This is a genomic window from Streptomyces sp. NPDC046349 (assembly GCF_055587885.1).
Genome location: NZ_JBVJFK010000013.1, coordinates 1 through 57,671 on the forward strand (window position 1 = coordinate 1; position 57,671 = coordinate 57,671).

Genomic DNA, 57,671 nt, shown 5'->3' on the forward strand with positions numbered 1-57,671 from the left:
AACATCGGCCACTCCCAAGCCGCCGCCGGCGTCGGCGGCGTCATCAAAATGGTCATGGCCATGCGCCACGGCCTCCTCCCCCGGACCCTGCACGTCGATGCCCCGACCCCGCACGTGGACTGGTCGAGCGGCGCGGTCTCGCTGCTGACCGAGCGCACCCCGTGGCCGGAGACGGAGCGGCCCCGCCGGTCGGCGGTCTCCTCCTTCGGCATCAGCGGCACCAACGCCCACGTCGTCCTCGAACAGGCCCCCGCAACCGAGCCCGAGCCCGCCCGTGCGACGGCGGTTCCCTCCCCGCTGCCGTGGGTGCTCTCCGCTCGCGGTGCGGACGGCCTGCGCGCCCAGGCCGCGCTGCTGCGGCGGTCGGCCGCCGACTCCGGCACGGACGGCGGCTTCGGCCTCGCGCACCTGGACATCGGACACGCGCTGGCCACCACCCGGGCCGTGCTCCCGGACCGTGCCGTCGTCCTCGCCGACGACCTGGCGGCGCTGCTGGCCGGCCTGGACGCGCTGGCCCGCGGCGAATCCGCGCCGCAGCTGGTGACCGGGGACCCGGACCGGGCGGCCGAGGCCGGCGGACTGGCCTTCCTCTTCACCGGGCAGGGCAGTCAGCGGCCCGGCATGGGCCGGGAGCTGTACGAGACGCACCCCGTCTACGCCCGCGCCCTCGACGAGGTCTGCGCACGGATGGACGACCACCTGGGCCGGTCGCTGAAGGAGCTGATCCTCGCCGAGGAGGGGAGCGAGCAGGCCGCGCTCCTCGACCGGACGCAGTACACCCAGCCCGCGTTGTTCGCCGTCCAGGTCGCCCTGTTCCGGCTCGTGGAGGAGTACGGGCTGATCCCCGACCACCTCCTCGGCCATTCGGTGGGTGAACTGGCCGCGGCGCACGTCGCGGGGGTGCTCTCCCTCGACGACGCCTGCAAACTCGTCGCCACCCGCGGCCGCCTGATGCAGTCCGCACCCGCCGGCGGCGCCATGATCGCCATCGAAGCCACCGAAACCGAAATACGCGACACCCTCCCCACCCACCACGGACACCTCGACATCGCCGCCGTCAACACCCCCCACTCCACCGTCATCACCGGCGACCACGACGCAGCCCACCAACTCGCCACCACCTGGCGCAACAACGGCCGACGAACCAAACAACTCAACGTCAGCCACGCCTTCCACTCACCCCACATGGACGGCATCCTCGACGAATTCCGCACCACCGCAGCCGCCCTCACCTACCACGCCCCCACCATCCCGATCATCTCCAACCTCACCGGCAAACCCGCCACCACCGAACAACTCACCAACCCCGACTACTGGGTCCAACACCTCCGCCACACCGTCCGCTTCAACGACGCCGTCCAACACCTCCACCACCACAACGTCACCACATACCTCGAACTCGGACCCGACGCCGTACTCACCGCGATGGCGCGTACGAGCCTGTCCTCCGGGGAGTCGGAGTCGGAAACCGGGCGGGCGGTCACCGCGGTGCCGCTGCTGCGCAAGGGTCGTCCCGAAAGCGCCACCGTGGCGGCGGCGCTCGCGCAGGCCCACGTACGGGGCCGGGACGTGCGGTGGGAGGGGTTCCTGCCCGGCGGCCGGGCCGTCGCCCTGCCCACGTACCCGTACCAGCGCGACAGCTACTGGCTGAGCGCTCCGGCGGCCGCCGTGGCGCCGGGGCCGGCCGGCGGGCATCCGCTGCTGGACGGGGTGGTGGAACTCGCCGCGGGTCAGGGCTGGCTGTTCACCGGCACCCTCGATGCCGAGGTCCACCCGTGGCTCTCGGAGCACACCATCATGGGCCGGCCGCTGCTGCCCGGTGCGGCCGTCGCCGAGCTCGCCCTGTACGCGGCCGGGCGGACGGGGGCGGCGGAGGTCGCCGAGCTCACCCTCGAACAGCCGCTGCCGCTCGAGGGACGTGTCGCCCTCCAGCTCATGGTGGGTGCGGCCGGTGACGACGGAACCCGGCCCCTCGCCCTGCACTCCCGGCCGGAAGGAACCCCGGACGGCGCCTGGCTGCGGCACGCCTCCGGCCTGCTGGCCGAGGACGTTCCCGCGCCGACCGGCGAGGACCCCGACCTCACCACCTGGCCGCCCCCGGGCGCCGGCGAAATCCCCGTCGACGGCCTCTACGCCCGGCTCGCCGAACGCGGATACACCTACGGCCCCGCCTTCCAGGGGCTGCGCAGGGCCTGGCAGCACGGCACCGACGTCTACGCAGAGATCGTCCTCCCCGACACCGCCGACACCGGCGGCTTCGCCCTCCATCCCGCCGCACTGGACGCCGCCCTGCACACGGCCCTGGTCGGGACCGGCGCCGGGGACCGGCTGGTGGTGCCCTTCGCATGGAGCGCGCTGGCCCTGCGGGCATCCGGATCGACACGGCTGCGGGTCCGCCTGCGGCGGGGTCCGGGCGACGTCCACTCGCTGCTGGTCGCGGACGGGAACGGCGTACCGGTGTTCACGGCCGGCGGCCTCGCGGTGCGCGAGCTCCAGGCCGACCCGGCGGCCGCAGCCGGGCCCGTCCACGGGGCCGGGCTGTTCGACCTGCACTGGTCCCCGCTGCGGGCGGAGACGCCCGTTCCGGCCGGTCCGTGGGCCGTCCTCGGCGACGGGGGCGCCCTCGGTGACGGCGGGGACGCCGCAGACGCCGTACGCGCCGCCGGCGTGGCCGTGCGGGCCTACCCGGGGCTGGAGGCGCTGCGGGCTGCTGTGGACGGCGGGGCCCCGGTGCCGACCGTGGTCCTGGCCGCCGCGCCGACCGGTTCCCCCGTGCCGGACGCCGACGGCCGGGCCGTGCTCGCCGCCCTCGAACTGGCCCAGGCCTGGCTGGCGGACGAGCGGTTCGCGGACTCCCGGCTCGCCGTCCTCACCCGGGAGGCGGTCGCCGTCGCGGACGCCGAACATCCCGACCCGGCCCTCGCGGCGGTCTGGGGCCTGGTCCGCTCCGCGCAGTCCGAACAGCCCGGCCGGTTCACCCTGATCGACACCGACGGGCGGCCCGAGTCCGTACGCGCCCTCCCGCGGGCCCTGGCCTCGGCGCAGCCGCAGCTCGCGCTGCGGGCCGGCCGCGCCTCCGCGCCCGCCCTGCGCGGGCACCGGCCGGCCGGACCCGCCGCGGACACCCGGGCGGTCTTCGGGGCGGACAGCCACGTCCTGGTCACCGGCGGCCTGGGCACCCTGGGCCGGCTGCTGGCCCGGCACCTGGTCAAGCAGCACGGCGTGGGCCGGCTGCTGCTGACCGGGCGGCGAGGCGCCGCGACGCCGGGCGCCGAGGAGTTCGCGGCCGAACTGGCCTCCCTGGGCGCCGAGGTGACCGTCGCCGCCTGCGACACCGGTGACCGGGCGGCGCTGGCCGCCCTGCTGGCCGCCGTACCCGCGGACCGGCCGCTGACCGCGGTCGTGCACGCGGCGGGCGTGACCGACGACGCGGTCCTGGCGGGGCTCACTCCGGAGCGGCTGGCGGGAGTACTGCGGCCCAAGGCCGACGCCGCCCTCCACCTGCACGAGCTGACCCGGGACCTGGGCCTGGACCTGTCGGCGTTCGTCCTCTTCTCCTCCCTCGCCGGCACCCTGGGCTCGGCGGGCCAGGGCAACTACGCGGCGGCCAACGCGTTCCTGGACGCCCTGGCCCGCCGGCGCCGTGCCGAGGGGCTGCCGGCCGTGTCACTGGCCTGGGGTCTGTGGGCGCAGGAGAGCACGCTGACGGGGGACCTCGGTGCGGCGGACCTGAAGCGTCTGGCCCGCACCGGGATCGGGGCGTTGTCCGCGGAGGACGGCCTGGCGCTGTTCGACGCGGCCGTCGCCTCCGGCGCCCCGGTCCTGACGGCGGCCCACCTCGATCTGCGGACGGCGGACCCGGACGCGGTCTCGTACCTGCTGCGGGGGCTGGCCCCGGCCCGCCCCGCGGGCGCGGCGCGGGCCGCGGCCCAAGGCACCGCGGCCGGTCTGCGCGACCGGCTGGCCCGGGCGCCCCGGCGGGAGCACCACCACATCCTGCTCGAGGCGGTACGCACCGAAGTGGCCGCCGTGCTGGGCCACTCGGACGGCGAGCGGGTGCCGGCCGACCGCCGGTTCCAGGACCTCGGCTTCGACTCCCTCACCGCCGTCGAGCTGCGCAACCGCCTGGCGGCCGCGACCGGCGTCAAGCTGCCGCCGACGCTCGTCTTCGACCACCCGACGCCGGGCGCCCTGGCGGACCGGCTGCGCACGGCACTCGTGCCCGATGTCCCGGCACAGGAGACCGGAGCCGCGGACGCCGCCGGCCGGACGGACGGCACGAGCGGCGACGGCGACGGGGGTGGCAGTGTGCTGGATTCGATGAGCGCCGACGACCTGGTCCGCCTGGCCCTGGGCCAGAGCTAGAGGAAGACACCCACCGCCCGGGGCCGGACGCCTTCCGGCCCCGGGCAGACCGACCAGACCCAGACCCAGACCCCGACAGGGAAGTACGGAGAGAACAGGATGGCTTCCACAACCCAGCAGCAGGTCGTCGAGGCGTTGCGGGCCGCGCTGAAGGAGAACGAGCGGCTCAAGGCCGACCACGCCCACCTCAGGGAGCGCGAGCACGAGCCGATCGCGATCGTGGGAATGGCCTGCCGCTACCCGGGTGGCGTCCGTTCCCCCCAGGACCTGTGGCGGCTGACCACCGACGAGGTGGACGCCGTCGGCCCGTTCCCCGCCGACCGGGGCTGGGACCTGGCGGAGCTGTACGACCCCGACCCGGACCGGCCGCACACCTCGTACGCGAGGGAGGGCGGATTCCTCTACGAGGCCGCGCAGTTCGACGCGGAGTTCTTCGGTGTCTCGCCGCGCGAGGCACACAGCATCGACCCGCAGCAGCGCCTGCTGCTGGAGACCGCGTGGGAGGCGTTCGAGCACGCCGGCATCGACCCGGCCGCCCTGCGCGGCAGCCGGACGGGCGTGTTCGTCGGCACCATGTACGCCGACTACATGAACCGCCTCTCCCCCGCCCCCGAGGAGTACGAGGGCTTCCTGAGCGTCGGCGGGGCCGGAAGCGTCGCCTCCGGGCGGCTGTCCTACACCTTCGGGCTGGAGGGCCCGGCCATCACCGTCGACACGGCCTGCTCCTCCTCGCTCGTGGCCCTTCACCTGGCCTGCGCCTCACTGCGCAGCGGCGAGTCCTCGATGGCCCTGGTCGGCGGGGCCACCGTGATGGCCACGCCGATGCCGTTCGTGGAGTTCAGCCGGCAGCGCGGGCTCGCGCCGGACGGCCGCTGCAAGGCGTTCTCCGCCTCGGCGGACGGCACCGGATGGGCCGAGGGCGCCGGTCTGCTGCTGGTCGAACGGCTCTCCGACGCCCGCCGCAACGGGCACCCCGTACTGGCGGTGGTGCGCGGCTCGGCCGTCAACCAGGACGGCGCGAGCAACGGGCTCACCGCGCCCAGCGGCCCCGCGCAGGAGCAGCTGATCCGCCGGGCCCTGGCCGCGGCCGGGCTCACCCCCGCCGACGTCGACGCGGTGGAGGCGCACGGGACGGGCACCTCGCTGGGCGACCCGATCGAGGCCCAGGCACTGCTGGCCACGTACGGCAGCGGCCGCCCGGCCGACCGGCCGCTGCACCTGGGCTCCCTGAAGTCGAACATCGGGCACACCCAGGCCGCGGCCGGGGTCGGCGGCGTCATCAAGATGGCGATGGCGCTGCGGGAGGGGCTGCTGCCCCGGACCCTGCACGTGGACGAGGCGACCGGGCACGTGGACTGGTCGGGCGGCGCCGTGTCCCTGCTGACCGAGACGATCCCGTGGCCCGGGCAGGGCGAGCGGCCGCGCCGGGCCGCGGTGTCCTCCTTCGGCATCAGCGGCACCAACGCGCACGTCATCCTGGAGCAGGCCCCGGAGCCGCAGGCGGCACCACAGTCGGCCGCGGCCGGGCGTCCGGCCGCGCCGGCGCCCGTACCGGTCGTGCTGTCCGCGGCCGGGGAGCCCGCGCTGCGGGCGCAGGCCGACCGGCTGTACCGGCACCTGACCGATGCCGACGGCGACGGGCTCGCGGACATCGGGTTCTCCCTCGCCACCACCCGCGGGCACCTGCCGCACCGGGCGGTGCTGCTCCCCGAGGACCGCGACGAACTGCTCGACGGGCTGCGGGCGCTGGCCGACGGCGTGCCCGGCGCGGACGTGGTCCGGGCGACCGCGGCCGAGGGCCGCACCGCGTTCCTCTTCGCCGGCCAGGGCTCCCAGCAGGCCCGGATGGGCCAGGAGCTGTACGAGGCGTTCCCGGTGTACGCGGCCGCGTTCGACGAGGTGTGCGCCGCCCTGGACCCGCATCTGGAGCGGCCGCTGCGGGATGTGGTCCTCGCGGCAGAGGACAGCCCCGAGGGCGCACTGCTGCACCGGACCGGCTACACGCAGCCGGCGGTCTTCGCCTTCGAGGTGGCGCTGTTCCGGCTGCTGGAGTCCTGGGGGGTCCGGCCCGACGCCGTCCTCGGGCACTCCGTCGGTGCGCTCGCGGCCGTGCACGCGGCCGGGGCGCTGTCGCTGGCGGACGCGGCCGAACTGGCCGCCGTACGGGGCCGGATCATGCAGCGGCTGCCGTCGGGCGGGGCGATGGTGGCCCTGCGCGCCTCCGAGGCGGAGGCGGCGGCGCTGCTCGCCGGCCACGAGGAGCTGATCTCGCTGGCCGCGGTGAACGGCCCGGCCGCCACGGTGCTCTCGGGCGACCACGACGCCCTGGCCGGCGTGGTCGCGGCGTTCGAAGGGGCCGGCGGGAAGGCCACCTGGCTGCGCGTCAGCCACGCGTTCCACTCCCCGCTGATGGCGCCGGCCCTGGAGGAGCTGCGGTCCGTCGTCGCGCGGCTGGTCTTCAAGGAGCCGCAGCTGGCGTTCGTCTCCGACCTGACCGGCCGGGCCGTGGGCGCGGACGAGCTGGCGGACCCGGAGTACTGGGTGCGGCACGCGCGGCACGCCGTCCGCTTCCAGGACGGTGTCACCGCCCTGGCCGGACTGGGCTGTGCCCGCTTCGTGGAGGTGGGGCCGGGCACCGACCTCACCTCGATGGCCGCGGAGTGCCTGGAGGACACGGGCCGGGGGCGCCCGGCGGGGCACACGCTGATCCCTTCGCTGCGGCGGCGCCTGCCGGAGGTGACCGCGCTGCTCACGGCGGTCTCGCGGCTGCACGCCTGCGGTGGTGGCGTGGACTGGGCCGCCGTGTTCGCGGACCGCGGGGCCCGCCGGGTGGAGCTGCCCACGTACGCCTTCCAGCACCGCCGGTACTGGATCGACCGGCCGGCGGCGGCCGGGGACGTGCGGTCGGCCGGGCTGGTCCCGGTCGACCACCCGATGCTGAGCGCCTCCGCCGAACTGCCGGACACGGGCGGACTGGTGCTGACCGGACGGCTCTCCCTGGCCCGCCACCCGTGGCTGGCCGACCACCGTGTCGGCGGCCGGGTGCTGCTGCCCGGCACCGGCCTGCTCGACCTGGTGGCGCGCGCCGCCCGGGAGGCGGGCTGCGACCTGGTGGAGGAGCTGGTCCTGGAGGCTCCGCTGGTGGTGCCGGAGGAGGGCGAGGTCCGGCTGCGGGTGTCCGTGGCCGCCCCGGACGGCACGGACGGCTCCGGCCGCCGGGCCGTCGCCGTGCACTCCCGTCCCGAGGACGATTCCGACGGGCAGGGCTGGTCCCGCAACGCCCACGGCGCGGTCCTGCCGGACGGTCCCGTGCCGGTGCCGGCCGCCGAGAACGGCGGGGACTGGGCCGGGGTGTGGCCGCCGCACGGCGCGGAGCCGGTCTCCGGCCCGGTCGCGGACCTCTACACCGTCCTCGGCGCCAAGGGCCTCGGCTACGGCCCGGTCTTCCGCGGGGTGCGCGCCGTCTGGCGGCGCGGCCAGGAGGTCTTCGCCGAGGTGGCGCTCCCCGCCGCGGCCGGGCCCGCGGCCGACGGCTACGGCCTGCACCCGGCGCTGCTCGACGCGGCGCTGCACCCGATCGCGCTCGGCGGCCTGATCGACGGGGCCGACGGCGGCGACGGGCGGACGTTCCTGCCGTACGCCTGGTCCGGCTTCCGCACGCACGGCGGGAGCGGCCCGCGCCTTCGGGTCCGGCTCGCGCCGGCCGGGGCGAACGCGGTGGGCATCGACGTCGCGGACGCCTCGGGCCGGGCGGTGGCCTCGATCGGATCGCTGGTGCTGCGTCCGCTCCCCGAGGGCGCCCCGGACGCTGCGGCCGGGCCCGGCGACGGCCTGCTCTGGCCGGTGTGGGAGGAGCTGGCCGAGCTGCCCGCCGCCCCCGCCACGCACCGCTGGACACTGCTCGGCGCGCATGAACACGAGCACGAGCTGGGTCTCGGCGGGGCCCTGTCCGGTACCGCCGAACTGCTGGCTGCGCTGTCCGCCGGGGCGGAGGCTCCCGCGCTGCTCCTGCTGCCCTGCCCGCTCCCCGCGGGCGGCGGGGAGCCGAGCGGCGGCGCCGGGGCCGTGCGCACGGCCCTGAACCGGGTCCTCGACACGGTCAGGCTCCTGGTGGCGGACGAGCGTCTGGCCGGGACCCGGTTGGCGGTCCTCACCCGGGGCGCCGTCACCCTGGGCGGCGAGCAGCAGCCCGGCGAGCTGTCCCACCGCGCCGTGTGGGGCCTGCTGCGCTCCGCGCAGGCCGAGCACCCGGACCGGTTCGCGGTGCTCGACGAGGACGGCACCCCCGCCTCCCGGCGCGCCGTCGCGACGGCGCTGGCCACGGGCGAGCCGCAGCTCGCCCTGCGCGGCGGCGCCGCCTACCGTCCCTTGCTCGGCGCGCACCACACCGAGCAGTTGCTGGCGCCGCCCGCCGACACGCCGCACTGGCACCTCGACTACGTGGCCAAGGGCACCTTCGCGAACCTGGCCCTGAAGCCGTGGCCGGAGGCGGCCGCCCCGCTGGAGGAGGGCCAGGTGCGGGTCCGGATGCGGGTCGCGGGCCTGAACTTCCGCGACGTCCTGCTCTCCCTCGGGGTGATCCCGGCGTCCGTCGACGGGCACGCGGGCGGTTCCGGACAGGGCGGTGAGGGCGCCGGCACGGTCCTCGAAGTGGGTCCCGGTGTCACCGACCTGAAGCCCGGCGACCGGGTGATGGGCCTGTTCTACGGCATCGGCCCGACATCGGTCACCGACCGCCGGTTCGTCTCCCGGATCCCGGAGGGCTGGTCCTTCCGGCAGGCGGCCGCGGTCCCCGTCACCTATCTGACGGCCTACTACGGCCTGGTGGACCTGGCGGGCCTGCGCGCGGGCGAGTCGGTCCTCGTGCACGCGGGCGCGGGCGGCGTCGGTACGGCGGCGATCCAGATCGCCCGCCACCTCGGTGCCGATGTGTACGCCACCGCGAGCCCCGCCAAGTGGGGCGCACTGCGCGGCGCCGGGGTCGCGGACGGGCACATCGCCTCCTCGCGGACCCTGGACTTCGAGCGGGCCTTCCTCGCCGCGACGGGGGGCCGGGGCGTCGACGTGGTGCTCAACTCCCTCGCCGGGGAGTTCGCGGACGCCTCTCTGCGCCTGCTGCCGCGCGGCGGCCGGTTCCTGGAGATGGGCAAGACCGACCGGCGCGAGCCCGCTGAGGTCGCGGCCGCGCACCCGGGGGTCGTGTACCGGACGTACGACGTCCGCGATCCCGGGCCGGACCGCATCCAGGAGATCTTCACGGAGCTCCTCGCCCTGTTCGAGCGGGGCGCGCTGCAGGCCCCGCCGGTGGCGGCCTGGGACCTGCGCCGGGCGCCGGACGCCTTCCGGCACCTGAGCGAGGCCCGGCACATCGGCAAGGTCGTCCTCGACCTGGCGGACGAGGACGAGCGCTGGGACACTTCCCGGGCCGTCCTGGTCACCGGCGGTCTCGGCTGGCTGGGCCGGCTCGCCGCCCGCCACCTGGTGGCGCGGCACGGCATACGGCAGCTGGTCCTCATGGGCCGCGGGCTGCCCGGCGAGGACGCAGCCCGGGACGTCGCAGCGCTGCGCGCCCTGGGCGCGGACGTCCGTACGGTCGCCTGCGACGCCGCCGACCGGGACGCGCTGGCCGCCGCCCTGGCCGACCTGGCCGGCGAGGGGGTCCGGATCGGCGGGGTCGTGCACGCGGCGGGGGTCCTGGACGACGGCCTGCTGACCGCGCTGACCGCGGAGAGCCTGGAGCGGACCCTGCGTCCGAAGGTGGACGCGGCGCTCAACCTGCACGAGCTCACCGAGCCGCTCGGCCTCGACGCGTTCGTCGCCTTCTCCTCCCTGGCGGGCACGCTCAGCGCCCCCGGGCAGGCCGGGTACGCGGCCGGCAACGCGTTCCTCGACGGGCTGATGGAGCAGCGGCGTTCGGCCGGAAAGCCGGGGCTCTCCGTCGTGTGGGGCCTGTGGGAGGGCGCCGGCGGCATGGGCGCCGGCCTGACCGGCGCGGACGTCGCCCGCATGGCGCGGGTGGGCGTGGCCCCGATCACCTCCGGGCAGGGGCTCGACCTGCTGGATGCCGCGGTGCGCCGCGACCGTCCGGTGGCGGTGGCCGCACGCTGGGACCTCGACGGGCTGCGGGCCGCGGTCGCGCAGGGCGCTGCGGTGCCGCCGCTGCTGCGGGGGCTGCTGCCGGCGGCGCCCGTGCCGGTGGCCGCGGCCGCCTCCGGGGCGCAGGTGCCTGCTCCGGCCGGGGGAGCCTCGTCGACCGGGGACCGGCTGCTGGACTCCGTGCTCCACGAGGTCGCGGCCGTACTGGGGCACGGTTCCGGTGCGGCGGTGGACCGGGACGGGGCCTTCGACCGGCTCGGCTTCGACTCGCTCACCGCGGTGGAGCTGCGCAACCGGCTGGCGGCGGCGACGGGTGTCCGGCTGCCCGCCACGTTCATCTACGACTGGCCGACCCCGGCCGAGCTGGTGGTGCACCTGCGGGAGCAGTTGCCGCAGCCGGCCGGGGAGCCGGCCGAGACCTCCGTCTCCGCCGCCCCGGCCTCCGGCGACGGCGCCGGGGCCACCGCGGCGCTCCTCGCGGACATCGCCCGGCTGGAGGCCGCCGTGGCCGACCGGCCCCTGAGCGAGGCGCAGGGAGCCGTCGTGGGCGGGCGGCTGCGTGAGCTGCTGACCGAACTGGGTTCTATGAAGGAGGATCACTCCGCGTGGGCATGACCAACACCCCGACGGCCGCCCCGGTTTCGCCGGGCGGCCGCGCCGCCCGGCAGGCCGGGCCCGCGAGCGGGCCTGTCGATCCGTCCCGATGGCTGCGCACGTATCACCCCCGCGGTTCCGCCGCCGCCCGCCTCGTGTGCTTCCCGCACGCGGGCGGCGCCGCGAACGCCTTCGTGGCGCTGTCGGCCGCGCTGCCCGAGGACGTCGAGCTGCTCGCCGTCCAGTACCCCGGCCGCCAGGACCGGCGCGGCGAACCCTGCGCGCAGGACCTCTCCGAGCTGGCCGCGGGCGTGGCCGGCGCCCTCACGGCCTCGCCCGACGACCGGCCGCTGTTCCTGCTGGGCCACAGCATGGGCGCCCTCGTGGCCTTCGAGACGGCCCGGCTGCTGGAGGAACACGGCGGACCGGCCCGGCTGTTCGTGTCGGCGGCCCGGCCGCCGGCGCAGGACTGGCAGGAGCCCGACCTGGCCCTCGTCGGCGACGGGGAGCTGGTCGCCGGGCTGCGGCGGCTCGGGGGCATTCCCGAACCGCTGCTGGCCGACCCGGAGATCGCCGGCGAGATCCTGCGGCTGCTGCGCGCCGACCACCGCGCGCTGCTGCGCCACCGCTGTGCGCGGGACACCGCGGTGGCGGCTCCCGTCACGGTGCTGCTGGCCTCGGCGGACCCGAAGAACTCCCTGGCGCAGATGGCCGACTGGGCCCGCCACACCGCGCGCGGGCACGAGATCGTGACGCTGTCCGGCGGCCACTTCGCGCTCCTCGAGCGGCCGGCCGAGAGCGCGCTGTCCCTCACGGAACGCATCCGCGGGGACCTGGCCCGGCCCGAGGCGCCCGGGGCGCCGGATCCCGGACCCCTCGCCGACCTGGTGCGGGAACTCATGCTGGAGGGCCTCGCGGGCCGGCCCCCGCGGCTGACGACCGACCTGACGGCCCTGGAGGCCGCGGCCGGCCGGGTGATGGCCCCGGAGGCCTTCGCGTACGTGTCCGGCACGGCCGGGTCCGGGGCTACGGCCCGGGCCGACCGGGCGGCCTTCGACCGTCTGCGGCTCGTGCCGCGGATGCTGCGCGGCACGCGGCGTGCCGACACCTCTCTGACTCTGTTCGGGCAGCGGCTGCCCGTCCCCGTCCTGCTGGCTCCGCTGGCGGCCCAGCAAGTGGCTCACCCGGAGGGGGAGTCGGCCACGGCGCGGGCCGCGGCGGCGACCGGCGTGCCGATGGTGCTGTCGACGTTCGCCTCGCGCACGCTGGAGGAGGTGGCCGGGGCGGCGGGCTCCCACCCGCGCTGGTTCCAGCTGTACCTGCCCTCGGACCGGGCGGTGGGCGAGTCGCTGGTGCGGCGCGCCGAGGCGAGCGGCTACCGCGCGATCGTCGTCACCGTGGACGCCACCCACCTCGGCTTCCGCCCCGCGGAACTCGACAGCGGGTACTCGCCGTTCCTGCGCGGGACCGGCATCGCCAACTTCACGAGCGATCCTGCCTTCCGGGCCGGGCTGCCGGCCGACGCGGACGCCACCCAGGCCGTCCTGCGGTGGGCACAGATCTCCACCGACCCGACCCTGACCTGGGAGGACCTGGCCTGGCTGCGGGGGCTGACCCGGCTGCCGCTGCTCGTGAAGGGGATCCTCCACCCGGACGACGCCCGGCTGGCGCTGGAACACGGCGCGGACGGCGTGGTCGTCTCCACGCACGGCGGCCGCCAGCTCGACGGCGGCGTTTCGGCCCTGGAATCGCTGCCGGCGGTGCGCGCGGCCGTCGGTCCGGACGTGCCGGTGCTGATGGACTCCGGCGTCCGGACCGGCAGCGACGTGCTCAAGGCGGTGGCCCTGGGCGCGGACGCCGTCCTGTACGGCCGGCCGTACGTGTACGGGCTCGGCCTCGACGGCGAGCGCGGCGTCGAACACGTCCTGCGCTGCCTGCTCACCGACCTCGCCCTGGCCCTGGCCCTCACCGGCTGCGCGTCCCTCGCGGACGTCGGCCCGCACGTCCTCTCGAACGGAGATCCCCGATGAAGCGACCCTACGGACCCGGTGCCGATCCGACGGGCTGGCTGCGCCAGTACCACCGGCCGCCGGCGGAGGGGCCGACGCTGGTCGTCTTCCCCCACGCGGGCGGTTCGGCGACGGGCTACTACACGCTGTCGCAGGCCCTGTCGGGCGCCGCCGAGGTGCTCAACGTGCAGTACCCGGGCCGCCAGGACCGGCTCGGGGAGCGCTGCATCGACGACATCGGGGAGATGGCGGACCAGGTCGTCGAGGCGCTCCTCCCCCGCGCGGGCCGCCCCCTCGTGCTGTTCGGGCACAGCCTGGGTTCGATCGTCGCGTACGAAGTGGCCCTGCGGCTGGAGAGCCGGCACCCGGACCGCGCGCCGATCGGTGTGATCGTCTCGGGCCGGCCGGCGGCCGCGATCCACCTCAGCCGCGGCCTGTCCCTGCTGGCGGACGAGGACCTGGCCTCGTCGATCTCCGACCTGGCCGGCACCCCGCCTGAGCTGCTGGCCGACAAGGACCTGATGTCGGCCGTCCTGCCGTCCCTGCGCGCCGACTTCAAGGCCGCGGAGAGCTACCGGGGCGCGGCGGGCACCCGCGTATCGTGTCCGCTGTACGCCTACTCGGGGGCGCAGGACCACAACGTGCCGCGCGAGGGCCTGCTGCGGTGGAGCGAGCACACCTCGGCGGAGTTCACGGTCCGCTTCTTCGAGGGCGGCCACTTCTACCTCCAGTCCCAGGAACCGGAGGTGGCGCGCGCCCTCGCCTCCGACCTCCACACCCTCACCAGGACCGCCCTCCTCACCCCCGCCCACTGACCGCACCCATGCGCAAGGCCCTCCCGGTCCGCCGACCGGGAGGGCCTTCGCCGTGCGGGAGGGGAACGTCAGGGGCGGGGCTCCGGGGTGAGGCGGACCTTGAGGGTGGCGTGGCCGTTGGCGAAGTTGGAGAAGAGGCGGGTGGGCGGGGCCAGGAGTTCGATGCCGGCCACCCGGCTGCGCAGCGACTCCAGCATGGAGATCATGTGTACGCGGCCCAGGTAGGCACCGAGGCAGAAGTGGGGGCCGTGGCCGAAGCTGACGTGCTTGTTGGGGGTGCGGCCCAGGTCGAAGGTGTACGGGTCGGCGAAGACGTCCTCGTCGAAGTTGGCCGAGCTGTTCCACAGGGTGACGATCTCGCCGGCCTTGACGACGTGGTCGCGGATCGGGATGTCGACCAGGGCGTGCCGGCCGAAGTGCATGGTCGGGGTGGTCCAGCGCATCACCTCCTCGGTGGCGCTCTCCAGGGTGACCTCCGCGTTCTTCAGCCTGCGCCACTGGTCCCCGTACCGGCTGAAGGCGTGGACGATGCCGGAGGCAGTGGCCCGGCTGGACTCGTCGCCGCCCAGGATCAGGCTGTAGGCGTTGTAGATGATCTCTTCCTCGGTGAGCGGTTCGCCGTCGATGGTGGCGGTGGCCAGCGTGCTGAGGACGTCCTCGCCGGGGTTGCGGCGGCGTTCGGCCATGAGGCCGGAGATGTAGAGGATGATCTCGTTGCGCGCCATCAGCGAGACCTCTTCGCCGTCGTCGGCGCTGTACCGGGACAGGGTCTGGGCGTTCCAGTCGACGAGCTGTTCGCGGTCCCCGGCGGGGATGCCCATGAGGTCGCCGATGGTGTGGATGGGGATCCGGTCGGCGACGGCGGTGACGAAGTCCACCTCGCCCTCCTCGACGGCCTCGGAGATCAGGCGGTCGGTGAGGTTCTGGACGTTCTCGACGACGGGGGCCAGGACCCGCGGCGAGAAGGACTTCATCATCAGGTTGCGGATCTCGCGGTGGCGCGGGCCGTCGGTGACGGCGAGCATCTTGCCCGCGGCGGAGTCCTCGCCCAGCAGGAGGGTGCTGAGGACGTTGCCCTGCTCGGAGGTGTACCGCTTGTTGTCGCGGTAGGCGGCCATGATGTCGTCGTACTTGGTGAGGACCCAGAAGCCGGGCTTGCCGTCCCGCGGCGTGTGCCAGAAGACGGGGTTGTGCGCGCGGAACGGCCGCCACATCTCGTGCGGGTCGTTGTCGTCGAACGTCTGCGGGTCGGTGAGGTCGAAGGCGGCCGGGTCGGCGAGTTCCGCGAGTTCCGCGAGTTCGGCAGCGGGCAGGGCGGGGGCAGTCATGATGTGCGTTCTCCTCCAGGGCCGCGGCCCCCGGGCGAGGGCCGCGGCACGGTCAGGTCCTCAGGCGGCTTCCGCCACGACGACGGCGGTGGTGGCGAGTTCGGCGATCGTCTGCTTGCGGAAGACGTCCTTCGCGGAGATGACCAGTCCGGCCTTCTTCGCCCGGGCGACCACCCTGATGCCGAGGATGGAGTCGCCGCCGAGCTCGTAGAAGTTGTCGGTGACGCCGACGGCGGGGACTCCGAGCACGTCGGACCAGATCTGCGCGAGCAGCCGCTCGGCTCCCGTACGGGGCTCCTGTACCTCCGCGGGGGCGGTCGCGTGCTCGGGGGCGGGCAGGGCCCTGCGGTCGACCTTGCCGCTGGGGGTGAGCGGGAACTGCTCAAGGCACACCAGGGCGGAGGGCACCATGTGGACGGGCAGCCGGGCCGAGACGAACTCCCGCAGCTCTGCCGGTTGCGGGCGGCGCCCGGCCGCGGCGGGGGTCACGTAGCCGACGAGGCGCTTGTGCTCGCCGTCGGCGAGGGCGACGACGAGGGCCACGCCGACGTCCGGGTGCTGCTGGAGGACGAGTTCGATCTCGCCGGGCTCGATGCGGTAGCCGCGCACCTTGACCTGGTGGTCGGCCCGGCCGACGTACTCGATGACCCCGGCGCTGGTCCAGCGGACGAGGTCGCCGGTCCGGTACATGCGGTGGTCGGGTGCTTCGCCGTGCGGGTTGTCCAGGAAGCGGTCGGCGGTCAGTTCGGGCCGGTTGAGGTAGCCGCGGGCCACTCCGGGGCCGGCGATGAACAGCTCGCCCGCCACCCCGATCGGCACCGGCCGCAGACGGTCGTCGAGGACGTAGGCGGTGGTGTTCGCGACGGCCCGGCCGATGGGGACGGGCATGTGCTCGTCGGCCTCGCGGATGAGGTGCCAGGTTCCGAGGACGGCGGTCTCGGTCGGTCCGTAGAGGTTCACGAGCCGCTGCGGCGGGGCGGCCGCCAGTACCTCGGCCACGCGCACGGAGTTGGCCGCCTCGCCGCCGAAGAGGACGTGGCGCAGCGCACCGAAGGCGTACGGGTCGGCGGCGACGATCTGGTTGAAGACGGCGGTGGTCACGAACAGGGTCGTGACGCCGTGGCGGCGCAGCGCGGCGGTGAGCTCGGCCGGGTCGAGGAGGGTGTCCTTGTCGATGACGACCATCCGGCTGCCCGCGAGCAACGGCCCCCAGATCTCGAGCGTGGCCGCGTCGAAGGTGACGTCGGAGCCCTGGGCCATGACGTCGTCGGTGCCGAGCCGGACCCAGTCGGCGTTGCAGAAGAGCCGGACGACCGAACGGTGGCCGATCACGGCCCCCTTGGGCGTCCCCGTGGAGCCCGACGTGTACATGATGTACGCGGGGTCGTCGGCGGTGACCGGGACGTCCGGCGCCCCGGTCGGCTGGGCGGCGAGGGCCTCGTCCTGCTCGTCGAGGGCGATCGTCCGGGCGCCGGCGGACGGCAGCTTTCCGGTCAGCCAGGACTCGGTGAGGCAGAGCGGCACCTCGGCGTCGGAGAGCATGAAGCCGAGCCGGTCCTGCGGGTAGTCGGGGTTCAGCGGCAGGTAGGCGCAGCCGGCCTTGAGGACGGCGAGCAGGGCGGTGACGAGCTCGGGGCCGCGGGGCAGGCAGACGGCGATGAAGGTGCCGGGCCGGACGCCGTCGGCGACGAGCAGGTTGGCCAGGCGGTTCGCGCGGGCGTCCAGCTCGGCGTAGGTCAGCGTCTCCAGGCCGGCGGTGACGGCGACCGCGTCGGGGCGCAGGCGCGCCTGTTCGGCGACGAGTTCGTGCACGCACCGGTCGGCGGGGAAGTCGGCCCGGTTGACGGCCCACTCGGTGGTGAGCAGGCGCAGTTCCTCCTCGTCGGCGAGGGGGAGTTCCTCGACGGTGCGGGCGGGGTCGGCCGCCGCGGCGGCGAGCAGGACCGACAGGTGGCGGGCCAGCAGCTCCGCGGTGACCGCGTCGAAGAGCGCGGCGTCGTACTCCAGTACGCCGGCCAGCCCGCCCGTGCCGGTCTCGGTGAACTCCACGGTGATGTCGTGGGCGGCGGGCATCCCGGGCGGCTGGACCGTGCTCACGGCGAGGGCGGGAGTGCGGGCCGGTTCGGCGGCCTCGTCGGCGCCGCGGAGCACCACCATCACCTGTATGTCGGGGGTGTCGCCGGCGTCCCTGCCCTCGCCGAGGGCGGCGCGCACCCGCTCGAAGGGGACGTCCTGGTGGGCGAGGGCCTCGGCGAGTGCGGCGACGCCGTCCGCGAGCACCTCGGTGAACGGCGCCTCGGCGCGTACGCGGGCGCGCACCAGGAGCGGATTGTCGAACGCGCCGACCAGGCCGTCGAGGACGGGCCGGGGCCGACCGGACGCCAGGGTGCCCAGAGCCAGGTCCTCCTGGCCTGTGTGCCGGGAGAACAGCACCTGGCAGGCGGCGAACAGGCCCGCGAACAGGGTGCCGCCGTGCGCGCGGGCCGCGTCGGCGAGCCCGCGCGCGGCGTGGGCCGGGACCTGGAACCCGTGGCGGGCGGCGGCCCGGCCGCGCGCCCGGGTCCGGGGCCGGTCGGTGGGCAGCCGCAGTGCGGGCAGGCCGGCGAGCCGGCCGCGCCAGTGGTCCAGCTGTGCGGCGAGCTCGGCGTCGGTGACGCGGGCGCGCTGCTCGGCGGCGTACTGCGCGTACCGGACGGGCAGTGCGGGGAGCCGGGCGGTGCGCCCGGCGACGGCCGCGGCGTACAGCTCGGCCAGCTCGGCCGTGATGATCGCGCGGGAGCGGCTGTCCGCGGCGATGCGGTGGGCGTTCAGGACCAGCAGGTGCTCGTCGGTGCCGAGGCGGATCAGGAGCGAGCGCAGCAGCGGGCCGGAGGCCAGATCGTAGGGGCGGGCGGCCAGCTCCGCGACGCGGGCTTCGAGGCGGTCGGCGGTCGTACCGGGCGCGGCGAGGCCGGAGAGGTCGGCGTGTTCCAGCTCGACCGGTCCCGCCGGCCAGACGCGTGCGCGGGCCGGGCCGTCGCCGTCGCCGTCGGGCCCGTGGAAGGTGGTGCGCAGCGGCTCGTGCCGGGCGACCAGGCCCCTCAGGGCGGAGGTGAGCGCGCCGCGGTCGAGGGTGCCGGTGAGCCGGAGGGCGACGACGGGGTGGTGGCCGTACGCCCCCTCCTGCCCGGCCCGGTGCCCGGAGCGGATGAGCTCCTGCCCGAAGGTGAGCGGCGTCCGGTCGTCTCCGGTCGTCCCGTCGGTCATCCGTTCAGTCCTTTCATGTCCATCTCTTCCATCAGGTCCAGCAGTTCGGGGGTGACGAACTCGTCGATCGGGCAGACACCGGACAGCGTCGAGAAGTACCGGTCGGTCAGGTCGCCGCTGGTGGCGATGGCCCGCAGCAGGTCGACGTGGTGCGGCGGCGGGTCCAGCCGGGCCGTCTTCAAGGTGGCGTGGTATTCGGGCATGAGGGCCTCCAGCCGCTGTTCGGCGAAGGCGTGCAGCGCCGCCCGCAGCCGGTCGGGGTCGTGGAGGCCGTCGCCGATGCAGTCCGCGAGGAGCTGGGCCTGGAAGAAGCCGTCGGTGATGCCGCGTGCGGTGATCGAGTCCTTGTGGTGGCCGGCGTCCCCGATGAGCGCCCAGCCGGGTCCGGCGGCCTGCCGGAAGAAGTTGCGCTGGTCGCCGGTGCCGTAGACGCGTTCGAGGCGGGCGCCGGCGGCCATCTCCTCGCGCAGCTCGGGGGCGGTCTTCTCGACGTTCGTGAGTAGGGCGTTCAGGGCGTCGCCTCGGACGCTCGCGAACTGTTCCTGGGGGAAGTAGCCGGCGACGAGCGTCGCACCGTCGTTGGTGGGGACCGTGCCGACCCAGTGGCCGGGGGTGTCGAACAGCCTGAAGCCCGGCCGGAGGCCGGACCAGTACGAGTAGTAGGCGCACGTCGAGGTGGGGTCCTCGGCGATCAGCGGGGCGCGGACCTTGGCGGCGACGGTCGAGCGCATGCCGTCGGCGCCGACGACGAGGGTGGCCCGTTCGACGGCGCCGCCCGCGCCTGGGCCGAGCCGGACGCCGACGACGCGGTCGCCGTCGAAGACGAGGTCGCTCACCGAGCAGTTCTCGCGGAACTCGACGCCCGCGTCGACGGCGCCCTGCGCGAGGATCGGGTCGAGCAGGTAGCGGCGCGGCGCGTAGGCGGCGCGCTGCCCCTCGGCGGCCCAGGAGCAGCCCTCCAGCCGGATGTCGCCGTGGGTGTAGCGGACGCGGTCCAGGGCGGGGGCGCCGGTGTCCCGTACGGCGGGCAGCAGGCCCCAGCGGGCGAGGGCGGCGACGCCGGGCTGGTGGATGTAGAGCGTGGAGAGGGTGTCCTTGGGGAAGGTACCGCGCTCGACCATGAGCACCCGGTAGCCGGCGCGCGCGAGCAGCATCGCGGCGGGAGCCCCGGCGCAGCGCGCGCCGACCACAATCACGTCGTAGTGGGTCAAGAGATGCTCCTTGTCCTGCGCCGGCTCCGGTGGCCGGTGTCGTCGTGCCCAGTGGAGACCGCCCGTGAGGCATACGCCGGCCCGCGGCCGGCGTATGCCTCACGGGGTCGTGCGGGTCGTGCGGGTGGTTGGGGGCCGGGCGGCCCGGACCCGCGGGGGTCCGGGTCCGGGCCGCCGGCCGGCTAGTCGACCCGGATCGGGAGCCGCCAGACCCCGGTGAACTCCGGGGAGCTGAGGAAGGTCGGCCTGTCGTCCGGGTCCACCCGCAGCTTCGGAAAGCGGTCGAACAGGATGTTCATGGCCACCCGGCCCTCCAGCCGCGCGAGCGGGGCGCCGAGGCAGAAGTGGATGCCCCGGCCGAAGCCGATCTGCGGGTTGGGGGTCCGGGCCGGGTCGAACACGTCCGGGTCCTCGAAGACGCGGGCGTCCCGGTTGGCCGCCGAGAACCAGACCTCCAGCACGTCCCCCTCGGGGATCCTCACCCCGCCGATCTCCACGTCGCGGGTGGTGACCCGGTAGCCCGCGGCCAGCGGGCTCAGGTAGCGCAGGGACTCCTCCAGCAGGGTCGGCACGAGCGACCTGTCCTCGCGCACCCGCCGGTCCACGTCGGGGAAGGCGTCCAGGCACAGGATGGTGTTGCCCAGCAGCATGGTGGTGGTGATGTGGCCGGCCGAGATCAGCAGGTTGGCGAAGTTGACGATCTGCCGGTCGGTGAGCCGCTCGCCGTCGACCTCCGCCTCGACGAGCCGGGACAGCAGGTCGTCCCGGGGCTCGGCGCGCCGCTGCGTGACCAGTTCGAGGATGTAGAAGCCCATCGCCATGGCCGCTTCGGCCTGGGTGTCGAGGGACTCCTCCTGCACCTTGTCGCCCTGGTGGGTGGTGAGCTGGGTGCTCGCCATGAGGGACTGGTCGGCCCATTCCTTGAGGAGCTCGCGGTCCTCGCGGGGGATGCCGAGCATGTCGCAGATGACGATCACGGGCAGCGGGTAGGCGAGGGCCTCGGCGAGGTCGAAGGTGTCGCCCTCGATCCGGTCGAGCAGCTCGTGGGTGAGGGCGGCGATGCGCGACTCCAGCTCGGCGACCATCTTCAGGGTGAAGGTGCGGCCCACCAGCTTGCGCAGCTTCTGGTGCTCCGGCGGGTCGGCCTGGGTGAGGTTCCCGTCGAAGGCGACGGCGGCCTGTTCCGGGCTGACGTAGCGGGCGGCGACCTCGGAGGAGTACGTCGCGGGGTCGCTGAGGATCTCGAGCGTCTCCGGGTAGCCGTAGACGTGCCACATCCCGACCTCGGGGTCGTACTCGACGGGCGCCTCGGGACGGATGCCGCGCAGCCAGAAGTGCCGTGGATGCATCTCCCACTTGTCGAGGGGGGTGCTCGTGGTGGTCATCGGGGGTCTCCTTCGGCGGCCCGGTCACGGGCCTCGGGTCGGCGCCTCATCGGACGAGGAGCGGAAGCTCCGAGGTCGAGATGACGTGGGGCAGCGGCAGGAAGGCCGGCGGGTTGTCCGGGTCGGTCCGCATCTTCGGGAAGCGGTCCAGCAGGATGTCGGTGGCGATCCGGCCCTCCATCCGGGCCAGCGGCGCGCCGAGGCAGAAGTGGATGCCCCGGCCGAAGCCGATGTGCGGGTTGGGGTCGCGGTACGGGTCGAAGACGTGCGGGCGGGCGAACATGCGCTCGTCCCGGTTGGCTGCCGAGAGCGAGATCGCGACGAGCTGGCCCGGGTGGACCGGGACGCCGGCCAGCTCGCCCTCGGCGACGCACGCCTTGTAGGCCGTCGCGATGGGGCTGAGATAGCGCAGGGACTCCTCGATCAGACCCGGGGTGAGGTCCGGGTTCCCGCGTACGGCGGCCAGGTGCTCGGGGTAGGCGTCCAGGCACAGGAGGGTGTTGCCGAGCAGTGCGCTGGTGGTGGCGTGTCCGACGACGAGCAGCTCGTTGGCGAAGTTCACCACCGCGTTGTCGCTGAGCCGCTCGCCGTCGACCTCCGCCTCGACGAGCTTGGTCAGCAGGTCCTCCCGGGGCTTGGTGCGGCGCTCGGCGGCGTGTTCGCGCAGGTACTGGAACATCTCCGGGACCACGCGCATGGCGGCCTGGGCGTCGACGTCCTCGTCGAGGTCGCGGTCGCCCGAGGTGAGGGCGACCGCGCTGTGGGCCATCCGGTCGACCCACGTCTTGAACAGGTCGCGGTCGCTCTGCGGCACCCCGAGCAGCTCGGAGATGACGATGATCGGCATGGGGTAGGCCAGGTCGTTCACCATTTCGATGCTGTCCCGGCCGTCCACGGCGTCGAGCAGTTCGTGGGTGATCTCGACCATCCGCGGCTCCAGGGCCGCGACCATCCCGCGGGTGAACGCCTTGCTGATGATCTTGCGCAGTTTGGTGTGGTCCGGCGGGTCGGACTGCAGCAGGGTGCCGTCGCTGAACTCGGGGTCGATCTCCACGTCACCGGCGATGAGTTCGGCGACGTCGCTGGAGAACGTCTTCGGGTCGCCGACGACCTCCAGCACCTCCTTGTAGCCGTACACGTTGACGATGCCGTAGTCGTTGACCTCGACGGGGTGCTCGGGCCGGTGCCCGCGCAGCCAGAAGAACTCCTCGTTGATGCCGAGGCGGTCGACGAAGGCCGCCGCCTCCTTCTCCTGCGCGCCGGCCGATGTCCCGGTCATGGTCAGTTCCCCCCGAGGTGCTGGTTGATGATGCGGGCGATCTCGGCCGCGGGCTGGGCCTTCGGCATGCCCATGTGCGTGGCGTCGATGTCGTACTCGTGGACCGTGCCGCCGATGTGCGGGGCCCAGATGGCGGCGTAGGACTCGTCCGGGTTCTGGGTGGCGTTGAAGAAGACCGCGTCGCCGTCGTAGACGGGCGAGTCCCACTCCAGGAGCATCTCGGCGTGCGACTTGAAGAGGTGGCTGCCGTTCTCCACCAGGGCCTCGCGGTCCTCGTCCACGCCGGAGCCGATGAAGAACTCCTTGAAGAACTCCCGGACCTCCGGCATGTTCACCGGGTCCTCGATGTGCCGGAACCAGCCGCTCGGCGGGCTGTCCATGAGGGCCAGCAGCGCCACCTGGTGTCCGCGCCGCTTCAGTTCCGCGGCGAGGGCGTGGGCGTACGTGCCGCCCGTGGAGTGCCCCACCAGGTGGTAGGGGCCCTCCGGCTGGGCCGCGAGGATCTGCTCCAGGTAGTCGTCGAGCATCGCCTGCGTGGACTCGGCCCGGCCCGTGCCGTCGAAGCCGCGGCCCTGGATGCCGTACACCGGCCGGTCCCCGAGGAGCTGGGCGAGGCCCACGTAGGACCAGCACAGTCCGACGCCCGGGTGGACGAACCACAGGGGCGCCTTGGAGCCCTCGGTCCGCATCGGCAGGACCACCGCGAAGGGGTCCGCGAAGACGGGCGCCTGCGCCGACTTGACCTGGTCCTGGAGGTATTCGGCCAGCTTGGCCACGGTGGTGGCCCCGAACATCACGCGGATCGGGACCTTGGCCCCCAGGACCGCGCGGATCCGGCTGATGAGCTTGGTCAGGCGCAGCGAGTGGCCGCCCAGGTCGAAGAAGTCGTCGTCGATGCCGACCCGCTCCAGTTCGAGGGCCTCGGCGAACAGCTTCGCCAGAGTGGTCTCGAGCGGGTTGCGCGGGGCGCGGTAGTCGACTCCGCCGCTGTACTCCGGGTCGGGGAGGGCGTCCCGGTCGAGCTTGCCGTTCGGGGTGAGCGGCAGCTGCTCCAGGGTGACGAAGGCGGACGGGACCATGTACTCCGGCATGCGGCTGGTGAGGTGCTTGCGCAGGTCCTCCGCCACCACGCTCTCGCCCGGTGCGGGGATGACGTAGGCGACGAGCTGCTTGTCGCCGGCCAGGTTGTCGCGGGCGGTCACGACGCCGTGGTCCACCGTCGGGTGGGCCGCGAGGGCCGTCTCGATCTCGCCGAGCTCGATGCGGTAGCCGCGCACCTTGATCTGGTTGTCGGTGCGGCCGCGGAAGACGAGCTCTCCCTCGGGGGTCCACTCGACCAGGTCGCCGGTCCGGTACATGCGCTCGCCGGGCTCCCCGAACGGGCAGGCCGTGAACCGCTGGGCGGTCAGGTCCGGCCGGCCGACGTAGCCGCGGGTCAGGCCGGCGCCGGCGATGTAGAGCTCGCCGGGCACGCCCGGCAGGACCGGCCGCAGCGCGGAGTCCAGCACGTAGACGCGGGTGTTGCGGATGGGCCGGCCGATGGTGACGGCGGTGCCGGCGACGAGCTCGCCGGCCGTCGCGCCGATGGTGGTCTCCGTCGGTCCGTAGCCGTTGAACATCCGGCGGCCGGCCGACCAGGTGGCGACCAGTTCCGGCGAGGCGGCCTCGCCGGCCACCATCAGCGCCTCGACCGAGGACAGCGATCCGGCGGGCATCGCGGCGAGCACCGTGGGCGTCAGGATCGCGTGGGTCACCCCGAACGCGTCGGCGGTCTCGGCGAGCGGCGCCCCGGGGGCGAGCCGGTCCGGGTCCGCCATGACCAGCGCTCCCCCGGCGAAGAGGGACATGCACATCTCGCCGACGGAGATGTCGAAGCTCGGCGAGGCGAACTGCAGGACGCGGCTGCGGGCCGTGATGCCCAGGAGCCCGGTCACCTCCGCCACCATGTTGGCGAAGCCGGTGTGGGTGACGGCCACGCCCTTCGGCCGCCCGGTGGAACCCGAGGTGTAGATGACGTAGGCGGTGTTGGTGACGGCGAGCGGCCGGAGCCGCTGCGCGTCGTCCGGCGGTGTGCCGTCCGCGCCGTCCAGGGCCTCGGCGAACTCCGGTGCGTCCAGGGTCAGCAGCTCCGACGGGAGGTCGGGCAGCCGGTCGGACGTCGCCCGGTCCACCAGGATCAGTCCGGCCCCGGAGTCCTCGACCATGTAGGTGAGCCGCTCGGCCGGGTAGGCCGGGTCGAGCGGCAGATAGGCGCCGCCCGCCTTCATCACGGCGAGGACCGCGACCGGCCACTGCGGCGAGCGCCGCAGGGCCACGCCGACGACCGTCTCCGGGCCGACCCCGCGCTCGACGAGGATGCGCGCCAGCCTGTCGGCCCGCGCGTCCAGTTCCGCGTAGGTCACCTTCTGGTCCTCGAAGAGGACCGCGATCTCCTCCGGGGCCTCGGCGGCCTTCCGCTCGAACAGGGCGGGCAGGGTGAGCGCCGGCTCCTGGGTCCGCGTCCGGTTGAAGTCGAGCAGGAGGCGCTCGCGTTCGGCCTCGTGCAGGACGTCCAGCGCGCCCACCGGGATCTCCGGGTCGGCGATGAGCTGCCGCAGGATGTGCAGCACCCGCTCGGCGATCCGCTCCACCGTCGCCGCGCTGATGCCCTGCCGCTGGTACTGCAGGATCATGCGCAGGTGGGGCTCGGCGTCGGCGGCGAGGCCCACGAGGTAGGCGGCGCCGGCGGAGGGCCGGATGCCGGTGAAGGACACGCCCGCCGCGGTGTTGGCCGCGCCCAGCGCCTCCTTGTCGACCGGGAAGGACTGGAAGAGCACGATGGTGTTGAAGAGCTCCTTCAGGCCGGCCTCCCGCTGGATGCGGTGGAGCCCGAAGTGGTGGTGGTCCAGCAGCGCCGTCTGGCGCTCCTGGAGGTTGCGCAGCACCTGGGCGAGCGTGTCGCCGGGCCCGTACTCGGCCCGGATGGGCAGAGAGTTGACGAACAGGCCCACCATCTGGTCGACGCCGGGCACCTCCGCGGGCCGGCCGGACACGGTCGTGCCGAAGATGACGTCCCGCCTGCCGGTGAGCTGTCCGAGCATCAGCGCCCAGACGCCCTGGACCAGGGTGCCCATGGACACGCCCAGTTCGGCGGCGCGCTTCTTCAGGGCGCGGGCCTCGTCCAGCGGCAGCGGCACGTCGACCTGCCCGACGCGGGCGTCGTCACCGCCGTCCGCGGGGGTCTCGGCGGGGAGCAGGGTGGGCTCGGCGACGCCCTCCATCTCCTTGGCCCAGGCAGCCGCGGCGGCCTTGTCGTCGCGCCGCGACAGCCAGCGCAGGAACTCCCGGTACTCGGGCACCCGCGGCTGCTCGGAGGCGTCGCCCTCGGACGCGTACAGGTACGCGAGGTCGCGCACGAGCAGCGGGAACGACCAGCCGTCGAAGAGCGCGTGGTGCACGGTGAGCACCAGCTCGGAGGTCTCCTCGGCGAGCTGGACCAGCGAGGCCCGCAGCATCGGCGGCTTCGCCGGGTCGAACTGGGCGTAGTGGTCCTCGGCGAGGATCCGCTCCAGCCCCTCCTCGCGTGTGCTCTCGTCGAGGCCGCGCAGGTCGGCGACCCGCCAGGGCAGTTCGACCCGGTCGAGCACGAGCTGGGTGAGGTCTCCGTTCGCGTCGGTGACGAAGGCGGTGCGCAGGTTGGCGTACCGGTCGAGGAGAGCCTGCGCCGCCACCCGCATGCGGGCCGCGTCGACCCGGCCCTGCACGTGGAAGGCCACCTGCACGATGTGCGGGTCGAAGGCGTCCTCCCCCAGGCGCATGGTCTCGAAGAGCAGACCGAACTGGAGCGGGGTCAGCGGCCAGACGTCGGCCAGGCCCGGGTACTGCTCCTCCCAGCCCTCGATCTCGCTCTGCGTGAGGCGGACCAGCGGGACGTCGGAGGGGGTCAGGCCGCCGGCGCCGGGGGTGGCGGCGTGGTGGGCGAAGCCCTCCAGCGCGCGCACCCACAGGTCGGCGAGTTCCCGTACCTCGGCCTGCCCGAGGACGCCGGCCGGGTAGGAGACGCGGGCGTTGAACCGGGGGCCGTCGGCGGTGTCGGTGACGTAGGCGCTGATCTCGACGGTGGACAGCGCGGACATGTCCGCGTCGAGGTCGGCGGCGAGGCCGAGGGCGTCGGCGGCCAGGGTCCAGCCGGGGCCCTGCCGGCCGTCGGCCGGGGTGCCGGCCGCGACCCGGCCCAGGTAGTTGAACGAGATCTGGGGGGTCGGGCGCCAGTCGAGCTCGGCGGCGGTGGACGGGTTCAGGTGGCGCAGGAGGCCGAAGCCGACTCCCTTGTCCGGGACGGCCAGGAGCTGCTCCTTGACGGCCTTGAGGACGCCGCCCGCGGCGGCGCCGCCGGAGATCGCCTCCTGCACGTCGTGCCCGGCGAGGTCGAGGCGTACGGGGAACATGCTGGTGAACCAGCCGACCGTACGGGACAGGTCGGCGCCGGGCACGACCTGCTCCTCGCGTCCGTGGCCCTCCAGCCGGATCAGGGTCGAGGACGCCTCGACGCCGCGGTCGGCGCGCCACTGCGTCACCGCGAGGGCGAGTGCGGCCAGCAGGCCGTCGTTGACCGCGCCGTGGAAGGCCGTGGGCAGGGTCGTCAGCAGGGCCTCGGTGACCTGCTCCGGCAGCTCCAGGGAGACCGACTCCACGGTGGACATGACGTCCACCGCCGGGTCCAGCGGGCGCGCGCCGAGGACGGGGTCGTCGCAGTCGAGCAGCTCGGACCACCGGGCGAGTTCGGCGATGCGGTCGGGGTCGGACGCCTCGTCGAGGAGGGCGTGGGCCCAGCGGCGGGCGGAGGTGCCGACCGCGGGCAGGGCCGGGGCGGAGCCCGCCTCGACCTGCTCCCACGCGGTGGCGAGGTCGGGGAGCAGGATGCGCCAGGACACTCCGTCGACGACGAGGTGGTGCAGGACCACCAGGAGCCGGCCGGCGCCCCGCTCGGGGGCGAACCAGACGAACTGGGCCATGGTGCCGGAGGTCGGGTCCAGCCGGCCGGTCGCGGCGTCCAGTTCGGCCCGGGCCGTCTCCAGCCACGTCTCGTCCCAGGTGCCCGTGCAGGCGACCCGGTGCACCAGCGCGGCCGCGTCGACCGTGCCGGGAGCGGGGACCTCCAGGCTGCCGCCGGCGTCGAGGACGAGGCGGGAGCGCAGGATGTCGTGGTGGTCGAGCACCGTGTTCAGTACGGCGGTCAGGCCGTCCTCGTCGATGCCCTCGGGCAGTTCGAGCGCCGCGGACATCGAGAAGCGGTCGAAGCCTCCGCCGAGTCCGAGCATGTACTGCGCGATCGGTGCCAGCGGCATGGAGCCGGTAGCGCCGCCCTCCAGTTCCGCGAGGGCGGGGCCGAGGTCCTGGGCGCCGGCGGCGGTGGCCAGCTCGGCGACCGTCCGCAGTTCGAAGATCTGCCGCGGGTTGACCACGACACCCTGGGCCTTCGCCCGGGAGACGATCTGGATGGAGCGGATGCTGTCGCCGCCGATGGCGAAGAAGTCGTCGTCGATGCCGACCCGTTCCAGGCCGAGGACCTCGGCGTACACGGCGGCGAGGACCTCCTCGGTGCGGTCGCGCGGTGCGCGGTAGCTCTCCCCGGTGAAGTCCGGCTCGGGAAGGGCCGCGCGGTCCAGCTTGCCGTTGGGGGCCAGCGGCAGCCGGTCCAGCGGTACGAGGACCGCGGGGACCATGAACTCCGGCAGCCTGCCGGTGACGAAGCGGCGCAGCTCGCGCATGCTGAGGCCGGAGGTCATGTCGGCCTCGAAGCGGCCCTGCGCGTCGACCTGGCCGCCGGAGTCCGGCGAGCCGACCACGTAGCCGACGAGGCGCTTGGACCCGTCGGGGGTGCTCTGGGCGGTCACCACGGCGTGTTCGACGCCGGGGTGGGCGGTCAGCGCCGCCTCGATCTCGCCGGGCTCGATGCGGAACCCGCGGATCTTGAGCTGGGCGTCGCCGCGGCCGACGTACTCCAGCTGCCCGTCGGCCCGCCACCTGGCGAGGTCGCCGGTGCGGTACATCCGCGATCCGGGAGCGCCGTACGGGTCGGCGGTGAAACGCTCGGCGGTCAGTGCGGCGCGGCCGTGGTAGCCGCGGGCGATGTCGCCGGCGACGTAGAGTTCGCCGACGGCGCCCACGGGCACCGGGGCCAGGCCGGCGCCCAGGACGTACGCGCGCATGTTGCCCAGGGGTGCTCCGATCGGGGCGGTGTGCGCGGCGTCCCACTCGCCGTCGGCCGGGAGCGCGAAGGTGCTCGCGTAGAAGCTCTCGGTCTGGCCGTACGCGTTGACCACCCGCACGCCGGGGACGGCGTCGCGGACCCGGGCGGCCAGGGACGCGGGCAGTGCCTCGCCGGCGAAGACCACGGCGTCCGCGGTGATCTTCCCCTCGACCTGGTCGAGGAGCTCGGCGAAGACGGAGGGAACGGTGCTGATCACGCCGCCGGTCCAGCCGCCGCGCTCGCCGATGACGAGGACGTCGCGGGCCAGTTCGACGGTGCCGCCCGCCGCCAGCGTGGTGAAGATCTCGAAGACGGAGACGTCGAAGTTGACGGATGCGGCGGCGAGGGTACGGGTGCCGGAGTCCACGCCGATCGTGGAGGCGAGCCGCAGCAGGCCGTTGACGACGCCCGCGTGGGTGACGGTCACGCCCTTCGGGACTCCCGTGGAGCCCGACGTGTACATCACGTACGCGGCGTTGCCGGGCAGCACGGCCGCGGGCGCGGGCGCGGCCGGGTCGGCGGGGGCGCCGAGGGCCAGGTCGCCGAGGTACAGGCGGGTGGGCCCGTTCTCCGGCAGGACGCCGGCGGTGGCCGCGTCCGTCAGCAGCAGGGCCGGCCGGGCGTCGGCCAGGATGTGCTCCAGGCGCCGGCTCGGGTACTTCGGGTCGATCGGCAGGTAGGCGCCGCCGGCCTTCAGGACGCCGAGCAGGGCCGCGACCAGGTCCGCGGTGCGCGGCAGGGCGACGCCCACCACGCTCTCGGGTCCCACGCCGTGCCGTCCGAGCTCGCGTGCCAGCCGGTTCGCCCGCTCGTCGAGCTCGCGGTAGGTCAGCGACTCGTCGCCGCAGACCAGCGCGACCGCGTCGGGCCGCCGCGCGGCCTGGAGCTCGAACAGGGCGGGAACGGTGACCTCGGGGGTCGGCTCCTGTGTGGCGTTGAAGCCGTGGAGCACCAGCTCGCGTTCGGCCCCGTCCACCAGCTCCACGGAGGCCACCCGCTGCTCGGGGGCGGCGGCCAGCAGGCCCACGACCCGTACGAAGCGGTCGGCGAGGGCCTTGGCGGTCTCCCGGTCGAACAGGTCGGTGGCGTACTCCAGGAGACCCACCACGCCCATGCCGGGCAGGTCGGCCATGTTGAAGAACAGGTCGAACTTGGCGGTCTCGGTGCGGACCCGCTCGAACTCCACCTGCAGGCCCGGCAGCGCGAAGTCCTTCCGGGCGAAGTTCTGCCAGGCGAACATCACCTGGAAGAGCGGGGAATAGGCCGTGGAGCGCTCGGGGTTGAGGACCTCCACCAGCCGCTCGAAGGGCACGTCCTGGTTGTCGTACGCGGCCAGGGACTTGGCCCGGACGCGCTCCAGCAGCTCCGTGAACGCGGGGTTGCCCGACAGGTCGACGCGCAGCACCCAGGTGTTGACGAAGAAGCCCACGAGTTCCGCGAGGGCCTCGTCGGTGCGGTTGGCGATCGGGGAGCCGATCGTCAGGTCGTCGCCGCCGCCGAGGCCGTGCAGCAGGACGGCCAGGGCCGACTGGAGCACCATGGAGGAGGTCGCGCCGCTGCGGCGCGCCAGCTCCTCGACCGCGGCCGCGACCTCGGGGGTCAGGGCGAACTCCACGGCGTCGCCGCGGTGGGAGGCCTTCGGCGGGCGCGGGCGGTCGGAGGCGAGCTGGAGCGGCTGCGGCACGCCGGACAGCTCCTGGCGCCAGTAGCCGACCTGCGCGGCGAGCGCGCTGGCCGGGTCCTCCTCGTCGCCGAGCACCTCGCGCTGCCACAGGGTGTAGTCGACGTACTGGACGGGGAGCTCCGCCCACTGCGGGGCGCCGCCGTCCTTGCGCGCCGCGTAGGCGGCGGCGAGGTCGCGGGCCAGCGGGGCCATGGAGGAGCCGTCGCTGGCGATGTGGTGGATGAGCAGGACAAGGATGTGTTCCTGCTCCCCGATCCGGAGCACGGGGGCCCGTACCGGGATCTCCGCGGCCAGGTCGAAGAGGTACGCCGAGGCCTCGGCCATGGCGTCGGCGAGAGCGCCGGGTGCCACCTCCACGAGGGGTACCTGGAGCCGCGCCTCGTCGGCCGGCAGCACGTGCTGGGCCGGGACGCCGTCGGCGTCCTCGACGATCAGGGTGCGCAGGCTCTCGTGGCGGGCCACGACGTCGCCCAGCGCGGCCCGGAGCGCCGGCAGGTCCAGCTCACCGGTCAGGCGCAGCGGGAAGGGGGCGTTGTAGGTCGCCGAGGGGCCCTCGAACCGGTCGATGAACCACAGGCGGCGTTGGGCGAACGACAGCGGTACGGAGTCCGGGCGCTCGGCGGTGCGCCGCAGCGGTGCCCGGACGGGCGCGCCGGCCGCGAGGTGCTCCACCAGCTCGACGACGGTCGGGGCCTCGAAGACCACCCTGATGGGCAGTTCGACGTCGAGGACCTGCCGGATCCGGCTGACGAGTCGGGTGGCCAGCAGGGAGTGGCCGCCCAGGGCGAAGAAGTCGTCGTCGATGCCGACCCGGTCCAGGCCGAGCACCGCGGCGAACAGGCCGCACAGGACCTCTTCCTGCGGGGTGCGCGGGTTGCGGCCGGTGGCGGCCGCCGCGAAGTCCGGGGCGGGCAGGGCCCGCTGGTCCAGCTTCCCGTTGGGCGTCAGCGGCACCTCGGCGATGGCGACGACGGAGGAGGGCACCAGGTGCTCCGGGAGCCGCTCCTGGAGGTAGCCGCGCAGGGCCCCGACGAGGGTGCCGATCCGGCCCGCGGCGGCGGGCTCGTTGGCCAGGACCCGGTCGGCGCGGCCCGAGGGCGTGAAGCCGCCGGTGAAGACCTGGTCCGTGACGGGACCGGCGGGGACGATGACCGCGTCGAAGCACTCGGCCGCGGCGGCCGACCAGGTGAGCAGGACGCCCCAGCCCCGCTCGGCGGCCCATTCGCGCAGGTCCTGCGGGTCGAGGACGGGGCCGGCCACGGCGGGCGCCTCGATCACGCCGACCGCGGCGGCGGACTCGACCTCGTCGGCGAGCCGCGCGTTGGGGATGCGGGTGACGCGTACGGGCTGCTCGCCGTGGCCGCGGACGAACTCCTCCAGGCCGAAGAAGTCCTCGACCTGGCGGCCCCAGCGCAGGGCCGGGACGTCGTGCAGGTCGGTGGCGGCTACGGGCGCCTTGTGCAGGAGGACCTCGTAGCGGTGGCGGGTCAGCTCGTTGTGGGGGCGGCCGGCCTTCAGCCGGATGTCCACGCCGCCCGCGCCGTGCCGTTCGGCCCACCGGGTGAACCACTCGGGGTCGAGGACGAGCTCCTTCTCCATGAGGATCGCGCGGGCCACGGCGGCGCGGCTCACCGACGCGGAGGCCTCGGGGTGCAGCGCCCGCTGCACCCCGCTGCGGAAGAGCCGCAGCGTGGCGGCGTTGCGGACGTCGCCGATCAGGATGCGGCCGCCGGGGGCCAGCAGTTCCATCGCGCCGGCCAGGACCCGGTCCATGTACTCGGCGTCGGGGAAGTACTGCACGACCGAGTTGATGACGACGAGGTCGAAGTGCTCGCGCGGCAGCCCGCGGACGTCGTCGCCGTTCTGGTGGCGCAGGTGCACGCGGTCGCCGAAGCCGGTCTGCTCGACCTGCACCAGCAGCCGGTCGACGACGGCGGCCGACATGTCGGTCCCCCAGTACTCCTCCACCTGCCCGAGGGTCTGGGACATGAGCAGGCCGGTGCCGACGCCGATCTCCATGACGCGGCGCGGCGACCAGTTGGTGATCTGCTCCACCGCGGCGTCGCGCCACACGGCCATCTCGTCGAGGGCGATGGGCGCCCCGCCGGTGTAGCTGGAGTTCCAGCCGGTGAAGTCCTCGCCCCAGGCGGCGTCGGAGACGGCGTAGAGGTCGTCGTAGATCTCCTCCCACTCGTCGACCTGCTCCTCGGCGCCGGAGGTGTCGGAGCCGTCGACGCGCGGGACCACGTACCCGACCAGGCGGCGTTCGCCGGCCCGGTCCTCGTTCCAGGTGACGACGGCCTGTGCGACGTCGGGGTGGGCGGCCAGGGCGGCCTCGACCTCGGCCGGCTCGATGCGGAAGCCGCGGATCTTGACCTGGGTGTCGGCGCGGCCCCGGAAGACGAGTTCGCCGTCCGGCGTCCAGGCCACGACGTCGCCGGTGCGGTACATGCGCTCGCCGGGGACGCCGAACGGGGAGGCGACGAAGCGCTCGGAGGTCAGGGCGGAGCGGTGGGCGTAGCCGCGGGCCAGGCCCGCGCCGGCGATGTACAGCTCGCCGGGGACGCCCGGGAGGGTGGGGCGCAGGCCCGCGTCCAGGACGTAGACCCGCATGTTGTCCATCGGGCGGCCGATCGGGATCGGCTCGCCGACGCGCTCGGGGTCGGGCATGGGGTGGGTGGTGGCGAAGGTGGTGGTCTCGGTGGGGCCGTAGCCGTCGACGACCTTCAGCCCGGGGCAGGCCCGCAGGGCGCGGGTCACCGAGGCCGGGGAGACGACGTCGCCGCCGGTCCACACCTCGGCCACGCCGGCGAAGCACTCCGGGTTCTCGTCGGCGATCACCTTGAACAGGCCGGCGGTCAGCCACAGCGCGGTGACCCGCTGCTCGGTGATGACGGCGGCGAGGGCTCCGGCGTCCAGCTTGCCGACGGGCGCCACCACGGCGGTGCCGCCGCCGAGCAGCGGGACCCACAGCTCGTAGGTGGAGGCGTCGAAGGACTGCGCGGAGTGCACGAGGACCCGCTCGTGGGCGCCGCCGCGGTAGCAGCGGTCCAGTGCGAGGCCGGCGACGGCCCGGTGGGTGACGCCGACGCCCTTGGGCAGGCCCGTCGAACCGGAGGTGTACATCACGTACGCGAGCTGGTCGACGCGGTCGTGGGCGGCGGCGGCCGGCGCGTCGCCGGGGGCCGCGTCGACGGCCGCGGCGGTGTCCGGGTCGTCGAGGACGAGGTGCGGGCAGGCCCCGTCGGGCAGGCCCGCGGCGATCTCGGTGTCCGTCAGGAGCAGCGTCGGGGTGGCGTCGCCCAGCATGAAGGCGATGCGCTCGGCCGGGTACTCGGGGTCCACCGGCAGGTAGGCGCCGCCGGACTTGAGGACGGCCAGCAGGGCCGTGATCAGCTCGGGCGAACGCGGCAGGGCCACACCGACGACGGACTCCTGTCCGACGCCCCGGGCGGCCAGGACGTGGGCCAGCCGGTTGGCCCGGGTGTCCAGCTCCCGGTAGGTGAGGGTGCGGCTGCCGGAGGCGACGGCGACGGCGTCCGGCGTGGCCGCGGCCCGCTCCTGGAACAGGGCGGCCACGGTCCTGCCGGGTACGTCGACGGCCGTGTCGTTGAACTCCTGGAGGACCCGGGCGCGTTCGGCGGACTCCAGGACGTGGACCGAGCCGACGCGGGCGTCGGGGTCGGCCACGAGCTCCTGGAGGATCCGTGCGAAGCGGGCGGCGATGCCCTCGACGGTCTCCGGGTCGAAGAGGTGGTGCTGGTACTGGAGTGCCACCCGCAGGTGCGGGTCGGCGAAGGCCATCACGACGAGCGGGTAGTGTGCGCCGCTGAGCGGGCTGATGCCCGTGACCGAGATGCCCGCGGCCGAGTTCGCCTCCTTGATGGCGACGCCGTCGATCGGGTACGACTCGAAGCCGACGAGGGTGTCGAAGAGGACGTTCAGCCCGACCGAGCGGTGGATGTCCAGCAGGCCGTGGTGGTGGTGGTCGAGCAGGGCGCTCTGCCGGTTCTGCAGGTCGCGCAGCAGCCCGCCGAGGGTGGCGCCGGGGGTGCACTCGACCCGCACGGGCAGGGTGTTGATGAACAGGCCCACCATTGCGTCGACGCCGGGGACGACCGGCGGGCGGCCGGAGACGGTGGCGCCGAAGACGACGTCCTGGCGGCCGGTCAGTCCGGCGAGTACGAGCGCCCAGGTTCCCTGGACGAGGGTGTTGAGGGTGAGGCCCAGCTCGGCGGCGCGCCGGCCGAGCTCGCGGGCGTCGTCCGCGGACAGCGGGATGTCGATCTGGCCGATGCCGGCCGGATCGGCCGCTGTGCGCGCGTCCGGGGCGATCAGCGTCGGCGACTCGACCCCGGCGAGCTCGGCGGCCCAGGCGCGGGCGGAGGCCTCGCGGTCCTGGCCTGCCTGCCACACCAGGAAGTCGCGGTATCCGGGGACCCTCGGCAGTGCGGAGGCGTCGCCCTGGGAGCCGTACAGCCGCAGCAGGTCCTGCATGAGGACCGGGATGGACCAGCCGTCGAAGAGGACGTGGTGGGCGGTGAAGACGAGCTCCCAGCGGTCGGGGGCCATCATGACGAGGGACATCCGCACGAGCGGGGCCCGGGTCAGGTCGAAGTGCGAGGCGTGGTCCTCCGCGAGGAAGCGCTTCAGCGCCTCCTCCCGGCCCTCCTCGCCGAACCCGCTGAGGTCGAGGTACTGCCAGGGCAGCTCCACCCGGTCCCGTACGACCTGCACGCGGTCGCCGGCCGCGTCGTACACGAACGCGGCGCGCAGGTTGGCGTACCGGTCGAGCAGTGCCTGGCCGGCGGCCCGCATGCGGGCCGGCTCGACCTCGCCGGCGAGGTGGAAGACGAGCTGCATCTGGTAGGCGTCGAAGGTGGATCCGGCGAGCTGCGCGTGGAAGAGCAGGCCGTCCTGCATGGTGGTCAGCGGCCAGACGTCCTCCAGCCCGGGATAGTGCTCCTCCCAGGCCTCGATCTCCTCCTGGCCCACCCGGACCAGCGGTACGTCCGAGGGGGTCAGGCCGCCCGCGCCGGGCGCGGCGGCATGCCGGGCGAGGGCCGTCAGGGCGGCGCTCCACAGCTCGGCGAACTCCTCGACGTCCTCCTTCGCGAGCAGGCCCGCGGGGAAGGCGAGGCGGGCGGTGAGCTGCGGGCCCTGCTCGGTGTCGGTGACGAGCGCACCGACGTCGAGGGTGGAGAGGGCAGGCATCCGCCCGCCCGGCTGCGCGATCAGCTCGGTGGTGCCCTCGGCGAGGGTCCAGCCCAGGCCGCGCAGGTGCTCGGGCACGTCCGAGGAGGACGAGAAGCGGCCGAGGTAGTTGAAGCCGATCTGGCCGGTGGGGTAGCGGCGCAGCACGTCTGCGGTCTGCGGGTTCAGGTACCTCAGCAGACCGTAGCCCACACCCTTGTCGGGGAGGGACAGGAGCTGCTCCTTGACGGCCTTGACCGCGGCGCCGGCGGCGGGGCCGCCCGCGAACGCGTCGTCGAGGTCGATCCCGGCGAGGTCGAGGCGGGCGGGGAACATGGTGGTGAACCAGCCCACGGTGCGCGACAGGTCGGCGCCGGGGACGACGTCCTCCTCGCGGCCGTGTCCCTCGACCCGGATCAGCGCGGAGGACTCGTCGATGCCGCGGGCCTCGCGCCAGCGGGCGAGGGCCAGGGTCAGTGCGGCGAGCAGTCCGTCGTTGACGCCGCCGTGGAAGGCGGCCGGGAGGGTGGTCAGCAGGGTCTCGGTGACCGGCACGGGAAGCGTGAGCCAGGTGTGGTCGACCGTGGACATGGTGTCGACGGCGGGGTCCAGGGCGCGCGACCCGAGGAGGGGGTCGGGGCCCGCCACGACGGAGCGCCACAGGGCGAGTTCGGCGACGCGTCCGGGCTCCTGCGCCTCGTCGGCCAGGGCGTGCGCCCAGCGGCGGGCCGAGGTGCCCGTCGCGGGCAGTTCGGGGGTGCGGCCCTCGCGGACCTGCTCCCAGGCGGCGGCGAGGTCCGGCAGCAGGATGCGCCAGGACACGCCGTCGACGACGAAGTGGTGCAGGACCAGCAGCATCCGGCCCGCACCGTTCTGCGGGGCGAACCAGACGAACTGCGCCATGGTGCCGGCGGCGGCGTCCAGCCGTCCGGTGGCCGCGTCCAGCTCGGCGCGGGCCTGCTCGTACCACCGCTCGTCCCAGGTGCCGTCGCACTCGACGCGGTGGATCAGCGCGTCGGTGTCGACCGAGCCGGGCGCGGCCACCTCCAGGGCGGCGCCCCCGTCGCCGGTGACGAGCCGGGAGCGCAGGATGTCGTGGCGGTCCAGGACCGCGGCGAGGGTGGCGGCGAGGTCGGACCGGTCGATGCCCTCGGGCAGTTCGACGGCCGTCGACATGGCGAACCGGTCAGTGTCCGCGCCCAGTTCGAGCAGGTATTCGCCGATGGGCAGCAGCGGCATCCGGCCGGTGCCAGCGCCGTCGAGCTCCGCGAGCTGCGGCCCGGTGCCGGCTTCGGCGCCGAGGGTGGCGACCGCGGCCAGCTCGGCGACGGTGCGGTGGTCGAAGATCTGCCGCGGGCTGACCTCCACGCCGCCGCTGCGGGCGCGCGAGACGACCTGGATGGAGCGGATGCTGTCGCCGCCGATGGCGAAGAAGTCGTCGTCGATGCCGACCCGGTCCAGCCCCAGGACCTCGGCGTAGACGGCGGCGAGGACCTCCTCGACGGCGTCGCGCGGTGCGCGGTACTCGCCGCCGGTGAAGTCCGGCTCGGGCAGGGCCGCCAGGTCGAGCTTGCCGTTGGCGGTCAGCGGCAGCCGTCCGACCATGACGAACACGGACGGAACCATGAACTCGGGCAGCCGGCCCGCGGCGAAGCGCCGCAGCTCGCGCACGGACACGTTGGTGGTGAGGTCGACGTCGAGGTCGCCGAGGCTGGCGACGGTGCCGAAGCCGCCCTGGTCGGCGTCGAGCGGGACGACGTGGCAGACGAGCTGCTTGCTGCCGCGGCCCTCGCGGATGGTGACCACGGCCTGGGCGACGCCCGGGTGGGCCGTCAGGACGGCCTCGATCTCGCCGGGCTCGATGCGGAAGCCGCGCACCTTCATCTGCGCGTCGTCGCGGCCCGCGTACTCCAGCTGCCCGGCGGTGTTCCAGCGCGCCAGGTCGCCGGTGCGGTACATGCGCGATCCGGGGGCGCCGTAGGGGTCGGCGACGAAGCGGTCGGCGGTCAGGGCGGCGCGGCCGAAGTAGCCGCGGCCGATCTCGCCGGCGACGTACAGCTCGCCGACCACCCCGGCCGGGACGGGCAGCAGGCCGGGGCCGAGGACGTAGGTGCGGACGTTGCCGAGCGGGGAGCCGATGGGGGCGCTGCCGGCGCCGTCCCACTCCTCGTCGGCGGGCAGGGCGAAGGTGGTGGCGTAGAAGGACTCGCTCTGCCCGTAGGCGTTGACCACCCGGACGCCGGGGATCGCCTCGCGGACGCGCCGGGCGAGTGAGGTGGGGAGCGCCTCGCCGGCGAAGACCACCGTGTCGACGGCGATGCCGTCGCCGACCTGTCCGAGGAGTTCCGCGAAGACGGACGGGACGGTGCTGATCACGCCGCCGCTCCAGCCGCCGCGCTCGCCGATCACCAGTACGTCACGCACCAGTTCGACGGTGCCGCCGGAGCAGAGGGTCGCGAAGATCTCGAAGACGGACACGTCGAAGTTGACCGAGGTGCCGGCCAGTACGCGCGTCCCGGCGCCGACGCCGATGGCAGCAGCCAGGCCCAGGACGTCGTTGACCACGTTGGCGTGGGTGATCGCGACGCCCTTGGGCGTACCGGTGGAGCCCGAGGTGTAGATGACGTAGGCGGTCTGTTCCGGCCGGGCGCCGGCGGCGGGAGCCTGCGCCTCCTGCGGGGCGCCGGAGCCGATGTCGCCGACGAACAGCCGCGGGACCTCCGTGGGCGGCAGTACGCCGACGGTCTCGGCGTCGGTCAGGATCAGCGCGGGCGCGGCGTCCTCGAGGATGAAGTCGAGTCGGCGGCTGGGGTATCTGGGATCGATGGGCAGGTATGCTCCGCCGGCCTTGAGTACGCCGAGCAGGCCCGCCACCAGGTCGGCCGTGCGCGGCAGGGCGACGCCCACGAGGGTCTCGGCGCCCACGCCGCGGGCGGTGAGTTCCCGCGCGATCCGGGAGGCCCGCGCGTCCAGTTCGCGGTAGGTGAGGGTCTCCTCCCCGGCCTCCAGCGCGACCGCGTCCGGGGTGGCGGCGGCCTGGCGCTCGAAGAGCTCGCCGACCGACACCCGGGGCAGCTCGACGGCCGTGTCGTTGAACTCGCCGACCAGGGTGTCCAGTTCGTCCTGGTCCAGCACGGGCGCCAGGGCGACTGGGCGGTCCGGGCGGGCGACGACCTCGCGGATGACCCGCAGGTAGCGGTCCACGACGGACTGCGCCGTGGAGCGGTCGAACAGGTCGGTGGCGTACTCCAGGTAGCAGAGCATGCCCGGCCCCTCGGGGTCCGAGAAGTAGTTGAACTCCAGGTCGAACTTGGCGGTCGGGGTGGCGAGCACCTCGAAGCGCGCCCGCTCCAGACCCGGCAGGTCCAGGTCGATCCAGGCGTCGTTCTCCCAGGTGAACATGACCTGGAACAGCGGGTGGTAGGCGGTGGAGCGCTCGGGATTGAGGACCTCCACCAGGTGTTCGAAGGGCGCGTCCTGGTTGTCGTAGGCCGTCAGTGCCTTCTGGCGCACCTGCTCCAGCACCCGGTCGAAGGTGGGGGCGCCGGACAGGTCCGTGCGCAGCACCCAGGTGTTGACGAAGAAGCCGACCAGGTCGGCGAGTTCGTCGTCGGTGCGGCCGGCGACGGTGGAGCCGATGGCGATGTCGTGGCCGGCGCCCAGGTGCTGGAGCACCACGGCGAGGGCGGCCTGGAGCACCATCGGGACGGTCATGTCCCGCTGGCGGCCCAGGGCCTCGACGGCGGCGAGCAGCTCGGCGTCGATCGGGAAGCCGACCGTGTCGCCGCGGTGGCTGGCCACCGGCGGGCGCGGACGGTCCGTGGACAGGCGCAGCGGGGTCGGCACGCCCTGGAGCTCGTCCTTCCAGTAGGCGACCTGGGTGGAGACCACGCTCTCCGGGTCGTTCTCGTCGCCGAGCAGCTCCCGCTGCCACAGCGTGTAGTCGACGTACTGCACCGGCAGGTCGGCCCACTGCGGGGCCTCGCCGCGCAGCCGGGCGGTGTAGGCGGCGGCGAGGTCGCGGGAGAGCGGCTCCATCGACTCGCCGTCGCTGGCGATGTGGTGGACCAGCAGGAGCAGCAGGTGCTCACGCTCGCCGGAGCGCAGCAGGGTGGCGCGGACGGGTATCTCCGCCGCCAGGTCGAAGGCGTGTCCGGTGGCCCGGCGGACGGCCTCGTCGACCGCGTCGGGAGCGACCTCCACCAGCGGTACGTCGAGCTGCGCGCCGTCCACCGGCAGCACCTGCTGCGAGGGGACGCCCTGCTCGTCGACGACGATGAGCGTACGGAGGCTCTCGTGCCGGGCCACGACATCGCGCACCGCCGACTGCAGGGCAGTGGGGTCGAGCTCGCCGGTCAACCGCACGAGGAAGGGGACGTTGTACGTGGCCGACGGCCCCTCGAACCGGTCGATGAACCACAACCGACGCTGTGCGAACGACAACGGGATCATTTTACTGTCCACTCCTGTCCATCTTGCGCAGTCGAGGCCGGCTCGACGTGCCTGCGTTCTTGACCGTGCGCGAAAGTTCTGAGATTGCGTGGGACTCGAAGATCGACCGCAGGGGCACGCTCACCCCGAGCACCTTGCGGATACGGCTGGTGAGCCGTGTCGCCAGGAGGGAGTTGCCTCCCAGTTCGAAGAAGTCGTCGTTCATGCCGACCCGTTCGACGCCGAGCACCTCCGCCAGCAGCTCGCACAGAGCCGCCTCCTGCGGGGTGCGCGGCGCCCGGTAGGGGCGGGCCGCGGGCTCGGGCTCGGGCAGTGCCGCCCGGTCCGTGCGGCCGTCGCGGGTCAGCGGCAGCCGCTCCAGCGTCACGAGGACCGCCGGGACCAGGGCCGCGGGCAGCTGCTGCGCCGCGTGGGTCCGTACCTGGTCGGCGTGGGCCGCGGGGTCGGCCACGGGGTGTCCGTCGGGGGGCACGATGTAGCCCACCGACTGGGCTGTCCCGCCGGGCCCGTGGCCCTCGCGGACGACCACGACGGCCTGCTCCACCCCGGGGTGCTTGGTGAGGACGGCCTCGACCTCGGCCGGTGCGACCCGCGTGCCGCGGACGGCCGCCTCCGGGCCGGTGCGCCCGAGGAGCTCCAGGCGGTCGTCCGCGGTCCGGCGGACCAGGTCGCCGGTGCGGAACATCCTCGATCCGGGCGGCCCGAAGGGGTCGGCGACGAACCGCTCGGCGGTCAGCGCGCCGTGGCCCCGGTAGCCGCGGGCCGGCGCGCCGCCCGCGAGGTACAGCTCGCCGACCGCGCCGTGCGGTACGGGGGTGAGGCCCGCGCCGAGGACGTACGCCCGCACTCCGGACAGCGGCGTTCCCACGGGAACGGTCCCCGTGCCCGGCGGCTGCTCGCCGTCGGGCGGTGAGTACGCGGTGGCGGGGCCGGTCTCGGGGTGGCCGTGGACGTTGACCAGGCGGGCGCCCGGCGCGGACCCGGCCGCCCGCAGCGCCAGCGCGGCCGGCAGCGGCTCGCCCGAGAACACGATGGCGTCCACGGCGGTGTCCTCGGCCGTCTCGTCGAGCAGGTCGGCGAAGGCGGACGGGCTCGTGGCGAGCACCCCGCCCGTGCCGGCCGCGCCGTCGCGGAGCACCTCGACGCCGCCGCCCGCGCAGAGCGCGGCGACGATCTCCGGGACGGGGAGTTCGGTGTCGGGGGCGGTCGCCGGCAGCAGGTGCCGCCCGGCCGCGGCAGCGCCGAGCCGCGCGAGCAGCCCGGACACCCGCCCGGTCAGGTTGCCGTGGGTGGTCTCCACGCCCGTCGGCCCGCCCGCGCTGCCGCAGGCGTACGAGAGGTAGGCGAGCGAGTCGGCCCGTACGGGGGGCGCCGCCGGGGCCGGTCCGCCGTCCCCGCGGTCCGCGGCCTCGAGGGCGAGCGCGGCCACGCCGGTGTCGGGCAGGGAGGCCGCCGTGTCCGCGTCGGTGAGCACCAGCAGCGGTCGGGCGTCGGTCAGGACCCGCGCGAGGCGGTCGGCCGGGTACCGCGGGTCGAGGGGGAGGACGGCGGCGCCGGACTTCAGCACCCCGAGCAGCGCGACGACCAGCTCCGCCGACCGCGGCAGGGCCACCGCGACCGTGGTCTCCGGTCGGGCGCCGCGCCCGGTCAGGGCCCTCGCGAGCCGGTCGGCCCGCTCGTCGAGCTCCCGGTAGGTCAGCGACCGCCCGCCGTCGGCCACCGCCACGGCGTCGGGGGTGGCGGCGACACGCCGCGCGAAGAGCGCGGGGACCGTCGTCGTACCCGAAGGGTCGTGCGCGCCGGCGGTTTCGGCTCCGGTGGTGCCGGGGCCGTGCAGGAGGCGGTCGCGCTCGGCGGGCTCCAGCACCTCCACGGCAGCCACCCGGCAGGAGGTGTCCTCGGCCAGCCGGCGCAGGATCATGCCGAAGCGGGCGGCGAGGGACTCGGCCGCGGCCGGGTCGAGCACGGTGCGCCGGTACTGCACCGCCAGGCGCAGCCGGTCGGGTTCGATGAAGGCGAGCACCGTCACCGGGTAGTGGCTGGCGGTGAAGGAGCGGATGCCGGTGATCGAGATCCCGGCCTGCCGGCTGGCCTCGACGATGCCGGCCCGGTCCATGGGGAAGGACTCGAAGCCGATGATCGTGTCGAAGAGGGATTCGACGCCCGCGGCCTGCTGGATCTCGCCGAGGCCGAAGTGGTGGTGGTCCATGAGCGCGGCCTGTCGGCCCTGGAGCGCGGTCAGCAGTTCGGCGACCGTGTCCGCGGGCGCGCACCGCACCCGTACCGGAAGGGTGTTGAGGAACATCCCGACGGTCGCGTCCACGCCGGGCAGCGCGGGCGGGCGGCCGGCGACGGTGGAGGCGAAGACCACGTCCTGGCGGCCGGTGAGCCGGGCCAGCAGGATCGCCCAGGCGCCCTGGACGACCGTGTTCAGGGTGACGCCGAGCTCGGCCGCGCGTCGCTGGAGCTCGCGGGAGGCCTCGGCGGGCAGCGGCACCTCCGCCTGCCGCATGGCGATGTCCTCGGCCGGTCCCCCGGAGCCGTCCGCGGGGGTGGTCCGCGGGGCGCAGACCACCGGGGCGAGCAGGGTCGGCTCCCCCACCCCGCTGAGCTCCTCCCGCCAGACGCGCGCGGACTCCTCGCGGTCCTGGCGGGAGAGCCAGGCGAGGAAGTCGCGGTGGTTCCGGGCCGGTTCCAGCCCGGTGTCCTGTCCGTCCGAGCCGTAGAAGGTGAGCAGGTCCTGCATCAGCAGGGGCACCGACCAGCCGTCGAACAGCACGTGGTGGGCGGTCAGTACGAGCTCGTGGGTCCGCTCCCCGGTCCGGACGAGGGACATCCGCAGCATGGGCGGGGCGAACTGGTCGAAGTGCGTGGTCAGGTCCTGCGCGAGGAACCGTTCGAAGGCCTCCGTGCGCTCCGCCTCGTCCAGGCCCGACAGGTCCAGGTCCTGCCAGGGCAGGGTGACGGAGTCGAGGACGAGCTGGACGAGATCCCCGTACGCGTTGTGCACGAAGGCGGTCCGCAGGCCCGCGTGCCGGTCCAGCAGCGACTGGCCGGCGGCGCGCAGCCGACCCGGGTCCACCTCGCCCGACAGGTGCAGCGCGTACTGCACCTGGTAGGCGTCGAAGGAGGAGTCCTCGAAGACCGAGTGGAAGAGCAGGCCCGACTGCAGGGCGGTGGTGGGCCAGACGTCGGTCAGGCCCGGGAAGCGCCGCTCCCAGCCGTCGATGTCGTGCTGGCTCGCCGTCACCAGCGGCAGGTCCGAGGGGGTCAGTCCGCCGGCACCGGGCTCGGCCGCGTGCCGGGCGAGCGCTTCCAGCGCGGCGCGCCACAGGTCGGCGATCTCCCGTACCTCGGCCGGGGAGAGCACTCCCTCGGGGGCGCTGAACACGGCGTTCAGCACCGGCCCGGCCGGCTGGTCGGCGACGGTGGCGTTGATGTCGAGTTCGGCGGAGGCCGGCATCCGCGGGTCCTGGGCGGCGTCGAGCTCGGCCAGCTCCGCGATGGCCGCGGCTTCGGGGGCCTGGGTGAAGCCGAGCCCGCTCAGCTCGCCGGGCATGTCGGCGGCCGACGAGAAGCGGCCGAGGTAGTTGAAGCCGACCTGTCCGAGAGGGTGCTGCTCCAGGACGGCGGCCGTCTCCCGGTTCAGGTGCCGCAGGAGGCCGTAGCCGATGCCCTTGTCCGGAAGGGCCAGGAGCTGTTCCTTGACCTTCTTGACGGCCAGGCCGGCGGCCGGGCCGCCCGCGAAGGCCTCGTCGAGGTCCACACCGGCGAGATCGAGGCGCACGGGGAAGGCGGTCGTGAACCAGCCCAGCGTGCGGGCGAGGCTCGCGCCGGGCGCCGCGGCCTCTTCCCGGCCGTGTCCTTCGAGGCGGATCAGCGCGGAGGCCTCGTCGACGGAGCGGGTGCGCCGCCACTGCGCGAGGGCCAGGGCCAGCGCGGCGAGCAGCCCGTCGTTGACGCCGCCGCGGAACGCCGCGGGCAGGTCGGTCAGCAGCGCCTCGGTGACCGACACCGGGAGCTGCACACGGGTGGTGTGCACGCGGGCCCGTACGTCGACGGCCGGGTCCAGCCGCCGGGCGCCGAGCAGCGGGTCGGGGCCGTCGACGACCGAGCGCCACAGGTCGAGTTCCGCGGTCCGCCCGGGTCGCTGGGCCTCGTCGGCGAGCGCGTGCGCCCAGCGGCGCATCGAGGTGGCGACGGGCGGGAGTTCGGGTGTGCGGCCGGCGCGGACCTGCTGCCAGGCGGAGGCCAGGTCGGGCATCAGGATGCGCCAGGAGACACCGTCGACGACGAGGTGGTGCAGGGCGAGCAGCAGCCGGCCCGCGCCCCGCTGCGGGGCGAACCACACGAACTGGGCCACCGCGCCCGCTGCCGGGTCCAGTCGGCCGGCCGCCTGCTCCAGTTCGCCGAGCAGCAGGGTGCGCCAGGAGCCGTCGTCCCAGCGGCCGTCGCAGGTGACGCGGCGCAGCAGCGGGTCCACGGCCACGGAGCCCGCGGGTGCGACGACCAGTCCGGCTCCTTCGCCTTCGCCGTCGCCGTCCGACACCAGGCGGGCGCGCAGCAGGTCGTGGCGGTCCACGACGGCCGTCAGGGTGGCGGCCAGGCCGGCGGCGTCGATGTCCTCGGGCAGCTCCAGCACCATCGCCTGGAGGAAGCGGTCGAAGCCGGGGCCCCAGTCGCGGATCCAGCGGGCCACGGGCAGCAGGGGCATCCAGCCGGTTCCGCCGCCGTCGAGCTCCTCCAGGACCGGTCCGGCGGCGCCTCGCCCGTTCGCGACGGCGATCTCGGCCAGGCGCGCGACGGTGCGGTGCTCCACGGCCTGGCGGGCGGTGACCACGAGGCCGCGGGCCCGTGCCCAGGACACGACCTGGAGCGACTGGATGCTGTCGCCGCCGAGGGTGAAGAAGTCGTCGTCGATGCCGATCCGGTCGCGGCCGAGGGCCTTCGCGTACAGCTCGGCGAGGATCTCCTCCTGCGGGGTGCGCGGGGCCCGGTAGGTGGCGCCGGTGAACTCCGGCTGCGGGAGCCGGGCCTTGTCGAGCTTGCCGTTCGGGGTCAGGGGCAGCCGGTCCAGCAGGACGAACGCCGCGGGGACCATGTGGTCGGGCAGGTGCCGGCCGGCGTAGGCGCGCAGTTCCGCGGTGCCGAAGCCGGAGTCGAGGGCGATGCTGCCGTACGCGCTGCCCTGCGGGCCGCCGTGGCCGGGGCGGCCGGAGGCGGCGGGTACGACGTAGGCCACCAGCCCGCGGCTGCCGCCCTGTTCGTAGGGGAGGACCGCGGCGTCGGCGACACCGGGGTGGCCGCTGAGGACGGCCTCGATCTCCAGGGGTTCGATCCGGATGCCGCGGATCTTGACCTGGGTGTCCGCGCGGCCGTGGAAGACGAGGCCGCGGTCGGGGGTCCGCTCGACGAGGTCGCCGGTGCGGTACATGCGCGCGCCGGGCTCGCCGAAGGGGCAGGCCACGAAGCGTTGCGCGGACAGGTCGGGGCGGCCGAGGTAGCCGCGGGCCAGCGAGGCGCCCGACACGTAGAGTTCGCCGATCACTCCGGTGCCCACGGGGCGCAGCCGGTCGTCGAGGACGTGCACGCCGGTGTCGGTGATCGGGCCGCCGATCGGGGGTACGCGGCCGTCGCCGGCCAGCGGCGCGCTCATGGTGGCGCACACGGTGGTCTCCGTGGGCCCGTACGCGTTGATCATGCGGCGGCCGGCCGACCAGGTGGCGACGAGTTCGGGGGTGGTGGCGTCTCCGGCGACCACCAGGGTCTCGACGCCGGCCAGGGCGCCGGCGGGGACCGCGGCGAGCACCGGGGGCGGCAGCGTCACGTGTGTCACGCCGTGCCGGGCGATGGTGTCGGCGAGCGGGGTCCCGGGGGCGAGGGCCTCCTTGTCGGCGAGGACGAAGGCCGCCCCGGACAGCAGGCCCATGCACATCTCCCACACCGAGGCGTCGAAGCTCGGCGAGGCGAACTGCAGCACGCGGCTCGCGGGGCCCGCCCCCAGTCGCCCGACGTGTGTGGCGAGCAGCGGGGCGAGGCCGTTGTGGGTGACGACGACGCCCTTGGGCCTGCCGGTGGAGCCCGAGGTGTAGATGACGTACGCGGACTGCGCGACGCGCTGTGGGCGGATCCGGTCTGCGTCGGTGAGCGGGGCGGCCGCTTCGCGGGAGACCGCCCCGACGGTCTCGGGTGCGTCCAGCAGCAGTACGGGGAGCGGGAGTTCGGGAAGTTCGCCGCCGGTCGGCGTGTCCGCCAGGACCAGGCGGGCGCCGGAGTCCTGCGCCATGTACCGCAGGCGCTCGGCCGGGTACGCGGCGTCCATGGGGAGGTAGGCGCCGCCCGCCTTGAGGACCGCGAGGACGGCCGTCCACAGCTCGGGCGAGCGGCGCAGGGCCACGCCCACGACCGTTTCCGGCCCGACGCCGCGGTTCACGAGGAACCGGGCCAGGCGGTTGGCCCGCGCGTCGAGTTCGCGGTAGGTCAGCGACGTCTCGCCGAAGACGAGGGCGACGGCGTCCGGCGAGGCGGCGACGTGCTTCTCGAACATTTCAGGAATCGTCGCCACCGGCACCGCCGCGTCATGGAACGAGCACAAAGCGACCATCCCCCAATGGTTGGACATGAAGACCGGGATCTCATGGGTTTGATTTCTCAATTAATCGCAGCCGGAACGTCGGCGCGGCAACCCGTAAAAGCTGCCATACAGGCATTGCCCATCGGGAGCTTAGGGCTCGAGAACCGTTGCGGCGATGAATTCGAGCAGCTCGGAGCTCAGTCCGGGCTCGAAGAGGTAGAAATGCCCGCTGGGGTAGACGCGCAGGTCGAACGCGCTGTCCGTGTGGGCACCCCAGGTCTCCATCTCGCCGCGCGGTGCCCTGCTGTCGGATGTGCCGACGAGGGCGGTGATCGGGACGTCGAGGCGGGCGTCGACGGGCATGGCGTGACGCTCCCAGAGCGCGAAGTCGTCCATGACGGGCGGCAGCAGGGCCTCCATGGCGTCCTCGTCCTCGGCGAGCTCCTCGTCGAAGCCGCCGAGCCGCAGCACCTCGGCCCGGAACTCCTCGTCGGAGAGTCCGTGCAGCTGGGGACGGTCGCGGAAGGGTACGGGCGAGGCCTGTCCGGAGAGGAACAGGTGGGCCGGCCGGGGACCGCCGCGGGTCTGCAGGGCCAGTGCCAGCTCGAAGGCGAGCAGGGCCCCGCAGGAGTGGCCGAAGAAGGAGAAGGGGCCGTCCAGTACGGGCCGCAGGGCCTGCGCCAGCGTGCGTACGAGCGGGCCGACCTCGGTGGCGGGGTCCTCCAGGATCCGGTTCTGCCGGCCGGGCAGCTGTACGGCGACCACCTCGATGGCGTCCGGGAGCTGGTGCACCCAGTCGCCGAAGGCTCCGGCGCCGCCTCCCGCCTGGGGGAAGCAGACCAACTGGTGGCGGTGTCCGGGCCGCCTGGCCCGCCATATGAAGGGGCTTTCGACGACGAGCCCGGCGCCGGTTTCCGTTGCGTGGCTGCGCGTGTGCATGGCCATGTCCCCTCTGCATCGGGTCGGACGGAAGCGGGAAGCACGAAGAGGGAAACGGAATGCGAAATGCGGAACACGATGCCGGATTGATGGCACAGGGGGCCGGTTCAGATCGGCCGTGAATTTGTTTCCCCGCTCTTCCGGATTGATCGTAGAAGTGGCCCGGGGGCGAGGCAAGGAATGCCCGCACTGCTCTGCCAGGGCGGCACTGGTGAGCGATTCCTCCTTGCGTTTTCGGCCACCGTGTCCCGTTGTCCGTGCTGCGGGCGTGCGGGCCGCCGTCCCGTCGACGGGACGGCGGCCCGCACGAAGAACGGGGCCGCCCGGCCTTCGGCCGGGCGGCCCCGTTCGCGTTTCGGTGCGTGCAGCGGACCCTTAGATCTTCGCCTCGCGCTTGAAGGCCGAGCGGGCCCAGAGGAAGCCGAGGAGGCTCAGGACGACGCCCCAACCCAGCGCCAGCCAGGCGCTGTTGCCGATCTCGGTGCCCATGAGCAGGCCGCGGAGGGTGTCGGTCATCGGGGTGAAGGGCTGGTACTCGGCGAACCAGCGCAGGCCGACCGGCATGGACTCCGGCGGGACGATGGCGCTGCCGAGGAAGGGCAGGAAGGTCAGCGGCATGGGGGCGTTGCTCGCCGCCTCGACGCTGCTGGAGCCCAGGCCGATGGCCGCGGACAGCCAGCTGAGGCCGAAGGCGAGGAGGGCGAGGATGCCGAGGGCGGCGAGCCACTCGACGAAGGTGGCGTTGGGGCGGAAGCCCACCAGGAGCGCGACGCCGATGACCAGAACCAGGCTGATCATGGTCTGGATGACGTTGCCGACGACGTGCCCGGTCAGCACGGAGGACTTCGAGATCGACATGGTCCGGAAGCGGTTGATGATGCCTTCGGTCATGTCCGTGCAGACGGAGACGGCGGTCGAGACCGCGCCGGCGGTGGCGGCCATCAGGAGGATGCCGGGCGCGACGAAGTTGGTGTAGTCGCCCCGGTCCCCCGTGCCGCCGCCCGGCAGCTCGATGCCGGCGCCGAGTGCGCCGCCGAAGACGTAGACGAACAGCAGGAGCATCAGGATCGGCATCGCGACGATCGAGATCGTCATCGAGGGGTAGCGCTGGGCGTGCTTGAGGTTGCGGCGCAGCATCGTCATCGAGTCGCGCATCGCGTACGTCGTGCTCATCGGCGGGCCTCCTGCGCCGTGGTGGCCGGGCCGGGAACGGAGGTCGCGTGGTGGCGCGACCCGTCACCGGTGAGGGCGAGGAAGACGTCGTCCAGGTCGGGCGTGTGGACGGTCAGGGCGTCCGCCTGGACTCCCGCGCTCTCCAGCAGGTCGAGTACGGAGCGCAGTGCGGGGATGCTGCCGTCGCTCGGGATCTGCAGGGTGAGCTTCTCCTCGTCGCGGGCGCCGGGGCCGAGGGCGAGCCGGCGGGCGGCGGCGTCCAGGCTGAGCACGTCGGAGAACTGCAGGCGGATGTGGCCGCCGGGGATGCGGCGCTTGAGCTCGTCCGCGGTGCCCTCGGCGACGATCTTGCCCTTGTCGAGGACGGCGATCCGGTCGGCGAGCTGGTCCGCCTCCTCCAGGTACTGCGTGGTGAGGAAGATGGTCACGCCCTGGGCGGTGAGCTGCTGGATCAGGTGCCACATGGTGCGGCGGCTGCGGGGGTCGAGGCCGGTGGTCGGCTCGTCGAGGAAGATCAGGCTGGGGTTGCCGACGAGGGTCATCGCCAGGTCGAGCTTGCGGCGCATGCCGCCGGAGAAGGTGGAGGCCATCTTGCCGGCGACCTCGGTGAGTTCGAACTGCCGGAGTAATTCGGCGGTGCGGCGCTTGCCCTCCGCGCGGTCGAGGTGGTGCAGGTCCGCCATCAGGAGCATGTTCTCCTCGGCGGTCAGCAGCCCGTCGACCGCCGCGAACTGGCCGGTGACACCGATCTTGGCACGAATGGCGTCCGCGCTGCGCTGCAGCGAGTGCCCCACGACGGTCGCCTCGCCGCCGTCGGCGGAGATGAGCGTCGAGAGGATCTGGACGGTGGTGGTCTTCCCCGCGCCGTTCGGACCGAGGAGCGCGAAGATCGTGCCCGCCTGCACGTGCAGGTCAATCCCGTCGAGTACGAGCTTCTCGCCGTACGACTTGCGCAGGCCGACTGCGCTGATCCCCTGGGGCGGGGCCTTCTGTTCGGTCGCGGCACTCATCGTGCCCCCTCCAATTCGTAGCTGTTGCGAGGCAGAGCTCTGACGTCAGGCGCCGTGCGCACGCTGGATGGTGATGTCGCCGAGGCTGGTCCTCGCGTGCACCTTGACCGTCTCCGCGCCCTCGGTGGGGCCTTCGGCGGAGCCGAGGGTGCTGTAGACCGTCCCGGACTGGGAGTTGATGTCGAGCCAGGCGGCAGTGCCCTGGCGGATCCCGACTTCGAGGTTGCCGGCTTTAGTCTGGAGCTCGACGGTGCCCCGCGCCACTTCCTCGATGCGTACGTTGCCGTTCGAGCTCTTTGACGACACAGACCCTTGCGCGCGGCCGACGGTGATGTTTCCATTGGCGACCTTCAGTCGCAGATCGCCCGCCACGTCGTCCAGCCACGTGTTGCCGTTGGAGTTCTTGATGTCGGCGTCGCCGCCGACGGTGCGGATCCTGACCTCGCCCGAGCCGGTGGTGACGTCCACGTCGCCCGCCGCCGTGTCGAGCTGGATGTCGCCGTGCTGGGTCTTGAGCCTGGCCGCGCCGGTCTGGTCGAGGCGGATGTAGCCGGCGCTGGTGCGGACCTCGCACTCGCCCAGCGTTCCCTTGCAGGTGAGGTCGCCCATCTCCAGCGTCCCGACGAGACGCGAGCCCTGGGGCAGGGCGACGTCGACGGTGACCGAACCACGGGCGCTGAACAGGCCGCGCGCCTTGGGAGTGCGGATGGTCAGGTTCCCGTCGGCGAAGTCGACCTTCGTCTCCTCGGCGGCGCGCTGGTCGTCCTTGTCCCCGGCGGTGCGCGGGTGGATCTCGACGACCGTGTCGGTGCGCTCCGCGGCGCTGATCCGGGCGACTCCGACCTCGACGTGGATGGTCGCGGTGATGGGTCCCTTGGTCTCGTAAGAAGGCATGGCTGTCCCGTCCTCGTGGGTCTGGTGGCCGCCCCCGCTGGCGGGGACGTGAAGATGGCGCGGGAGTGGTCGGCTCCCGTACGCCGGTGTCGTGTCCCGGCGCCGCCCCCTGCGGCGCCGGGCCCCTGCGCTAGCTCACCCAGCCGGTGAAGCTCCGCCTGCCGCCGCCGCGCCGGGGCGCCTGGGTCTCGGCCGGCCGTCCGCCGCCGGTCTCGAGGGCGCCCGAAACCGCCCTGACGAGCCAGGCGTTGAGGGAGAGCCCCTCACGCGCCGCGGCCTGCTCGGCCCTCGTCTTGACGTGGCCGGGGAGCCGGAGGTTGATGCGTGCGGTGCTGCTGTCCTCCCCTTCCGGCGCGGGCGGTACGGCGGGCAGGGCGGCGGGGGCTTCGTCGAAGTCGCCGGCCCCGTAGGGCTCTTCCCTCGGCGGGGCGGTCACGACGAACTCGGGCTCGAGCCCGCGCAGCCGTACGTCGACCGAGCCGGGAGCGAGCTCCCGGGTGACCTCGCCCATGGCGTCCGACAGGGCGGTCAGGAGGGTGAGCCTGGCTGCCGACTCTAGCGGGGCGGTGAGGCGCTCGGCGAGAGCGCGGGCTTCTTCGCCGCCCGCTTCGGCGGCCACCGCGAGCTCGTGCCGAAGATTTGCGACGTAGGGGCTGAGGTCCATGTCCCATAGCATGACACACAGATGGCGCCATGACGAGCCAATCTGGCGCCACAGGTGCCACCATTTCTAAAGCCGCAGGTCAGAGCGTGTGCCATAAGTGAGCCAAGCTGAGCCATGGGGGCGCCACGGGGTGCCACTCCTCCAGTGATGCCGACAAACCGGCGCCCCGGGTGCCACCGCGGACCGGCGAGGCCGCGCCCGTGCCGCGCCGTGCCGGGCCGTGTCCGAACAGACCCGGAAGAGGCGGACCGGCTCGCTCCGGCGCGCGGCACGCGGGATCGCGGCACGGGAATTCCGCGGGAGGCACATTCCCAATCATCCGCCAGAACGCATAAGCATTCACGGCGCCTCCGAAATGCGACCGCTGGGTCGTCCTGTCGACAGGACGACCCAGCGGCGGTTCCGTACATTTCGCCGGCCGAATGCGGGCCGAGGCGGTATCGAGGGCCCCGCGCCACTGAAAGCGCACCCGGGAAGCGGATAGGGCGGCGAGCGCAAAGCGGCGGTTACGGCCGGCCAGGTCGGTCGGCGTCCGGCGCCGGACGCAGTTCCAGCGTGCAGCACTTGGCGCTGCCGCCGGCCTTGAGCAGCTCGGACAGGTCGACGCCGATCGGCTCGAACCCGCGCTCGGCGAGCTGGGCGGCCAGCCCCCGCGCCTGCTCGGGCAGCACCACGTGCAGGCCGTCGGAGACGGCGTTCAGCCCGAACGCCACCGCGTCGGCCTCCTCGGCCAGGACCGCGTCGGGGAACCGGTCGGCGAGCACCGCGCGGCTCTCCGGGGAGAACGCCGCCGGGTAGTACATCACCTCGTCGCGGTCGAGGACCGAGAGCGCGGTGTCGAGGTGGTAGAACCGCGGGTCGACCAGCGTCAGCCCGAGGACCTGCCGCCCGAAGAACTCCTGCGCCTCCCGCTGCGAGCGCGGGTCGCTGCGGAACCCGCTGCCCGCCAGGAGGGTGTCGCCGACGAGCAGGAAGTCGCCCTCGCCCTCGTTCACGTACTCCGCCTGCCGGACCTCGCCCCACCCCCGCTCCGCGAACCAGTCCAGGTACGCCGGCGACTCCCCGGCCCGGTAGTCGTGCCGGAAGCGGGCGACCAGCACCCGCCCGTCCAGCACGGTCGCCCCGTTGGCAGCGAACACCATGTCCGGCAGGTCGGGCACCGGCTCGATCAGGTCGATCCGGTGCCCGAGCTCGACGAACAGGTCGTGCAGCCGCTTCCACTGGGAAAGGCTGGTTTCCGTCACCGTGGGCTTCGTGGGGTCCATCCACGGATTGATCGAATACCGAACGTCGAAATAGTGCGGACGGCACATCAGATAATGCCGCGGCCTTGCCGTTCGCCCTGATTGGCTCATGGTTTCCCTCGATGCGGAGTCGGTTCACGGATACCTCGTGCCACGATATCCGCGCCGCCGCCGCACTCAATAGGAGCGGGTGAACAGGTGGCCAATTTCCGGTTTCAGGGCATGGCCTCCAGTACGGCGTCCACGGTGAGCTTCCATGCCGGCTCGGCGCCGGTCCCGAACGCCGCGGCGAGCGCGTACCCGACGGCCGCGTCGTACCCCTCCGGCTGCACGTCCCCCCACTCGGCGGTCACCCGCCCGTCCCCGGTCGAGACGAACATCCCGAGTACCGCACCGCCGCGCGACAGCCGGCTGCCGTCGAGCGAGACCGGAACGAACCGGTGGTCGCCGACGTCGACCCGGTAGGACGTGCGGGTCAGGAACCCCTTGGAGGGCCGCAGCTCCACCTCCGCTCCCCCGACCTCCATCGCCAGGCGTTCGGGGTCCCGGGTCCCGATCGGCACATGGCTCTCCGCCGCCGCGGCGCCCGTCCGCCTCATCTCGACCCGCGGTATCCCCTCGCCGTGCACAGCGAGGGTCCCCGCCTCGTGGTCGAGTTCGACGGTGACGGTCCCGAACAGCGGGTCGTCGGCGGGCGGGTAGGAGTGCGCATGCATCAACGGTTACCTGCTCTCTTGTGCTTGGGGAACCATTGTCGGGCTCGCCCGAGCCACGGGATCGACACGCCTGACCTACCGGAAGGCCTCCGGACCGGAGTCCTCCCCCGCGGTCCACCAGACGCCGAGCCGCTGGCGGGTCAGACGCCATCATCTGCAGCATGGCCGCCTCCCCGTACTTCTCGAAGGCGTCGGCCCGCTTCTGCATGGCCTCGGCCTCCGCCGCGCCCTTCACGGCGATCGCGGCGGCGTCGGCGTCACCCTCCAGGCGGACGGCCTCGGCGATGGCGGCACGGGGTGCCCGCTCGGCCTCGCCGCGCTTGGCACCCTCGATGGCCTCCGCCTCCGCGAGGGCCTGCCGGCGCTGCTTCTCGCCCTCACCGGTCAGGCGGGCGCGCTCGGCCTCCGCCTCGGCGGCCGCGATGCCGGCCAGGCGCTCGCCCTCCGCCTCCTTGACCCGGGCGATGCGCTGGGCCTCCGCCTGCTGTTCGGCCTCGTACCGCCTGGCGTCGGCGGGCTTGCGCACCTGGGCGTCGAGTTGACGATCGGTCAGTGCGGCCTGTCGTTCGGCCACCTTCTCCTGCTCGGTGAGGATCTGCTGCTGCCGGTCGGCGTCTGCGAGCGGTCCGGCCGCGCTCGCCCAGGCCGCGGCCGCGTCGGTCTCGGCCTTGATCTCGGCCTGGCGCAGGTAGAGCGTGCGCTGCGCGAGCGCGATCTCCTCCTCCGCCTTGAGCCTGGCCTGCTCGGCGGTCCGCCGGGCGTTGGCCTCCGCGATGTCGGCCTCCTGCCGGGCGCGGGCGGCCTCGGGCCGGCCCAGGTCCTCCAGGTAGGAGCCCTCGGTGGTGATGTCCTGGATCTGGAAGGCGTCCAGGACCAGGCCCTGCCCGGAGAGGCTGGTCTCCGCCTCCTCCGCGACCTGTCCGGCGAAGGCGGCCCGGTCGCGGATGACGTCCTCCACCGACATCCGGCCGACGATCGCCCGCAGCGCGCCGGAGAGGACCTCCTGGGTGAACTGGCGGGCTACCGGTCCGTACTCAACGGCGCGAACCCCGAGCTGAGGGCATCGGCCGACAAGGCCGAAGAGATCGCGGACCTCACGTCGCGCATCGCCCAGTGGGTCAACGACGGTGTGGAACCCGGCGAGATCGGGGTGGCCGTCCGATACCTACAACTGGGCAAGGAGATTGCGCACGCCCTGGAACAAGCAGGTCTGCCCGTGCGTCTCCTCGGCACGGCTCAGGCGTCCGGCGACGGCGTCTCCATCGGAACCATGCACCGCATGAAGGGTCTGGAGTTCCGTTTCGTCGCTGTCGTAGGCGTGAGCGACAGTGTCGTCCCTCTGCCCTCGGCCCTGACGCCCGCAGAAGTGGACGTCCAGCAGCACCGGGAGGACCTGCTGGGAGAGTTGAGCCTGCTCTTCGTCGCCTGCACACGCGCACGTGAGGTCCTGCGGGTCTCCTGGCACGGCGCACCGAGCCCGTTCCTCGGACGGTGACGCGGAGTCTGCGTGGGGCGGCACTCACCGACCGGTGCAGATCGGCGCCCGTCGGCAGGGGCTCCGGCGGGCTCCAGGACCCCGGCCGACGCGTACACGCTCTGCGAGGACCTCCAGGGCCTGGACGACCAGGGCGACGCCCCTCAGGCCCAACAGCTGCACCGACGAGGTGGCTCGCCGGGGGTGGTGTGCTGGTCGTCCTTCGAGGCGCCGCGCGGCGGACCGGCCCGCCTTGGAGTGTGGGCCGGGGCGGCCGTCAGGCCTGGTCGCCGCCCGGTTCGTACGGGTCGACCGGCAGCGGATCGAAGGGGTGGGCCGTGTGCCCGCCCCTGGGAGAGCAGGCGCCGAACGGCCCGGTGTCCGGATCCGTCAGTACCCGCAGGTGCGGGTCCGCGTGGTGCAGCCACCAGGTCGACATCCCCAGCATGGGATCGAGGCGCAGCTGCTCCCAGGCCAGCCACAGCGCCGCCAGCCTGGCGCCCGCCTCCGGGTGCTCCCACCAGCGGGGGCACCAGGTCGCGGACGTGCCGTTCAGGCGCCGTCGGATCGTCGGCGCCAAATACTCCGAGACGAACGCGAAGACGTCGGCGAAGTGGAACTCCGCACCCTGCGCGGGCACTTCCCTTGCCCCGGTACCGGTGGGCATCAGCGCTCGACCTCGGCGGTGCGCGCGAGTTCCGGTACGGGGTTGACCACCCCGTGGCCCAAGTGCTGTGCGGGCCGTTGCGAGGGGACCCTGTCGGGTATGTCCACCGCCACCATGAAGCCGTGCGCGCGGTCCGGACCGCGCGGCTCGTTCAGCTCCGGGTAGCTGTCTGCCGACATCAGCCGTGAGATCGCGGCCTGGTGCCCCGCCCGCAGGTTCTCCGGGACGGAGACGGCGGCGAGCTTCTTCGCGAACTCCTTCGGTGTCGTCTTCGTCGGGTCGAAGTCCTCCATGCGTATCTGGCAGCGCACGGGGTCGTCCGCGATCAACTCGTCGATCTCGGGCGGCAGGTGTTCGTGGCGCGGCGAGGGCAGCGCGAATTCCACGCCGTCCTTGCCCACCCGCTCGTGCGCGAGCAGCTGTGGGAGTTCGTCCTTGCCCAGGACGGACTCCTCTCCGATGTCCGCGGCGAAGACGACGACGGGCCCCTTGGCGGCCTCCGCGTAGCGGCGGGAGACCGTGCTCCAGACTTCCGGCGCGAGGTCGGCGGCCTCCTTCGACGGCACGTCGAAGTCGCGTGTGAGCATCCGCCGGACCTCAGGCTGCCAAAGGTGGTAGGAGTCGAGTCGGCGGCCCGCCGGACTGTCCTCCAGGACCTGGTAGCCCCGGCTCTCGCCACAGGCCTGCGCCACGTACCTGTGCTCCACCACTTCGGTGGAGCCTTCCGGCTGGGACTTGTAAGACCAGAACGCCCGGACGTCGCCGCGATCCTCGTTGGTCACCGACGCGTTCGCGGCGACGCTCCTGATGAAGGACTGGACGTCCGGATGGCCCTCGCCCTTCTCGTTCGCCTCGCGCCAGTCCCGGAGAATCCGGTCTCGGACCTCGGACACCTGACGGCCCGTACGGGGGACGTTGGCCTCGTACTCGTTCTGGCGCTCCACGGCCGACGCGAGCTCTTCGCGCTGGGGAGGTACGGCCTTCGTCACCGGCGGGCCCGCAGGAACTCAGACGGTGCGTGGACGTCGACCGAGATGGTCGATCCCCCTGGCATGTCGGCGGTCCAGACCTGGAAGGACACGGACTGGCTCAGCACGACGTACGGCTCACCGCGCGTCGCGCCTGCCGGCTTCCAGTAGGCGAACCGGTAGGGCCGACGGCTCTCCAGCCGGAACTCCCGATCCGGCCAGTACCCGGGCTCCGGCGGCTCCGGGAAGTCCTCGGCGTCCCAGGTGCCGGTCCAGGTGGGCGTGCCCAGAACCGCCTCGGCCGCCTGCAGGTACACAGGCCAGGTCTCGGCGGCGGTGGACAGCACCTCACCGTTCTCGGCGGCGGCGGCAGCCCTGACCTGCCAGGCGTCGTGGTCGAGGCTCCTGACCGGGCTCCAATGCCCACCCAGGACGTCGGAGAACGTCCAGCTGCCACCGCTGCGCGTCGTCACGTTCAGCTGCCGGTCGAAGGTCTCCGGCACCCAGCCGTACCGCTCGCACCACTCGCGGAACTCCGGGGAACCGCCCTGCGGCGGCCCGTCCCACACCGAGACCCAGTCGACCCCCCGCCAGTTCTCCAGCTCCGCGGTCAGGTCCGAGGCGCTGCGGCCCGTCGTCTCTGTCAACATCCTTGCTCTCCTTGCTCGGTCGGTGCGTTTCGAAGGTATCCCCGTGGAACGGGTGATCAGGTGCGGGCGCCCGGGTCGTGCCGTGTCAGTGAGGCCTTGACCGCGCCGGCGTGCGGTCCCTGCCACCAGGGCAGCGTCTCCACCAGGACCGGCTTGGTTCCGGAGGCCAGGACGAGCGCCCGGCCCGGGGGCATCGCGCCCAGGTCGGAGACCTTCAGGACGCGGTCGCGGCGGTGGGACTCGTTCACGGTGCGGTTGCCCGACCAGCCGACGGACCCCGCCTCACGGGTCGCGGTGAACTCGCGGACGTCGTACTCCCCCGCCAGCTCGGAGAGGTCTCCGAGGAAGCGGGTGTCGGAGACGCCGCCGCCGTAGACGCGTACGTTCGCGGCGGACCACAGCTTCTCCATGCCCCGCTCACCCCACACCTCCACGCCCTGCGCCCAGGACTGGAGGATCGTCATCAGGATGATGCCGCGCGAGCCGTAGTGCGAGTACAGGTCGGGCAGGGCGCGCCAGCGGCAGACGTTCGCCGCCTCGTCCAGCACGGCCAGCAGCGGCTTCGACAGTCGGCCGCCGCGCTGGGAGACGGCGTACTCCTCCGCGGCCTCGACGACGGCCACGGTCAGGGCGGTCACCAACGGGCCCGCCGAGTCACCGCCCTCCCGCGAGAGCGAATAGAGGGTGCCCTCGCCGCGGACGAAATCGGCGGGGTCCAGTTCCGGGCGGTCGTCGTCCTCCGCCACCGGCGTCACCCACCTGTTGACCTCGGGGTCGACCAGGCAGGAGGCCATCTGCTGGGCGACACC

Annotated in this window: 22 protein-coding genes and 2 pseudogenes (1 of these 24 running past the window's edge); 5 read left to right on the forward strand and 19 right to left on the reverse strand. The window is 73.8% G+C overall.

Going from position 1 to position 57,671, the window contains the following annotated elements:
* The 4 genes and pseudogenes from ACZ6JS_RS28015 to ACZ6JS_RS28030 all read left to right on the forward strand — a co-directional run.
* Positions 1 to 4,365 (forward strand): type I polyketide synthase (locus ACZ6JS_RS28015; RefSeq protein WP_469301980.1); only part of this gene is annotated, 4,365 nt, incomplete at its 5' end.
* Between the two features lie 135 nt (positions 4,366 to 4,500).
* Positions 4,501 to 11,076 (forward strand): annotated as a pseudogene (locus ACZ6JS_RS28020) (type I polyketide synthase); the annotation flags it as partial.
* Positions 11,073 to 13,085 (forward strand): alpha/beta fold hydrolase, encoded by a 2,013-nt coding sequence (locus ACZ6JS_RS28025; protein WP_469301982.1) that lies wholly within the window; start codon positions 11,073 to 11,075, stop codon positions 13,083 to 13,085. The pseudogene ACZ6JS_RS28020 and the gene ACZ6JS_RS28025, both read left to right, overlap by 4 nt.
* Positions 13,082 to 13,879, forward strand: coding sequence for a thioesterase II family protein (locus tag ACZ6JS_RS28030; RefSeq protein ID WP_469301983.1), 798 nt, complete (start codon positions 13,082 to 13,084; stop codon positions 13,877 to 13,879). The genes ACZ6JS_RS28025 and ACZ6JS_RS28030 overlap by 4 nt, the downstream gene beginning before the upstream one ends.
* Positions 13,880 to 13,947: 68 nt before the next feature.
* Here the strand turns inward: ACZ6JS_RS28030 and ACZ6JS_RS28035 are convergent, their stop codons facing one another.
* The 15 genes and pseudogenes from ACZ6JS_RS28035 to ACZ6JS_RS28105 all read right to left on the reverse strand — a co-directional run.
* Positions 13,948 to 15,207 (reverse strand): cytochrome P450, encoded by a 1,260-nt coding sequence (locus tag ACZ6JS_RS28035; RefSeq protein WP_469301984.1) that lies wholly within the window; start codon positions 15,205 to 15,207, stop codon positions 13,948 to 13,950.
* 60 nt (positions 15,208 to 15,267) lie between these two features.
* Positions 15,268 to 18,453, reverse strand: a complete 3,186-nt coding sequence (locus ACZ6JS_RS28040; RefSeq protein ID WP_469301986.1) for an amino acid adenylation domain-containing protein — start codon at positions 18,451 to 18,453, stop codon at positions 15,268 to 15,270.
* Positions 18,450 to 19,664, reverse strand: coding sequence for an NAD(P)/FAD-dependent oxidoreductase (locus tag ACZ6JS_RS28045; RefSeq protein WP_469301988.1), 1,215 nt, complete (start codon positions 19,662 to 19,664; stop codon positions 18,450 to 18,452). Before ACZ6JS_RS28045 ends, ACZ6JS_RS28040 begins: the two co-directional genes overlap by 4 nt.
* 182 nt (positions 19,665 to 19,846) lie before the next feature.
* Complete coding sequence (locus tag ACZ6JS_RS28050; protein ID WP_469301990.1) at positions 19,847 to 21,049, reverse strand: cytochrome P450; 1,203 nt, start codon at positions 21,047 to 21,049, stop codon at positions 19,847 to 19,849.
* A gap of 46 nt (positions 21,050 to 21,095) precedes the next feature.
* Positions 21,096 to 22,328 carry a cytochrome P450 gene (locus tag ACZ6JS_RS28055; RefSeq protein ID WP_469301991.1) on the reverse strand — a complete coding sequence of 411 codons (1,233 nt, stop codon included), beginning with the start codon at positions 22,326 to 22,328 and terminating at the stop codon, positions 21,096 to 21,098.
* A 2-nt stretch (positions 22,329 to 22,330) separates the two neighbouring features.
* Positions 22,331 to 39,880 carry an amino acid adenylation domain-containing protein gene (locus tag ACZ6JS_RS28060; RefSeq protein WP_469301992.1) on the reverse strand — a complete coding sequence of 5,850 codons (17,550 nt, stop codon included), beginning with the start codon at positions 39,878 to 39,880 and terminating at the stop codon, positions 22,331 to 22,333.
* A gap of 10 nt (positions 39,881 to 39,890) precedes the next feature.
* Entirely contained in the window at positions 39,891 to 46,436 is a 6,546-nt protein-coding gene (locus tag ACZ6JS_RS28065; RefSeq protein ID WP_469301993.1) for an amino acid adenylation domain-containing protein, read from the reverse strand.
* Positions 46,437 to 46,613: 177 nt separating this feature from the next.
* Positions 46,614 to 47,408 carry a thioesterase II family protein gene (locus ACZ6JS_RS28070; RefSeq protein WP_469301995.1) on the reverse strand — a complete coding sequence of 265 codons (795 nt, stop codon included), beginning with the start codon at positions 47,406 to 47,408 and terminating at the stop codon, positions 46,614 to 46,616.
* Between the two features lie 369 nt (positions 47,409 to 47,777).
* Positions 47,778 to 48,575 (reverse strand): ABC transporter permease, encoded by a 798-nt coding sequence (locus tag ACZ6JS_RS28075; RefSeq protein WP_030838603.1) that lies wholly within the window; start codon positions 48,573 to 48,575, stop codon positions 47,778 to 47,780.
* Positions 48,572 to 49,585, reverse strand: a complete 1,014-nt coding sequence (locus ACZ6JS_RS28080; RefSeq protein ID WP_469301996.1) for an ATP-binding cassette domain-containing protein — start codon at positions 49,583 to 49,585, stop codon at positions 48,572 to 48,574. The genes ACZ6JS_RS28075 and ACZ6JS_RS28080 overlap by 4 nt, the downstream gene beginning before the upstream one ends.
* A 45-nt stretch (positions 49,586 to 49,630) precedes the next feature.
* On the reverse strand, positions 49,631 to 50,479 hold the full coding sequence (locus tag ACZ6JS_RS28085) for a DUF4097 family beta strand repeat-containing protein (RefSeq protein ID WP_469301997.1): 849 nt from the start codon (positions 50,477 to 50,479) through the stop codon (positions 49,631 to 49,633).
* A gap of 130 nt (positions 50,480 to 50,609) precedes the next feature.
* Positions 50,610 to 51,143, reverse strand: coding sequence for a toxin-antitoxin system HicB family antitoxin (locus ACZ6JS_RS28090; protein ID WP_469301999.1), 534 nt, complete (start codon positions 51,141 to 51,143; stop codon positions 50,610 to 50,612).
* Positions 51,144 to 51,649: 506 nt separating this feature from the next.
* Positions 51,650 to 52,498, reverse strand: a complete 849-nt coding sequence (ddaH, locus tag ACZ6JS_RS28095) for a dimethylargininase (protein WP_469302001.1) — start codon at positions 52,496 to 52,498, stop codon at positions 51,650 to 51,652.
* Positions 52,499 to 52,602: 104 nt separating this feature from the next.
* The gene (locus ACZ6JS_RS28100; RefSeq protein ID WP_356811704.1) at positions 52,603 to 53,103 is read right to left on the reverse strand and encodes a hypothetical protein; all 501 of its coding nucleotides are present in this window, start codon (positions 53,101 to 53,103) and stop codon (positions 52,603 to 52,605) included.
* 133 nt (positions 53,104 to 53,236) lie between these two features.
* Positions 53,237 to 54,115: pseudogene (locus tag ACZ6JS_RS28105) on the reverse strand (SPFH domain-containing protein); the annotation flags it as partial.
* Positions 54,116 to 54,319: 204 nt separating this feature from the next.
* Here ACZ6JS_RS28105 and ACZ6JS_RS28110 point away from each other — a divergent pair.
* Positions 54,320 to 54,598 (forward strand): 3'-5' exonuclease, encoded by a 279-nt coding sequence (locus ACZ6JS_RS28110; protein WP_469302232.1) that lies wholly within the window; start codon positions 54,320 to 54,322, stop codon positions 54,596 to 54,598.
* Positions 54,599 to 54,854: 256 nt separating this feature from the next.
* On the opposite strand, the gene ACZ6JS_RS28115 is transcribed toward ACZ6JS_RS28110, so the two are convergent.
* The 4 genes in view from ACZ6JS_RS28115 to ACZ6JS_RS28130 are tightly spaced (at most 56 nt apart) and all read right to left on the reverse strand, a layout consistent with a single transcriptional unit that may run on beyond the window.
* Positions 54,855 to 55,244, reverse strand: a complete 390-nt coding sequence (locus ACZ6JS_RS28115) for a DUF4913 domain-containing protein (RefSeq protein WP_356811673.1) — start codon at positions 55,242 to 55,244, stop codon at positions 54,855 to 54,857.
* The gene (locus ACZ6JS_RS28120; protein ID WP_469302003.1) at positions 55,244 to 56,233 is read right to left on the reverse strand and encodes a hypothetical protein; all 990 of its coding nucleotides are present in this window, start codon (positions 56,231 to 56,233) and stop codon (positions 55,244 to 55,246) included. Before ACZ6JS_RS28120 ends, ACZ6JS_RS28115 begins: the two co-directional genes overlap by 1 nt.
* Positions 56,230 to 56,862 (reverse strand): hypothetical protein, encoded by a 633-nt coding sequence (locus ACZ6JS_RS28125; protein WP_356811671.1) that lies wholly within the window; start codon positions 56,860 to 56,862, stop codon positions 56,230 to 56,232. The genes ACZ6JS_RS28120 and ACZ6JS_RS28125 overlap by 4 nt, the downstream gene beginning before the upstream one ends.
* 56 nt (positions 56,863 to 56,918) lie before the next feature.
* Positions 56,919 to 57,671 carry the 3' portion of a type IV secretory system conjugative DNA transfer family protein gene (locus ACZ6JS_RS28130; RefSeq protein ID WP_469302005.1) on the reverse strand. The gene runs 981 nt beyond the window's last position, so only the last 753 of its 1,734 coding nucleotides appear in the window; its start codon lies beyond the right edge, outside the window; the stop codon is at positions 56,919 to 56,921.

Coding starts and splice junctions, on each gene's coding strand:
- ACZ6JS_RS28025 (WP_469301982.1), top strand. CDS start 11,073: ATGACCAACACCCCGACGGCCGCCCCGGTTTCGCCGGGCGGCCGCGCC.
- ACZ6JS_RS28030 (WP_469301983.1), top strand. CDS start 13,082: ATGAAGCGACCCTACGGACCCGGTGCCGATCCGACGGGCTGGCTGCGC.
- ACZ6JS_RS28035 (WP_469301984.1), bottom strand. CDS start 15,207: ATGACTGCCCCCGCCCTGCCCGCTGCCGAACTCGCGGAACTCGCGGAA.
- ACZ6JS_RS28040 (WP_469301986.1), bottom strand. CDS start 18,453: ATGACCGACGGGACGACCGGAGACGACCGGACGCCGCTCACCTTCGGG.
- ACZ6JS_RS28050 (WP_469301990.1), bottom strand. CDS start 21,049: ATGACCACCACGAGCACCCCCCTCGACAAGTGGGAGATGCATCCACGG.
- ACZ6JS_RS28055 (WP_469301991.1), bottom strand. CDS start 22,328: ATGACCGGGACATCGGCCGGCGCGCAGGAGAAGGAGGCGGCGGCCTTC.
- ACZ6JS_RS28065 (WP_469301993.1), bottom strand. CDS start 46,436: ATGTTCGAGAAGCACGTCGCCGCCTCGCCGGACGCCGTCGCCCTCGTC.
- ACZ6JS_RS28070 (WP_469301995.1), bottom strand. CDS start 47,408: ATGGCCATGCACACGCGCAGCCACGCAACGGAAACCGGCGCCGGGCTC.
- ACZ6JS_RS28075 (WP_030838603.1), bottom strand. CDS start 48,575: ATGAGCACGACGTACGCGATGCGCGACTCGATGACGATGCTGCGCCGC.
- ACZ6JS_RS28080 (WP_469301996.1), bottom strand. CDS start 49,585: ATGAGTGCCGCGACCGAACAGAAGGCCCCGCCCCAGGGGATCAGCGCA.
- ACZ6JS_RS28085 (WP_469301997.1), bottom strand. CDS start 50,479: ATGCCTTCTTACGAGACCAAGGGACCCATCACCGCGACCATCCACGTC.
- ACZ6JS_RS28090 (WP_469301999.1), bottom strand. CDS start 51,143: ATGGACCTCAGCCCCTACGTCGCAAATCTTCGGCACGAGCTCGCGGTG.
- ddaH (WP_469302001.1), bottom strand. CDS start 52,498: ATGAGCCAATCAGGGCGAACGGCAAGGCCGCGGCATTATCTGATGTGC.
- ACZ6JS_RS28100 (WP_356811704.1), bottom strand. CDS start 53,103: ATGCATGCGCACTCCTACCCGCCCGCCGACGACCCGCTGTTCGGGACC.
- ACZ6JS_RS28115 (WP_356811673.1), bottom strand. CDS start 55,244: ATGCCCACCGGTACCGGGGCAAGGGAAGTGCCCGCGCAGGGTGCGGAG.
- ACZ6JS_RS28125 (WP_356811671.1), bottom strand. CDS start 56,862: ATGTTGACAGAGACGACGGGCCGCAGCGCCTCGGACCTGACCGCGGAG.